This window comes from Streptomyces tamarix, from assembly GCF_032423885.1.
Taxonomy (GTDB): domain Bacteria; phylum Actinomycetota; class Actinomycetes; order Streptomycetales; family Streptomycetaceae; genus Streptomyces; species Streptomyces tamarix.
In genome coordinates this window covers 1-57,671 of sequence record NZ_JAWCTQ010000021.1, presented here as the reverse complement: position 1 = coordinate 57,671, position 57,671 = coordinate 1, and the positions used below count along the sequence as shown (strand labels likewise).

The 57,671-nt window shown below is 74.9% G+C and carries 45 protein-coding genes, 2 pseudogenes and 1 riboswitch (1 of these 48 running past the window's edge); of the genes and pseudogenes, 31 read left to right on the top strand and 16 right to left on the bottom strand.

Features of this window, described 5'->3' with window-relative positions:
• Both RND61_RS18025 and RND61_RS18020 read right to left on the bottom strand, forming a co-directional pair.
• A protein-coding gene (locus tag RND61_RS18025) for a sensor histidine kinase (protein ID WP_315879004.1) crosses the window boundary here: on the bottom strand, positions 1-825 show its 5' portion. 678 nt of this gene lie to the left of the window's left edge; the window shows 825 of its 1,503 coding nt (coding positions 1-825); its start codon is at positions 823-825; the stop codon falls past the left edge of the window.
• 856 nt (positions 826-1,681) lie between these two features.
• Positions 1,682-2,758 carry a hypothetical protein gene (locus RND61_RS18020; protein ID WP_315879003.1) on the bottom strand — a complete coding sequence of 359 codons (1,077 nt, stop codon included), beginning with the start codon at positions 2,756-2,758 and terminating at the stop codon, positions 1,682-1,684.
• Positions 2,759-2,984: 226 nt separating this feature from the next.
• Between RND61_RS18020 and RND61_RS18015 the strand changes: the two genes are divergently transcribed.
• Together RND61_RS18015 and RND61_RS18010 are read left to right on the top strand one after the other, a co-directional pair.
• Complete coding sequence (locus tag RND61_RS18015) at positions 2,985-4,214, top strand: cytochrome P450 (RefSeq protein WP_315879002.1); 1,230 nt, start codon at positions 2,985-2,987, stop codon at positions 4,212-4,214.
• 595 nt (positions 4,215-4,809) lie between these two features.
• Positions 4,810-5,730, top strand: a complete 921-nt coding sequence (locus RND61_RS18010) for a S1 family peptidase (RefSeq protein WP_315879001.1) — start codon at positions 4,810-4,812, stop codon at positions 5,728-5,730.
• 181 nt (positions 5,731-5,911) lie between these two features.
• On the opposite strand, the gene RND61_RS18005 is transcribed toward RND61_RS18010, so the two are convergent.
• Positions 5,912-7,114 carry an ABC transporter substrate-binding protein gene (locus tag RND61_RS18005; protein ID WP_315879000.1) on the bottom strand — a complete coding sequence of 401 codons (1,203 nt, stop codon included), beginning with the start codon at positions 7,112-7,114 and terminating at the stop codon, positions 5,912-5,914.
• Between the two features lie 153 nt (positions 7,115-7,267).
• Positions 7,268-9,430, bottom strand: coding sequence for a cellulase family glycosylhydrolase (locus RND61_RS18000; RefSeq protein WP_315878999.1), 2,163 nt, complete (start codon positions 9,428-9,430; stop codon positions 7,268-7,270).
• Between the two features lie 265 nt (positions 9,431-9,695).
• On the opposite strand from RND61_RS18000, the gene RND61_RS17995 reads away from it, so the two are divergent.
• The 3 genes and pseudogenes from RND61_RS17995 (at position 9,696) to RND61_RS32715 (ending at position 13,265) form a co-directional block, all read left to right on the top strand.
• Positions 9,696-12,410, top strand: a complete 2,715-nt coding sequence (locus RND61_RS17995; RefSeq protein WP_315878998.1) for a SpoIIE family protein phosphatase — start codon at positions 9,696-9,698, stop codon at positions 12,408-12,410.
• 397 nt (positions 12,411-12,807) lie between these two features.
• A pseudogene (locus RND61_RS32720) lies at positions 12,808-12,999 on the top strand (adenosine deaminase); the annotation flags it as partial.
• Positions 13,000-13,115: 116 nt separating this feature from the next.
• The gene (locus tag RND61_RS32715; RefSeq protein WP_391653664.1) at positions 13,116-13,265 is read left to right on the top strand and encodes a hypothetical protein; all 150 of its coding nucleotides are present in this window, start codon (positions 13,116-13,118) and stop codon (positions 13,263-13,265) included.
• A gap of 10 nt (positions 13,266-13,275) precedes the next feature.
• On the opposite strand, the gene iolD is transcribed toward RND61_RS32715, so the two are convergent.
• From iolD to iolC, 3 genes are read right to left on the bottom strand one after another with little or no spacing between them, the layout of a single operon-like run.
• Positions 13,276-15,150 carry a 3D-(3,5/4)-trihydroxycyclohexane-1,2-dione acylhydrolase (decyclizing) gene (gene iolD, locus RND61_RS17985; protein ID WP_315878997.1) on the bottom strand — a complete coding sequence of 625 codons (1,875 nt, stop codon included), beginning with the start codon at positions 15,148-15,150 and terminating at the stop codon, positions 13,276-13,278.
• 10 nt (positions 15,151-15,160) lie between these two features.
• A complete protein-coding gene (gene iolB / locus RND61_RS17980; RefSeq protein WP_315878996.1) occupies positions 15,161-16,042 on the bottom strand; it encodes a 5-deoxy-glucuronate isomerase in 882 nt (293 codons plus the stop codon).
• Positions 16,043-16,052: 10 nt separating this feature from the next.
• The gene (gene iolC, locus RND61_RS17975) at positions 16,053-16,982 is read right to left on the bottom strand and encodes a 5-dehydro-2-deoxygluconokinase (RefSeq protein WP_391653684.1); all 930 of its coding nucleotides are present in this window, start codon (positions 16,980-16,982) and stop codon (positions 16,053-16,055) included.
• Between the two features lie 531 nt (positions 16,983-17,513).
• Between iolC and RND61_RS17970 the strand changes: the two genes are divergently transcribed.
• Together RND61_RS17970 and RND61_RS17965 are read left to right on the top strand one after the other, a co-directional pair.
• Positions 17,514-18,428: a sugar phosphate isomerase/epimerase family protein gene (locus RND61_RS17970; RefSeq protein WP_315878994.1), complete on the top strand. Its 915-nt coding sequence runs from the start codon at positions 17,514-17,516 to the stop codon at positions 18,426-18,428.
• A gap of 177 nt (positions 18,429-18,605) precedes the next feature.
• On the top strand, positions 18,606-19,625 hold the full coding sequence (locus RND61_RS17965) for a Gfo/Idh/MocA family protein (RefSeq protein WP_315878993.1): 1,020 nt from the start codon (positions 18,606-18,608) through the stop codon (positions 19,623-19,625).
• Positions 19,626-19,685: 60 nt separating this feature from the next.
• On the opposite strand, the gene RND61_RS17960 is transcribed toward RND61_RS17965, so the two are convergent.
• A complete protein-coding gene (locus RND61_RS17960; RefSeq protein ID WP_315878992.1) occupies positions 19,686-20,444 on the bottom strand; it encodes a LysM peptidoglycan-binding domain-containing protein in 759 nt (252 codons plus the stop codon).
• 3 nt (positions 20,445-20,447) lie between these two features.
• Positions 20,448-20,611, bottom strand: a riboswitch (cyclic di-AMP (ydaO/yuaA leader).
• A 409-nt stretch (positions 20,612-21,020) separates the two neighbouring features.
• Here RND61_RS17960 and RND61_RS17955 point away from each other — a divergent pair.
• Positions 21,021-22,343 (top strand): vanadium-dependent haloperoxidase, encoded by a 1,323-nt coding sequence (locus tag RND61_RS17955; RefSeq protein WP_315878991.1) that lies wholly within the window; start codon positions 21,021-21,023, stop codon positions 22,341-22,343.
• A 42-nt stretch (positions 22,344-22,385) separates the two neighbouring features.
• Here RND61_RS17955 and RND61_RS17950 read toward each other — a convergent pair whose 3' ends face one another.
• The 4 genes from RND61_RS17950 to RND61_RS17935 all read right to left on the bottom strand — a co-directional run bounded on the left by RND61_RS17950 (position 22,386) and on the right by RND61_RS17935 (position 25,154).
• Positions 22,386-23,675 carry an FG-GAP repeat domain-containing protein gene (locus tag RND61_RS17950; protein ID WP_315878990.1) on the bottom strand — a complete coding sequence of 430 codons (1,290 nt, stop codon included), beginning with the start codon at positions 23,673-23,675 and terminating at the stop codon, positions 22,386-22,388.
• Between the two features lie 115 nt (positions 23,676-23,790).
• Positions 23,791-24,189, bottom strand: a complete 399-nt coding sequence (locus RND61_RS17945; protein ID WP_315878989.1) for a DUF2267 domain-containing protein — start codon at positions 24,187-24,189, stop codon at positions 23,791-23,793.
• Between the two features lie 59 nt (positions 24,190-24,248).
• Positions 24,249-24,644 (bottom strand): DUF2267 domain-containing protein, encoded by a 396-nt coding sequence (locus RND61_RS17940; protein ID WP_315878988.1) that lies wholly within the window; start codon positions 24,642-24,644, stop codon positions 24,249-24,251.
• 69 nt (positions 24,645-24,713) lie between these two features.
• Positions 24,714-25,154, bottom strand: a complete 441-nt coding sequence (locus RND61_RS17935) for an Hsp20/alpha crystallin family protein (protein WP_315879059.1) — start codon at positions 25,152-25,154, stop codon at positions 24,714-24,716.
• A gap of 216 nt (positions 25,155-25,370) precedes the next feature.
• Between RND61_RS17935 and RND61_RS17930 the strand changes: the two genes are divergently transcribed.
• The 9 genes from RND61_RS17930 to RND61_RS17890 all read left to right on the top strand — a co-directional run bounded on the left by RND61_RS17930 (position 25,371) and on the right by RND61_RS17890 (position 34,549).
• Positions 25,371-26,057: a type III effector protein gene (locus RND61_RS17930; RefSeq protein WP_315878987.1), complete on the top strand. Its 687-nt coding sequence runs from the start codon at positions 25,371-25,373 to the stop codon at positions 26,055-26,057.
• A gap of 58 nt (positions 26,058-26,115) precedes the next feature.
• Entirely contained in the window at positions 26,116-26,556 is a 441-nt protein-coding gene (locus tag RND61_RS17925) for a J domain-containing protein (RefSeq protein WP_315878986.1), read from the top strand.
• A 156-nt stretch (positions 26,557-26,712) separates the two neighbouring features.
• Positions 26,713-28,062, top strand: coding sequence for an ABC transporter substrate-binding protein (locus RND61_RS17920; RefSeq protein WP_315878985.1), 1,350 nt, complete (start codon positions 26,713-26,715; stop codon positions 28,060-28,062).
• Positions 28,059-29,009 (top strand): carbohydrate ABC transporter permease, encoded by a 951-nt coding sequence (locus RND61_RS17915; protein WP_391653659.1) that lies wholly within the window; start codon positions 28,059-28,061, stop codon positions 29,007-29,009. The genes RND61_RS17920 and RND61_RS17915 overlap by 4 nt, the downstream gene beginning before the upstream one ends.
• Positions 29,009-29,842 carry a carbohydrate ABC transporter permease gene (locus tag RND61_RS17910; protein WP_315878984.1) on the top strand — a complete coding sequence of 278 codons (834 nt, stop codon included), beginning with the start codon at positions 29,009-29,011 and terminating at the stop codon, positions 29,840-29,842. The genes RND61_RS17915 and RND61_RS17910 overlap by 1 nt, the downstream gene beginning before the upstream one ends.
• 56 nt (positions 29,843-29,898) lie before the next feature.
• A complete protein-coding gene (locus RND61_RS17905) occupies positions 29,899-31,095 on the top strand; it encodes an ABC transporter ATP-binding protein (RefSeq protein WP_315878983.1) in 1,197 nt (398 codons plus the stop codon).
• A 484-nt stretch (positions 31,096-31,579) separates the two neighbouring features.
• Positions 31,580-32,767 (top strand): S8 family peptidase, encoded by a 1,188-nt coding sequence (locus tag RND61_RS17900; protein ID WP_315878982.1) that lies wholly within the window; start codon positions 31,580-31,582, stop codon positions 32,765-32,767.
• Between the two features lie 107 nt (positions 32,768-32,874).
• Positions 32,875-33,606 carry a spermidine synthase gene (locus RND61_RS17895; RefSeq protein ID WP_315878981.1) on the top strand — a complete coding sequence of 244 codons (732 nt, stop codon included), beginning with the start codon at positions 32,875-32,877 and terminating at the stop codon, positions 33,604-33,606.
• A gap of 58 nt (positions 33,607-33,664) precedes the next feature.
• Positions 33,665-34,549, top strand: a complete 885-nt coding sequence (locus RND61_RS17890; protein WP_315878980.1) for an IS982 family transposase — start codon at positions 33,665-33,667, stop codon at positions 34,547-34,549.
• 140 nt (positions 34,550-34,689) lie between these two features.
• Here the strand turns inward: RND61_RS17890 and RND61_RS17885 are convergent, their stop codons facing one another.
• Positions 34,690-35,094 (bottom strand): type II toxin-antitoxin system PemK/MazF family toxin, encoded by a 405-nt coding sequence (locus tag RND61_RS17885; RefSeq protein ID WP_315878979.1) that lies wholly within the window; start codon positions 35,092-35,094, stop codon positions 34,690-34,692.
• 166 nt (positions 35,095-35,260) lie between these two features.
• Here RND61_RS17885 and RND61_RS17880 point away from each other — a divergent pair, with 166 nt between their 5' ends.
• The 5 genes and pseudogenes from RND61_RS17880 to RND61_RS17860 form a co-directional block, all read left to right on the top strand.
• Entirely contained in the window at positions 35,261-36,493 is a 1,233-nt protein-coding gene (locus RND61_RS17880; RefSeq protein WP_315878978.1) for an IS701 family transposase, read from the top strand.
• Between the two features lie 182 nt (positions 36,494-36,675).
• The gene (locus tag RND61_RS17875) at positions 36,676-37,011 is read left to right on the top strand and encodes an ATP-binding cassette domain-containing protein (protein WP_315878977.1); all 336 of its coding nucleotides are present in this window, start codon (positions 36,676-36,678) and stop codon (positions 37,009-37,011) included.
• A 76-nt stretch (positions 37,012-37,087) separates the two neighbouring features.
• Positions 37,088-37,528, top strand: a complete 441-nt coding sequence (locus tag RND61_RS17870; protein ID WP_315878976.1) for a hypothetical protein — start codon at positions 37,088-37,090, stop codon at positions 37,526-37,528.
• Positions 37,525-37,842, top strand: a complete 318-nt coding sequence (locus tag RND61_RS17865; protein WP_315878975.1) for a winged helix-turn-helix domain-containing protein — start codon at positions 37,525-37,527, stop codon at positions 37,840-37,842. Before RND61_RS17870 ends, RND61_RS17865 begins: the two co-directional genes overlap by 4 nt.
• Before the next feature lie 265 nt (positions 37,843-38,107).
• A pseudogene (locus RND61_RS17860) lies at positions 38,108-38,772 on the top strand (IS5 family transposase); the annotation flags it as partial.
• Positions 38,773-39,128: 356 nt separating this feature from the next.
• Here the strand turns inward: RND61_RS17860 and RND61_RS17855 are convergent.
• On the bottom strand, positions 39,129-40,619 hold the full coding sequence (locus RND61_RS17855; RefSeq protein ID WP_315878974.1) for a dienelactone hydrolase family protein: 1,491 nt from the start codon (positions 40,617-40,619) through the stop codon (positions 39,129-39,131).
• Between the two features lie 460 nt (positions 40,620-41,079).
• Between RND61_RS17855 and fusA the strand changes: the two genes are divergently transcribed.
• Positions 41,080-43,167 (top strand): elongation factor G, encoded by a 2,088-nt coding sequence (fusA, locus tag RND61_RS17850; RefSeq protein WP_315878973.1) that lies wholly within the window; start codon positions 41,080-41,082, stop codon positions 43,165-43,167.
• Between the two features lie 252 nt (positions 43,168-43,419).
• On the opposite strand, the gene RND61_RS17845 is transcribed toward fusA, so the two are convergent.
• Positions 43,420-43,815: a DUF5997 family protein gene (locus tag RND61_RS17845; protein ID WP_315878972.1), complete on the bottom strand. Its 396-nt coding sequence runs from the start codon at positions 43,813-43,815 to the stop codon at positions 43,420-43,422.
• A gap of 57 nt (positions 43,816-43,872) precedes the next feature.
• Here RND61_RS17845 and RND61_RS17840 point away from each other — a divergent pair, with 57 nt between their 5' ends.
• The 5 genes from RND61_RS17840 (at position 43,873) to RND61_RS17820 (ending at position 51,367) form a co-directional block, all read left to right on the top strand.
• Positions 43,873-44,658 carry a LysR family transcriptional regulator substrate-binding protein gene (locus RND61_RS17840; RefSeq protein ID WP_315878971.1) on the top strand — a complete coding sequence of 262 codons (786 nt, stop codon included), beginning with the start codon at positions 43,873-43,875 and terminating at the stop codon, positions 44,656-44,658.
• Between the two features lie 51 nt (positions 44,659-44,709).
• The gene (locus tag RND61_RS17835) at positions 44,710-45,492 is read left to right on the top strand and encodes a DUF72 domain-containing protein (RefSeq protein ID WP_315878970.1); all 783 of its coding nucleotides are present in this window, start codon (positions 44,710-44,712) and stop codon (positions 45,490-45,492) included.
• 142 nt (positions 45,493-45,634) lie between these two features.
• A complete protein-coding gene (locus RND61_RS17830) occupies positions 45,635-45,991 on the top strand; it encodes a hypothetical protein (protein WP_315878969.1) in 357 nt (118 codons plus the stop codon).
• A 353-nt stretch (positions 45,992-46,344) separates the two neighbouring features.
• Positions 46,345-48,240, top strand: coding sequence for a ricin-type beta-trefoil lectin domain protein (locus RND61_RS17825; RefSeq protein WP_315878968.1), 1,896 nt, complete (start codon positions 46,345-46,347; stop codon positions 48,238-48,240).
• 43 nt (positions 48,241-48,283) lie between these two features.
• Positions 48,284-51,367: a glycoside hydrolase family 3 protein gene (locus RND61_RS17820; protein ID WP_315878967.1), complete on the top strand. Its 3,084-nt coding sequence runs from the start codon at positions 48,284-48,286 to the stop codon at positions 51,365-51,367.
• A gap of 235 nt (positions 51,368-51,602) precedes the next feature.
• Here the strand turns inward: RND61_RS17820 and RND61_RS17815 are convergent, their stop codons facing one another.
• Complete coding sequence (locus tag RND61_RS17815) at positions 51,603-51,881, bottom strand: hypothetical protein (protein ID WP_315878966.1); 279 nt, start codon at positions 51,879-51,881, stop codon at positions 51,603-51,605.
• Positions 51,882-52,131: 250 nt separating this feature from the next.
• On the opposite strand from RND61_RS17815, the gene bdeA reads away from it, so the two are divergent.
• From bdeA to RND61_RS17800, 3 genes are all read left to right on the top strand, one after another.
• Positions 52,132-53,031, top strand: coding sequence for a bis(hydroxyethyl) terephthalate hydrolase (gene bdeA / locus RND61_RS17810; protein ID WP_315878965.1), 900 nt, complete (start codon positions 52,132-52,134; stop codon positions 53,029-53,031).
• A gap of 227 nt (positions 53,032-53,258) precedes the next feature.
• Entirely contained in the window at positions 53,259-56,069 is a 2,811-nt protein-coding gene (locus tag RND61_RS17805) for a LuxR C-terminal-related transcriptional regulator (protein WP_315878964.1), read from the top strand.
• Between the two features lie 85 nt (positions 56,070-56,154).
• Positions 56,155-57,453 (top strand): PucR family transcriptional regulator, encoded by a 1,299-nt coding sequence (locus tag RND61_RS17800; protein ID WP_315878963.1) that lies wholly within the window; start codon positions 56,155-56,157, stop codon positions 57,451-57,453.
• Positions 57,454-57,671 lie beyond the last annotated feature (218 nt).

Genomic DNA, 57,671 nt, shown 5'->3' with positions numbered 1-57,671 from the left:
CTGCGGCGGGGAGTAGCGGGTGGCGTTGTCGAGGAGTTCGGCGAGGGCGTGGATGAGCGGCTCGACGGCGGGGCCGGTGACGGCGACCTCGGTGACGGAGTGCAGTTCCACGCGCTGGTAGTCGATGATCCGCGACATGGCGCCGCGGAGCACGCTGTACAGCGGGACGGCCCTGCTCCACTGGCGGCCCGGGCGGGCGCCGCCGAGGACGGCGATGGAGTCGGCGAGACGGCCGATCAGGGCCGTGCCGTGGTCGATACGGAGCAGGTCGCCGAAGACCTCGGGGTGGTGGCCGTGCCGGTCCTCCATCGCGCGCAGTTCCTGTGCCTGCTGGTGGACGATGGCCTGGACGCGGCGGGCGATGTTCACGAAGGCGCGCTGCGCGGACTCGCGCAGGTCCTCCTCGGCGACGACCGCGTCGACGACCACGCGGACGACGGCCTGGTGCTCCTCGGGCGCGGTGAGCGAACCGAGGACGTCCTCGGGGAACTCCCCCCTCCGCAGCCGCTGGACGGCGTCCGGCAGCAGCGTTCCCGCCAGGTGGGCGGTCTCCGCGTACCGGCGGGCCAGGGCCGTGTCACGGGCGGCGACGGTACGGCGCAGCTCGTCGATCACCCGGCCCCGGCGCGCGACCTCGCCGCCCAGCGCGACGAGGACGAGAGCGGACACCCCTCCGGCGACCGCGACCGGTCCCCGTGCGGAAGCCTCCACCACGGCCACGGCGACCCCGGTGGCGACGGCGATCAGAGCGGCGGGCAGCAGCCACACGAAAGATGCCGCAGACCGCGGGCTTCCACTTCCGGGCGACGATTCCTCACGGACCATCAGCACCCTCAAACCCATCGAACGAGAAAGATCATATGACGACGAGCGCCGAGCATAGTCCCTTCCCGTAAGGGAGTTTGACGCAGGGTCACGCCTTGGCCCGATGTTTGCGCAAGGTTCCCCTTCCTGTGGATCGGGGGCAGTAGCGCGGACTTGATCCTGTTCACGGGGATCGCCGCGGGCCTCCGGATCCGGCGGGCGGGGGCGGTCGCCGCGGGCCTCCGGATCCGGCAGGGGTGGGACGGTCACCGCGGGCGTCCGCGGTGGCGAGGAGGTGCGGCACGCCCCGGGCGGGTGCGCCCTCATGGGCCCGGTCGTGCGCGGCGGACCGTCCCGTGAGCGGGGCGCGAGCGGTGCCCCGGCGGCCCGCGCCTCCCGGGCGGCGCGGTGGGCTCGGTGGGCGCGGGGCTCGGTGGGCGCGGTGCGCGCGTGGCTCGGTGGGCGCGTGGGGTCCGTACTCGTCCGCGAAGGCGGCGACGGCGCACCGGACGGGTGGGCGGCGCGGACGTGCGCGACGGCGGCCCGGAGGGGGCGGGCAGGGCGCCGAACCGGTCACGTCCCCGGTCCGGTTCGCCTCAGCGGGGCGGGGACGCGGTGTCGGGCTCCCGACCCGGGTGGAGGGTCGCGGGGGGAGGCCCGGCCGAGCACCCCGCCGGATGTCCGGGGGCGACGGGCCTCGCTCGTGCGCCGACGCGGTCGCCGCGTCACCCCTCCGGGCCTCCGGGGGGCGACGGCCACGCCCCCGCCGGGGCGGCGGACCGGACGGAGGGGTCCCGGCCGGCCCGCCGCGCGGGCGGGCGCACCGGCACGCGGTGGGCCCGGGGTCCTCCGGGCCGGGCCGGGGAGGGGCGGCGCCTCACCAGTCGCCGTCTCCGACGGGTTCGCCGGGCGGCACCGCGTCGCCGAGCGGCCGGACCTGGTGCGGGCCCGGCGGTGTCCAGGGCGCGTGGTCGTCGCCGAGCCAGTCCCCGACCGGCCGGACGCCGGACAGCGGCCCGGTGGGCGGCAGGTCGGCGGCGGACGCGTCGTCGTAGTCGTACCAGGGCAGTCCGGCACGGGTGTAGGCGTCGCGGTCGACGGGGGACGGCGGGGGTTCCTCCCCGGTGACGCGGCGCCACTCCGGCGGGGTGACGAGGTGGACGAAGACGCGGCCCGCCGGCTCGGCCGCCCAGTCGGAGAGCGGCCGGTCGTCCCGGTACACCTCCTGGCGCATCGTGCCGCCCGCGCCCAGCCCCATCGCGGCGGCGCGGCGCGGCGCGGCGGAGCGCGCGGCGGGGGCGCCCGGCGCGGCGGCCGCGTACGGGGCGGACATGCCAGGCGCGTACGGGGCGGGCGCGTACGGGGCGGGGCCGCCCCGGGCCCTCCCGGCCGCGGCCCGCCGGGCCGACTCCTCCTGCTCGGCGCGCCACGCGTCGCGGGCCGGGCCGTCCAACCCGAACGCCTGGAGCTGTACGCCGCCCCAGGTCTCCTCGCCCGTCACCTGCCCCTCCACCGTGGCGCCCAGCCCAAGGGGCACGGCGACGAACTGGCGGACGGTGCCGCGCCCGGAGTTGATGCCGTCGAGCCAGGGCTGGCGGGGCAGGACGACGTAGTTCTGCGGGGTGCGGGCCAGGGTGCCGCTCCAGGGACGGCCGGAGACGGCGCACACCTTGCCGACGCCGACCTGGAGGGCGGCGGGCTCCCGGCTGCCGGCGAAGCTCAGCCACATCGCCTCGCGCAGGTACAGGGGGACGAGGACGCCACCGCGCGCCCGCCACTCGGGCGGCACGGTGGCGGCGAAGTCCTCGACGCGCCGGACGGGGAACTCCCCGAGCCCCGGTGGCAGGGGGAAGGTGCCGGTCTCCGGGAGGCGCAGCGTCCTGATGAACCGGACCCTCACCCCTCCGCCGAGCAGCAGGGTGTTCCCGTCGAGCCGTACGGCTGCCGCGGCCATCGCGCGCCCCTCTCCTCCCGGGCCGGCCCGGGGTGGCTGGTTCTGCCTTCCCCTGTTCTCACGGCGTCCGGCGCGCGGCGGTTCCCGCCCGGGTCCGCCGGGCGGGCTCCCCGCGGTGGCGGGCGCGGACCGTCCGGAGTAGTCCAGCGGGTGGACCGCGCGCCCGGGACGGATGGTGAGGGAGGGGGGCAGCCCCGCACCCCGTCGAGGAAACGGAGACACGCGCGTGATCGAGGACACCGTCGCACGACCGCCCCTGGGGCCGCCGCCCGTACGGTTCTGGCCGGCGCTGGACCTGAAGGCCACCGAGTTCGACCCGGTGCTGGAGGAGCTGATGCGGGAGGGGCCGGTGAACCGGATCCAACTGCCGCACGGGGAGGGCTGGGCGTGGCTGGTCACCCGGTACGAGGACGTGAAGGCGGTCACCAACGACCCGCGCTTCAGCCGCGCCCCCGTCCCCGGTCTGGCCGTCACCCGCCTCGCCCCGCACTTCAAGCCGAGGCCCGGGTCGCTGGCGTTCGCCGAACCGCCGGACCACAACCGGTTGCGCCGCGCCATCGCGCCCGCCTTCTCGGCGCGCGGCGTGGAGCGGCTGCGCGAGCGGGCGCGGGAGATGCTCGACGGGTTGGTGGCGGGGATGCTGCGGGACGGGCCGCCGGCAGACCTGGTCGCACGGGTGCTGGGACCGTTCCCGACCACGGTGATCTGCGAGCTGATGGGTGTTCCGGACGCCGACCGGGAGCGGATGAGCGGTTGGGTCCACGAGATCCTCTTCCCGGCGAACGGCGCGGCGGCGACCGGCCGCGCCAAGGACGCGATGTACGCGTGGTTCACGCGGGAGATCGCCGCGCGCGCGGCGGACCCCGGCGGCGGCGAGGACATCCTGTCGCTGCTGGGCGCGGCCGTCGCGGCGGGCGACATCAGCGCCGAGGAGGCCGTCGGGCTGGTGGGGCCGGTGCAGATCGGCGGGGAGGCCGTCACCAACAACTGCGGCAACATGCTGTACCTGCTGCTCACCCGGGAGCGGCTGCGGGAGCGGCTGCGCGAGGAGCCGGAGTCGCGGCCGCGCGCCCTGGACGAGCTGTTGCGGTACATCCCGCACCGCTCGTCGGTGGGGCTGGCCCGGATCGCGCTGGAGGACGTGGAGATCGGGGGCGCGCGGATCGCGGCGGGCGATGCCGTGTACGTGTCGTACCTGGCGGCCAACCGCGACCCGGAGGTCTTCCCCGACCCTGAGCGGATCGACTTCGACCGCTCCCCCAACCCCCACGTGTCGTTCGGACACGGGCCGCACTTCTGCACGGGCGCGCTGCTCGCGCGGATGGAGATCGAGCTGCTGGTCGAGACGTTCCTGGACCGGCTGCCCGAGGTGCGGCTCGCGGTGCCCGCCGAGGAGGTCCCCTGGCGGCGCAGCGCGCTCATCCGGGGCCCGGAGGCACTGCCCATCACGTGGTGACGGCGCGTCCGCCCGCCCGGTTCCGCCCGCCGGACACGGAGGGGCGGAATCCGGACACGTGCCGCGCGGGGCGAAGGGGAGTGATTGACGCATAAGGGGGCGACGGGCCCGCCGGCAGCGTTCCGGAAGGCCCGTCACCCCGGATTGCGAGCGCCACCGTTCCGCCGGGCGGGGCCCGGCCCCCGGCGGCGACCACGGGCGGGATCCGCGGCTCAGCGGGACGACGGACCGTCCGTTCGAGGCTGAACAGCCCGAACGGTCGGTCCGTTTCCCTGTCCGCGCGTCCGCCCGGCTCGCGCCGGTGAGGGCGTCGGCGGGCGCCCGACCTCCCGTCAGCAAACGCTTTCACGGCTTTGCAGCAGCGCCGCGGCCCGCGGCGCGTCCCGGAGAAACCGGCCCATTCGGCCCTCCTCCCTCCGGACGCGCGTAGCGGGACCGAAAGGCAGCCTTGTCGCCGGGGTGAAACGGACGCGAAGATTCCCAGGTCACAAGTTGTCAGGCACATGTCGACGCCGGGAAACCGCCGGTCCGTCGAAGTCGCCTGTCGGGCCCGTGCACCCAACGGGCCTTCGACGATCCCCCACCGGAGGACGCAGTGAACTTCAAGCGCTTCACCCCCCGCGACGGTTTCGCGAGAGGCGCGCGGCTGACCGCCGTCGCCGCCGCTCTGGTCACCGCCACCGCGCTTGCGGCCCCGAGTGCCGGCGCGCAGACCACCGCCCCCCGGGCGACCGCCGCCGAGCTGTCCCAGGTCAGTGCGGCCGTGCTCGACGCCGACGTGCCGGGCACCGCCTGGTACACCGACGCCAAGTCCGGCAAGCTGGTCGTCACCGCCGACTCCACCGTCTCGGCGGCCGAGCTGGCCGAGCTGAAGAAGGCCGCGGGCGACCGCGCCGGCGCCGTGGAGATCAAGCGGACGCCGGGCAAGTTCAACAAGCTCATCGCGGGCGGCCAGGCCATCTACGCGGGCGGCGGCGGCCGTTGCTCCCTCGGCTTCAACGTCCGCAACAGCAGCGGCGTGACGTACGCCCTGACGGCGGGTCACTGCACCGAGATCACCAGCACCTGGTACACCAACTCGGGGCAGACCACCCTGCTCGGCACCCGCGCCGGCACGAGCTTCCCGGGCAACGACTACGGTCTCATCCGCCACTCCAACGCGTCGGCGGCGGACGGCCGGGTGTACCTGTACAACGGCTCGTACCGCGACATCACCTCCGCCGGCAACGCGACCGTCGGCCAGAGCGTCCAGCGCAGCGGCTCCACCACCGGCCTGCGCAGCGGCAGCGTCACCGGCCTCAACGCGACGGTCAACTACGGCGGCGGCGACATCGTCTCCGGCCTGATCCAGACCAACGTCTGCGCCGAGCCCGGCGACAGCGGCGGCCCCCTGTTCTCCGGCTCCACCGCCCTCGGTCTGACCTCCGGCGGCAGCGGCAACTGCTCCTCGGGCGGCACCACGTTCTTCCAGCCCGTCACCGAGGCGCTGAGCGCGTACGGCGTCAGCATCATCTGATCCCCCCACCCAGGCCGGTGGTCCGCCTCGTGCGGGCCACCGGTCCGCGCGTTCCGGGCGGCCCGCCGCCCCCCTCCGCCGCGCCCCGCAGCCCGGCACCGCGACCCGCCACCGCGCGGGCGCGTCGGTCCGGCGGGGGCGCGTCGGCCCGGTACTCCGGTGGGGGCCTCCCGCCGGCCCGTCAGGCGGGGGTCGGGGGCAGCAGGTCCGCCGTCGGACGCAGGCCCTCCACCCGGCCCCCCGTCACGACCGCCAGCTCGTAGGGGTGCCGCTCCCCCGGCTGCCACTGGCCGCCCGCCAGGCGGATCGTGGCGATGTTGGGCACCGGGCCCGCCGTCCAGTCCAGGGGCCCCGCGACCGTCTCCAGGCGGGTGCGGGACACGGCGGCCGCGAGGGACGCCGGGTCGGCGGGGTCGTCCGCCGTGGCGAGCGCGTGGTGGGCGACCTCGAACAGGGCGTACGCCAGGCCCAGCGGCTGGAGCCACTGGCCGCCCGTGGCCTGCTCGTACGCCTCCGCCAGGTCCGCAGCGGTCGTGCCGTCGAGCGAGGAGCGGTACGGGTGCGACGGCGTCCAGTAGACGAGGGTCGCCACCCGGTCCTGGGCCGGCCGGTCGCCGCCGCCCGTCGTGGTCGGCGGGTAGGCGAGCCACCGGGAGCAGGTGATCAGCCGGGGCGTGTGCCCCCGCTCCGCCGCCCGCGCCCGGAACAGCGCCAGGTCGCGGGCGGTCGCGGCGCTGGTCACGATGTCGGCGCCGGCCGCTTCGAACGCCGTGACGTGGTCGTCGAGGGACTCCGCCGGCTCCCGGTAGCCGCCCGGGTCCACCAGCCGGTGCCCGCGCGCCAGGGCCGCCGGGGCGAAGCCCCGCTCGGCGTGGCGCGACCAGGTGCCCTGCGGGCCGTCGTTCCACAGGCAGCCGACCGTCCGGCCCGGGCCGGCGGCGTGCTCCCACAGGTCGGCGAAGGTCTCGGCGATGTCGTCGAGCCCCCAGCAGAAGTGGTACGTCCACGAGAACGGGCGCCGCTCGTCGGCGCCGCGCCCGAAGTAGTACACCTGCCAGGGGAACGCCGACGACAGGCACGGCACTCCCGCCTCCTCGCACGCGTCGGCGACGGCGGGCAGGACCTGCGTGCCGGCGAGCGTCAGCACGATCCGGGCGTCCTCGTCCGCGATCAGCTCCCGCACCGCCTCCCGCGCCCCCTCGGCGGTGGAGCGGCTGTCGCGCGCCACCAGCCGCAGCGGGTACCGGCGCCCCCCGCGGCGTACGGCGTCCAGGCGCGGCCGCAGCAGGTCCAGCGCGAACGCGAGCGGGTCGCCCAGACTCGCCAGCCGTCCCGTGCGCGCCACGACCACGCCCACCGTCAGGGTCCGTTCCCGATCCGTCATGACGTCTCCCTCACCTCCGGTACCACAGCGGAAGATCCGCTTCCGCTCGTATCAACTGCCGGGCGGGCGGGCCGTCACGCACGAAGGGCCCGGCCCCGGCCGCGCGGGGCGGTCGGGGCCGGGCCGGGGAAGGGCCGGAGGTGCCGGGGCGGGTCAGGCGGGCGGGGCGCCCCAGGCGAGGGCCGTGCCCGTGTAGGCGGGGACGGACCGGGCCTCGGTGTAGGCGGAGGACGGGGCGCGGCTGTGGTCGTCGCGCTCGTCGAACGCCGACCAGTCCGCCTTGCTCATCCTGAGCTGGATGTCCCCGGTGTCGCGGCCCGCCGCCAGGGTGCCGCCGGCGAAACCGACCTCCAGGTAGGCGTCGGCGCCCGCGACCGGGGAGGACAGCGGGACGACCCGCAGCCTCATCTGGGCGCAGCCGACCGCCGCGTAGTCGCACCACGCGCTGACGGTGGGCGCGCCGCCGTCGCGGGTGAAGTAGTAGCGGGCGGTCACGGTGGACAGGTCGACGGGCGCGGTACCGGTGTTGGCGATGCGCAGCTCGGGGCGGATGGCGTTGTCGGTCGGCGAGCCGTCGGTGGTCCGGTGCAGGACCTTCAGCCCGCCCACCGGGTCGCCGCCGCCGGAGGGCGCGGTGGTGACGGCGAGGGCGGCCGAGGGCACGGAGACGTTGCCGGCGGCGTCCCTCGCCCGTACGGCGTAGGTGTACCGGGTGGAGGGGGTCAGCCCCGTGTCGGTGTACGTGGTGGCGGTGACCGGCGCGGTGGTGACCTTCGCCCCGTCCCGGTACACGTCGTAGCCGGTGACGCCCACGTCGTCGGTGGACGGCGCCCAGCGGAGCGTGACGGAGGCGGAGCCGGTCGCGGTGGCGGTCAGGCCGGAGGGGGCGGCGGGCGGCGTCGTGTCGTCCGGGTCGCCGCCCCCGCCCCCGTACACGTCGGCGAGGCTGAGGCCGGTGGTGCTGCCGGTGCCGCCGAGCGGGACCTGGTGGTCGAGGCTGACGAACTTGCCGCCGTGCTGCCAGAGGGCCGGCTTGAGCAGGGCGTACTTCTCCTCGTCCCAGGTCTTCCAGTCGTTGAGGAGCAGGCCGCCCGTGTCGCCGGAGTTGGGGTTGAGGCACCAGAAGGTGTGGTGGAGGCGCTCCTCGGAGATGAGGTCGCGCAGGGCGGTCATCCACTTCTGGTTGGGGCCGCCGTCCATGAAGCCGCCCCACTCCCCGATCAGGAGGGGCGCGGTGTTCTCCTTGTGCAGGTAGAGCCAGTTGGGGTCCCAGACGTCCCGTTCGAGGGTGGTGCGGTTCCAGTCGCCGGTGAACCAGGGCTGGGGCGCGACGAGGGGGCCGTAGTCGTGCGGCGAGTAGACGACCTGGTCGTTGCCGGCGCCGAGGTCGACGGGGTGGTCGCGCACGCCGCGGAGGTTGCCGCCCCACCAGGTGGAGTGGTAGTCGGCGGCGCTGGTCGAGGACCAGTTGCTCCCGTTCTTCGGGTAGATCTGGATGCCCTCGCAGAGGATGAGCAGGTGCGGGTTGATCGCCAGGATGCGCTTGCCGGCCGTCTCGCAGGCGTGCTTGAAGTTGTCCTGGTCGGTGGAGCCGTCCCACTTGGCGCGCGGGCTCTCACCGGCGCCGCCGTGCGGCTCGTTCTTGATGTCCATCGCGACGAGCGTGTCGTCGCCGCGGTAGCGGGCCGTCACCCACTCCCAGGCCGTGTAGAACTGCTCGGTGGTGATGGTGCCCTTCCACCACACGGGGTAGAAGTGGCCGGCGTTGTCGGCCTCGGCGCTGTGCACGTCGAGCATGACCTTGATGCCGTACTGCTTGCACAGCGCCAGCCAGTGGTCGAAGACCTCCAGGGTGGTCTTCCCGGCGATCTCCGGGTTGGCGTACGCGTTGACGGCGCTCGGTACGGAGGCCCGGCCCTCCTTCCACTCCAGGAGCAGTTGGGTGGAGATGGGCACGCGGACGATGTTGATGCCGCGCTGCGCCATGGAGCGGGTGATCTCGGTGATGTTGGCGGACCAGAGGCCGTGGAAGACCCGCTCGGTGGCGTTGAAGCCGAACCAGTTGGCGCCGGTGAGCCAGACCTCGTTGCCCTGGGCGTCGACGATCTGGTTGCCGCGGGTGTGCAGCCAGTCGTCGCCCGGGGCGGCGGCGGCCGTCCGCGCCCCGGCGGACGCGGCCGGACGGGGCTCGGGGGCGGTGGCCGCGTCGGCGGCCGGTCCCGCGGCCCACAGCAGCGCTCCGGTGAGGACGGCGGCGGCCAGAGCGCGTAACCGCCGGTGGCGGCCGGAGGGCAGGGTGGTGGGTGACTGTCCCACTGCGTCACGTCCCTACTGTCTAGTACATGTCAAAGCGGCTCGCGATGGGAGCGCTCCCATCGAGCGTTCATGAAGCCAGCCCCGAAAGGAGCTGTCAACCTTCCCCGCAGAAACCGCCCGCGGGAGCGCGTCCGCGGCGGGGCCGCCCCGCGACGGACGGGGGCGGACGGGGGCGGGCGTGGACGAGGGGGGCGTGCGCGGGCGCTGTGCGCGGGCGGTGTGCGCGCGGTCGCCGGGAGAACACGCCCGGTGCTAGAAAGGGTCCATGAGGGGCAAGAATGGACGTCTCGGGCGGACCGGGCGCCGGGGGCGGCTCCTGGGCGTGCGCAGCGCCGCAGGGCAGGTGCTCCTCCTCCAATTCGCGGTGGCCCTGGTGCTGATCGTCGCCGCGGTGATGGCCCTGTCGTACCAGGCGCGGTACGCCAGCGAGCGCGACGCGCGCAACCGTTCGCGCGCGGCGGCCGAGTCCTTCGCGGACGCCCCCGGCACGCTCGCCGCGCTCCGGTCGGCCGACCCGGCGAAGACGCTCCAGCCGCACGCGGTGGACGCCTGGCACGGCTCGGGCGTGGACTTCATCGCCGTCATCTCCCCGGACGGCACCCGCATCGCGGACAGCGACCCGAACCTCGTGGGCACGCGCGCGGAAGGCGTGGAGGAGGCGGCCCGGGGCCGGACGGTCACGGACGTCTTCGAAGGCAGCCCGCACGACGCCGCGCGGGCCGTCGTCCCCGTGATGGACGACCGGGGCACGGTCGTGGGCCTGGTGAGCGCCGGGGTGTCCATCGAGAACGTCGGCGACGCCGTCGACCGGCAGCTTCCGCTGTTCTTCGGCGCCGGCGCCGTCGCGCTCGCCCTGGCGACGGCCAGTTCGGCCCTGGTGAGCAGGCGGTTGCGCCGCCAGACGCACGGCCTCGGCCCGGCCGAGATGACCCGGATGTACGAGCACCACGACGCGGTGCTGCACGCCGTGCGGGAGGGGGTGCTCATCGTCGGGGACGACGGCCGGCTCACCCTCGCCAACGACGAGGCCCGCCGCCTCCTGGACCTGCCGGCCGACGCCGAGGGCCGCCACGTCACCGACCTGGGCCTGGCCGGGGACACCGCCGAGCTGCTCGTGTCGGGCCGCCCGGTCACCGACGAGGTCCACCTCGCCGGCGACCGGCTGCTGGCGGTCAACACCCGGCCGACCGACCCGCACGGCGGCCCGTCCGGCACCGTCGCGACGCTCCGCGACACGACCGAACTGCGGGCCGTGACGGGTGTGGCGGCGGTGGCGCGGGAGCGGTTGAGGCTGCTGTACGAGGCGGGCGTGCGGATCGGGACGACGCTGGACGTCGTACGGACGGCGCAGGAGCTGTCGGAGGTCGCGGTCCCCCGGTTCGCGGACTTCGTGACCGTGGAGCTGCTGGACCCGGTGCTGCGGGGCGAGGAGCCGACGCGGTCCCGCACCGTGATGCGCCGCGCGGCCGTCAGCGGCGTGCGGGACGACCACCCGCTCCAGCCGGCCGGGGACCTCGTCCGGTTCGACGTGCCGACGACGCCGATGGCCGCGGCGCTGGAGCGGGGGGAGGCGGTGCTGGAGGCGGACCTGACGGCGGCGCGCGGCTGGCGGGAGCAGGACCCGGCGGGCGCCGACGCTGCCCTCGCGTACGGCATCCGCTCACTGGTGACCGTCCCCCTCCAGGCGCGCGGGGTCGTCCTGGGCATGGCCAACTTCTGGCGCTCGGCGCCGTCCGGGCGGTTCGGGGACGAGGACGTGGCCTTCGCGGAGGAGCTGGCGGCGCGAGCGGCGGTGGCCGTCGACAACGCGCGCCGGTACACGCGGGAGCACGCCATGGCGGTGACGCTCCAGCGGAGCCTGCTGCCCCGGGTGCTCCCCGAGCAGGACGCGCTGGAGACCGCCTACCGCTACCTGCCGGCGCAGGCCGGGGTGGGCGGCGACTGGTTCGACGTGATCCCGCTGCCCGGCGCGCGGGTCGCGCTCGTCGTCGGGGACGTGGTCGGGCACGGCCTGCACGCGGCGGCGACGATGGGCCGCCTCCGGACGGCGGTGCACAACTTCTCCGCGCTCGACCTGCCGCCGGACGAGCTGCTGGGCCACCTCGACGACCTCGTGTCCCGGATCGACGAGGAGGAGGCCGGGGACACCGGCGCCGGGATCTCCGGCGCGACCTGCCTGTACGCCGTCTACGACCCGGTGTCGGGCGACTGCTGCATGGCGTCGGCGGGCCACTTCGCGCCGGCCGTGGTGCGCCCCGACGGGACGGTGGACTTCCCCGACGTGCCCGTGTTCCCGCCGCTGGGCCTGGGAGGGGGGCCGTTCGAGACGTACGAGGTGCGGCTGCCGGAGGGCAGCCGTCTGGTGCTGTACACGGACGGGCTGGTCGAGCACCGGGAACGGGACCTCGACACGGGTCTGCGGCTGCTGCGCGACACGCTCGCCGAGGGGCCGGGGCGGACGCCGGAGGAGACCTGCCGGGCCGTGGTCGACGCCATGCTGCCGCCGCACCGCGGTGACGACATCGCCCTGCTGGTGGCCCGCACCCGGCTGCTGCCGCGGGACCGCGTGGCGGACTGGGACGTGCCGCCCGACCCGGCGGCGGTGGCGCCGGTGCGGGCGGCGTGCGTGCGGCAACTGGAGCAGTGGGGGCTCGACGAGATCGGGTTCACCACGGAGCTGGTGCTCAGCGAGCTGATCACCAACGCGATCCGGTACGGCTCCGCGCCGATCCGCGTGCGGATGCTGCGCGACCGGAGCCTGATCTGCGAGGTGTCGGACGGCAGCAGCACCTCCCCGCACCTGCGGCGGGCGGCCACCACGGACGAGGGTGGACGCGGCCTGTTCCTCGTGTCGCAGCTGGCGGGCCGGTGGGGCACCCGGTACACGCCGAACGGCAAGGTGATGTGGACGGAGCAGCCGCTGACGGGCGGGGCGGCGCCGCTGGAGGTGCCGGCGCTCTTCGACGACGCGGCGTGGTGAGGCCCCGCCGGCGGGCCGCCGTCGCCCTCACGCGGGGGGTGGCCCACCGCATCCGCCGCGCCCTCCTCCCGTCCGTCCTCGCCCTGGCCGGGGCGCGGACCGCCGTCCGGCTGGAGCGGGTCCGCCGCGACCCGGACCGGCTCCGGGAGTTCTTCCTGCGCCTGCCCAAGGGCGGGGACCTGCACCACCACCTCGGCGGTGCCGTCCCGACCGAGTCCCTGATCCGGTTCGCCGCCGAGGACGGGCTGTGCGTCGTGGTGCGGACCCTGACCGCCGTCCGCCCGCCGTGCGGGCCGGGCGCGCGGCCCGCCGCCGACGCCCGTACCGACCCGGTGTTCCGCACGGCGCTGCTGCGGGCCTGGTCCACGAGGACGGGTGGCGCGGGCTGCTCCGTACGATGGCCCGTCGCGAGGTGGCCGTCGAGGCGCCGCTCACCAGCAACGCCCAGGTCCTGGGCGTCACCGGCGGCGACCATCCGCTCCCCGTGTACCGGGCGCACGGCGTGCCGGTGATGCTCGCCACGGACGACCCCGGCGTGTCGAGGACGGACATCAGCCGCGAGTACGCGCGCGCCGCGACCGTCCACGGCCTCGGCTACCGGGAGGTGAAGGACCTGGCCCGCGCGTCCCTGGAGTACGCGTTCCTGCCCGGCCGCGGCCTGTGGCGGGGCGCCCCGGCGGCGGACGGCCACCGCCCGGTCCCCGAGTGCGCCGCCGTACCCCCGGCCACGCCTCCCCCGGCCACGCCTCCCCCGGCGCCGCCTGCCGCCGGCTGCCGGCGGCCGACCCGAAGGCGACCGCGCAGTGGCGCCTGGAGGCGGCGTTCGCGGTGTTCGAACGGCGGTACGGCGGCTGAGGGGCCCAGGTCACAGGTGGCGGCGGACGGCGGACGCCTCGCGGGCGTACGCCTCGCGGGCCGCGACGGCCGCCTCGCGGGTGGCGACCTCCGCGACCGGCACGTCCCACCAGGCGAACGCGCCGGGCTCCGCCGGGCCGGGGGCGGCCGTCTCGACGTACACGCAGGTGGGCCGGTCGGAGGCGCGGGCCTCGGCCAGCGCCGCCCGCACCTCCCCCGCGGTGCGGGGGCGCAGGACGTCCATGCCGAGGCTGGCGGCGTTGGCGGCGAGGTCGACGGGGAGCGGGTCGCCGGTGAAGGTGCCGTCGGCGGCGCGGTGGCGGTAGGCGGTGGCGAACCGTTCGCCGCCGGTCCGCTCGGAGAGGCCGCCGATGGAGGCGTAGCCGTGGTTCTGGACGAGGACCAGGTTGAGCGGGAGCCGTTCCTGCACGGCGGTGACGATCTCGGTGGGCATCATCAGGTACGTGCCGTCGCCGACGAGGGCCCAGACGGGCGTGTCGGGCGCGGCGAGCTGCACGCCGATGGCGCCGGGGATCTCGTAGCCCATGCAGGAGTAGCCGTACTCCACGTGGTACTGGCGCGGGGAGCGGGCGCGCCACAGCTTGTGCAGGTCGCCGGGGAGGGAGCCGGCGGCGTTGACGACGACGTCCCGGTCGCCGACGACGGCGTCGAGGGCGCCGAGGAGCTGCGTCTGGGTCGGTACGGCGCCGTCGTCGGCCCGGAAGGCGGCGGAGACGACGTGTTCCCAGCGTTCTTTGCCGGCGCGGTACTCGGCCTCGTACGCGGGTGCGACGCGGTGTCCGGCGAGGGCCTCGGTGAGTGCCGCGAGGCCGGCGCGGGCGTCGGCGACGAGGGGGCGGGCGGCCATCTTGTGGGCGTCGAACGGGGTGATGCCGAGGTTGACGAACCGGACGTCGGGCCGGGCGAAGAGGGTGCCCGACGCGGTGGTGAAGTCGGTCCAGCGGGTGCCGACGCCGATCACGAGGTCGGCGGTGCGGGCGATGGCGTCGGCGGCGGCGGTGCCGGTGTGGCCGATGCCGCCGAGGTCGGCGGGGTGGTCGTGGCGCAGGGAGCCCTTGCCGGCCTGGGTGGAGGCGACGGGGATGCCGGTGGCGTCGACGAGGGCCTTCAGGGCGTCCTCGGCCTCGCTGTGGTGGACGCCGCCGCCGGCGACGAGGAGGGGGCGTTTCGCGGCGCGGATCGCGCGGGCGGCCCCGGCGAGTTCGCCGGGGTCGGGGGCGGGGCGGCGCACGGTCCAGATCCGCTCGGCGAAGAACTCCTCGGGCCAGTCGTACGCCTCGGCCTGCACGTCCTGCGGCAGGGCGAGGGTGACGGCGCCGGTCCCGGCGGGGTCCGCGAGGACCCGCATGGCGTGGAGCGCGGACGGGACGAGCGCCTCGGGGCGGGTGATCCGGTCGAAGTAGCGGGAGACGGGGCGGAGCGTGTCGTTGACGGACACGTCGGCGTGGACGGGGTGCTCCAGTTGCTGGAGCAGCGGGTCGGCGGTGCGGGTGGCGAAGTGGTCGCCGGGGAGGAGGAGGACGGGCAGCCGGTTGACGGTGGCGAGGGCGGCGCCCGTGACGAGGTTGGTGGCGCCGGGGCCGATGGAGGTGGTGACGGCCTGGGCGGAGAGCCGGTTCAGTTGCCGGGCGTAGCCGACCGCGGCGTGCACCATGGCCTGTTCGTTGCGGCCCTGGTGGAACGGCATGGCCCGCTCCCCGACCTCCAGGAGCGCCTGGCCGACGCCGGCGACGTTGCCGTGGCCGAAGATGCCCCAGGTGCCGGCGACCAGCCGGCGGCGCACGCCGTCGCGTTCGGTGTACTGGGTCGTCAGGAAGCGCACCAGCGCCTGGGCGACGGTGAGGCGGCGGGTGGGCGGTCTCATCGGTGGCACCTCACTGCGAGGGGGCGGTGTACAGGGGGAGGCGGGGGTCGGTGGGCTGTCCGGGCCAGGTGGCGCGGATCCAGGCGTGGTCGGGGTGGTCGCGGACCAGCCAGGCGCGTTCGCCGTCGGGGCCGGCCATGACGTTGAGGTAGTACATGTCGTGTCCGGGCGCGGCGATGGACGGGCCGTGCCAGCCGTCCGGGACGAGGACGGCGTCGCCGTCGCGGACCTCGGCGAGGAGGTCGGTGCCCCGTCCCCGGCCGGACGGGGAGACCCGCTGGTAGCCGAGGCCGGGGGTGCCGCCGTGGGCGGCGATCTCGAAGTAGTAGATCTCCTCCAGCCGCGACTCCTCGCCGGGGCGGTGCTCGTCGTGTTTGTGCGGCGGGAAGGAGGACCAGTTGCCGCCGGGGGTGAGGACCTCGACGGCGATGAGCCGGTCGCAGTCGAACGTGTCGGCCGCGGCGAAGTTGTTGACCTGGCGTGAGCAGGTGCCGGTGCCGCGCAGTTCGACGGGGACGGCGGGGGCGGGGCCGTAGCGGGCCGGCAGGCGGCGCTCGCAGCGGGCTCCGGCGAGGGCGAAGCGGCCGCCGTCGCGGGAGGTGATCGTGACGTGGGCGTCGCGGGGGACGTACGCGAAGTCGGTGACGGCGCTGAACACGTCGGGGCGGCCGGTCAGGAGGAAGGTCCGCCCGTCGGCGGTGACGGCGCAGCCGCCGGAGAGCGGCAGGACGATCCACTCGCTGCCGCCGGTGTGGTACGCGTGCCGGCCGCCGGGCGGCAGGCGCAGGACGCGGAGCGCCGAGTGGTCCCAGCCGGCGGAGGCGGGGCCGACGTCGACGGTGTACGGGCCGTTCGCGGCCGTGCCGGCGGGCAGGTGGTGGCTGCTGGTCACGGTGTTCTCCTCACAGCGGTCCGGTGGTGTCCAGGAGGGCGTCCACCTCGGCGGCGGTCGGCATGGCGGAGGAGCAGGCGAGCCGGGAGGCGACGAGGGCGCCCGCGGCGTTGGCGTACCGGGTGGTCCGCTCCAGGTCCCAGCCGGCGAGCAGGCCGTGGCAGAGGGCGCCGCCGAACGCGTCGCCCGCTCCGAGTCCGTTGACCACCTCGATCTCGACGGGCGGGACTTCGGCGGTGGTGCCGTCGCGGTGGACGGCGAGGACGCCGGCGGGGCCCTGTTTGACGACGGCGAGTTCGACGCCGGTGCCGAGGAGGGCGCGGGCGCAGGCGCGGGGTTCGCGGACGCCGGTGGCGAGCTCGCACTCGTCGAGGTTGCCGACGGCGACCGTGGCGTGTCGCAGGGCCTCGGCGTAGTGGGCGCGGGCTTCGGCGGGATCGTCCCAGAGCGCGGGCCGCCAGTCGAGGTCGAGGACGGTGACGCCGGTTCCCGCCCGGGCGCGCAGGGCGGCGAGGGTGGCGGCGCGGCTGGGTTCGGCGCTCAGTCCCGTACCGGTCGTCCACAGGACGCGGGCGGCGCGCAGGGCGCCGTGGTCGAGTTCGCCGGGGTGGATCTCCAGGTCGGGGGCCTTGGGGTAGCGGTAGAAGTAGAGGGGGAAGTGGTCGGGCGGGAAGATCTCGCAGAAGGTGACGGGGGTGGGGAGGGCGTCGACGGGGGTGACCCAGCGGTCGTCGACGCCGAACTCCCGGAGCGCCCGGCGCACGTACGCGCCGAAGGGGTCGTCGCCGGTGCGGGTGACGAGGGCGACGGACCGGCCGAGGCGGGCGGCGGCGACGGCCACGTTGGCGGCGGACCCGCCGAGGAACCTGCCGAACGTCTCGACCCGCGCCAGGGGCACGCCGGTCCGGAGGGGGTAGAGGTCGACGCCGACGCGCCCCATGGCGATCAGGTCGAAGGGCTCGCCGCGGGTCCGGCCCGCGGCGCCGGCGCCCGGTTCGACGCCGGTGTCGGTCCCGGCGGTCCCAGCGGTCCCGGCGTCGGCGGGCTCGGGGTCGGTGTCGGCGGGTTCGGGCATGCGTGTCGCTCCTGGTGACGGCGGGACGGTTTCCGCGCGGCGGTGGTCGGCGTCGGCTCACTCACGCCGTTACTGCCCTCCCCCTCCGGGGGGATAAAGCCGCAGGGACACCATTGACCCGCATGGAGAGCGATCTCACACGCCGCGGCGGGACCGTCCGCGCGAGGACGGGCCTCCCGCGGGCCCCCGGCCCCCGGCGCGCGGTGGCGGTGCGCGACGCCACCGTACGGGCGAGGGAGATGGTGGCTCCGCCCCCGGCGCGCGGTGGCGGTACGCCGGACGAGCGGAGCGGGCACCGCCCGCGGCGCGGCATCGTGCCGATAGGGTCGGACCACCGTCGAACCCGCCCGTACCAGACCGCCCAGCACCGCCCGCGCCCGGGTGAAAGGACCGCGTATGGACACCGTCGGCACCCCGTCCCTCGACCGCATCAGGATCGGTTCCGCGCCGGACTCGTGGGGGGTGTGGTTCCCCGACGACCCGCGGCAGGTGCCCTGGGAGAGGTTCCTGGACGAGGTGGCCGGGGCCGGGTACGAGTGGATCGAGCTCGGCCCGTACGGCTACCTCCCGACCGACCCGGCCCGGCTCTCCGACGAGACCGCCCGGCGCGGCCTGAAGGTCTCCGCCGGCACGGTCTTCACCTCCCTGCACCGGGGCCCCGCCGTCTGGGACGCGACCTGGGAACGGGTGAGCCGGGTCGCGGAGCTGACCCGCGCCATGGGCGCGCGGCACCTGGTGGTCATCCCCTCGTTCTGGCGGGACGACAGGACCGCCGAGGTCGTCGAACCGCCCGAGCTGACCGCCGGGCAGTGGGCGGACCTCGCCCGCGGCACGGAGCGGCTGGGCCGCGAGGTGCGGGAGCGGTACGGCCTCGGCATCGTCGTCCACCCGCACGCCGACACGCACCTCGACACGGAGGAGCACGTGGAGCGGTTCCTCGACGCGACCGATCCCGACCTGGTCTCGCTGTGCCTGGACACGGGGCACTACGCGTACTGCGGCGGCGACAGCGTCAAGCTGATCGAGACGTACGGGGAGCGCGTCGGCTACCTGCACCTCAAGCAGGTCGACCCGGCCGTCCTGGCGGAGGTCGTCGAGAACGGCGTCCCGTTCGGGCAGGCCGTGCGGCGCGGGGTGATGTGCGAGCCGCCGTCCGGCGTCCCCGCACTCGAACCGGTGCTCGCGGCGGCGCAGCGGCTCGGCGTGGACCTGTTCGCCATCGTGGAGCAGGACATGTACCCGTGCCCGCCGGACCGGCCGCTGCCGATCGCGGTGCGCACGCGCCGGTTCCTCCGCTCCTGCGGTGCCTGACCGGCGGGCCCCCGGGGCTTCCCGGTCCCTCCGGACCTGCCGGACCCCGGGGCTCCCGGTCCCTCCGGGCCCTCCAGCCCCCGGGGCCTCCCGGTCCCTCCGGATCCAGGGCCCCCGGTCCCTGTGACCTGCCGGACCTTCCGACCTCCCGGACCTCGGGGAAGGAGACCTTCGACCATGACCCAGCGCGGAACGCTCGGCGTGGCCGTCGTCGGCGCCGGCCGGATGGGCGCCGACCACGTGCGCCGCATCGACCGGGTGATCAGCGGGGCGCGGGTGGCCGCCGTCGCGGACGTGGACGCCGAGCGGGCGAAGGCCGTCGCGGACGGTGTCGACGGCTGCGCGGCGTACACCGACCCGGCCGCCGCGATCGCCGCGCCCGGCGTGGACGCCGTGCTCGTCGCCTCCCCCGGTCCGGCGCACGAGGCGGCGCTGATGGCGGCGCTCCGGCGCGGGCTGCCGGTGCTGTGCGAGAAGCCGCTCACCCCGGACGCGGCGTCCGCGCTGCGGGTGCTGCGGGCGGAGGAGCGGCTGGGCAGGCGGCTGGTCCAGGTGGGTTTCATGCGGCGGTACGACGCCGAATACCTGCGGCTGAAGGCGCTGCTGGACGGCGGCGGGCTGGGTCGGCCGCTGATGCTGCACCACCGGCACCGCAACGCCTCGTCGCCGCCCTGGTTCACCGGCGAGATGCTCCTCGGCGACTCGGCGGTCCACGAGATGGACGTCACGCGGTGGCTGCTGGGCCAGGAGATCACGGCGGTGACGGTGATGCGGCCGCGGCCGTCGGGGAACGCCCCCGAGGGCGTCGACGACCCGCAGTTCGCGGTCTTCGAGACGGACGGCGGGGCGCTCGCCGACGTGGAGGTCTACGTCAACTGCCGCTTCGGGTACCAGGTGCAGGCCGAGGCGGTGTGCGAGAACGGCACCGCGCGGATCGGCGACGCGCACGGGATGCTCGTCGCCGCGGGCGGCCGGTGGGGCGGTTCGATCGCGCCGGGGTTCGTGGAGCGGTTCGAGGAGGCGTACGACCGGCAGGTGCGGGCCTGGGTGGACGCCGCCCTGCGCGGTGGGGCCACCGGCCCGAGCTGCTGGGACGGGTACGCGGCGGCGGCCGTCTGCGAGGCGGCCCTCCGGGCGCGGGCCGAGGGCCGCCGGGTGGAGGTCGGCCTGGTGGAGCGGCCGGCCCTCTACCGCTGACGTGCGCGACCGGGCACCCGACGGGCCGGGGCCCGGCGCGTCGGATACCCGGAGGGCGGGTCAGTACGGGCCGTTGACGTTGTCGATGGAGCCGTACCGGTCGGCGGCGTAGTTGCACGCGGCGGTGATGTTCGCGACCGGGTCGAACGGGTCCAGGGACGTGCCGGGCACGTGGTAGGCGCTGAACGTGGGGTCGATGACCTGGAGGAGTCCCTTGGAGGGCGTCCCGGCGGCGGCGTTGGAGTCCCAGTTGTTGATGGCGAGCGGATTGCCGGAGGACTCGCGCATGACGTTGCGGTGAATTCCGTCGTAGGTTCCCGGAATTCCGTGCTGGGCCATGATGTCCAACGATTCCTTGATCCAGCCGTCGAGGTTGTCGGCGTACGTCTTCACCGCGACGGGGGTGACGACGGCGCGGGCCTCGGAGCGGTCGGCGCGGGCCGGTTCGGAACGCTCCGCCGAAGCCGCCGCCGCGGCGCCGATGGTGAGCTTCAGACCGGGCCGGATGTGTGACGGGTCGTCACCGATGGCCTTCTTGTTGTCCTCGTACAGCTTCTTCCAGCCGCCGCTCACGGAATGCTCGCCGGCGATACCGGAAAGGGTGTCGCCGACGGCCACGGTGTACGTCACGGGCTTGGCGGCCTGGACGGCGGCGGCCGGCGCGACGACGGCCACGGCGGGCGCCGCGACCGGTGCGGCGGAGGCGGTGGCGGCGCCGGTCAGGGGCAGGGCGAGGGCGGCCCCGCCGGTACTCGCGACGACGAGCCCGCGGCTGAGGCGGCTGTTCTTGGGGCGACGGTGCTTACCCTGTGCGGGCATGGGGATTTTCCTCTCCGACGCCTGCGAGGTGAGCTGTCGGGTTCGGGCGGGAGATGCCCGGCCGCGGTCTCCCGCGACTTCACCCCTAGCCGCTCCGGACACCGGACCGGCGACTTACCTGGTTCCCCCGCTCCTGCCGAGCGCGCGTGTGTGGGTGCTGGAATCCGGAAGGCGGCAGGATTCGGCGTTCCCTCCGGAATGACGGTGACCGTAAACGAAATCCGCCGGGAGGAACAAGGGCGGGAATTCCGGCCGATGATCCATTGCAGCCCCGTTCGGCGGTGAATTCCGTGCCCCCGCGCGGCGTCCGGGGAATTCCGCCGTCCGCCCGCCGTGACCGACATCACGGTTTGCGCCTCCCGCCCGCCCCCCGCCACCTCACCCCAAAAATAGACAAGTCATATGTATTTAATCAATACCCTGAAATAGTAATCAAACGGACATGGGTCCCGGGTCGACTCCGTACGGGTGCTTGGAGCACCTGGAGCGGCGAGTGCGATTGCGCTTCCCGCCCGAACGCCGAAGGTGTGAATGACGGATATCGACCAAAAAGGGATAAAAGTGCATAAGAGATCGATGAGGACGTCACCGCGCCGGACCCTGGCGGCCGCGGCCACGCTGTTGGGTCTGACGGCGATCGTGGCGCCGGTCCCCGCACCTGCGGCACCGGCGCCGCAGACCGCGCCCTCCGCCTCCGCCCCCGGCTCCGTCATCGCCGACTGGGCGCGGCTGACGGCGGAGGTCGTGGACCCCGAGAACCGTCTGATCTCGCCGGAGAAGGCCCTGTGGCACGCCCTCGTCTCGACGGGCATGTACAACGCGGTGGTCGGGATCGAAGGCCGGTACGAGCCGTACCGCTGGAACGGACGGGCGCCTCGTACGGCGTCGGCCGTGGCCGCCGCCGCGACCGCCGCCCACGACGTGCTGCGGCACTACTTCCCGCAGGCGGCGGCCCGGCTGAGGGCCGCCCACGCCGCCTCGCTCGCTGCGGTGCCGGACGGGTGGGCGGAGAAGGCGGGGGTGGCGTTCGGCCACCGCGCGGCCACCCACGTCATCGCGTTGCGGAAGAACGACGGCCACGGCGCCCGGGTCGCCTTCCCGGCCTCCCCCGCCCCCGGCGTCTGGCGCCCCACACCGTCGGCGTACCGCCCCTTCACCACCGCGTGGCTGGCACGGCTGCGCCCGCTGCTCATGGACCGGCCCGACCGGTTCCGTCCCGGGCCGCCGCCCGCGCTGCCGTCCGCCCGCTACGCCGCCGACCTGAACGAGGTGAAGGCGTACGGCGCGAAGAACAGCCGGGTGCGGAGCCGGTGGCAGACCGACACCGCGCGGTTCTTCGTCGACCTCGACCTGCAGGGCGCCCTGGCCGACCGTGCCGCGCGGAACGGCCTCGACCTGGTCGACACGGCACGCCTGTTCGCCGCCGTCAACACCGTCCAGATCGACGCGACGATCGCCGCGTGGGACGCCAAGCTGCACTACGGCACCTGGCGGCCCATCACCGCGATCCGCGAGGCCGACCGCGACAACAACCCCCGCACCCAGGCCGACCCCGCGTGGGAGCCGCTCCTGGAGACCCCCTCGCACCCCGACTACCTCAGTGGCCACACCACCACCACCGGCGCCTTGGCCCGGACGTTGACGCTGCTGTCCGACAGCCCGTTCCTCGACCTGCGCATCACGTCGGCCTTCGCGAAGGAGACCCGCTACTACGCCTCCGCCTACGAGTACAACCGGGACTGCGTGGGCGCCCGCACCTGGGCGGGCATCCACACCCGCACGGCGAACACGGTCGGCACGCGGACGGGCGAGCGGGTCGCCGCCTGGGCGCTCACCCGCCACTTCCGCCCGCTGGCCGACCAGCCCGCCGACCGACCGGCCGACCGACCGACCCGCTGACCGGCCGGCCGCGGGCGGCGGCGCACCGGACCTGACGTACCATCAGAGGATGGCGTCGAACCCGTCCCAGTACTGGGCGACCTGGACGCGCGACCGGAACGGCGCCGCCGCGTTCCCGGTGCCCGTGTACTGCCACAGGACACCGGCCGTGTCGCGGGCGAGCAGCTCCGGGTGGCCGTCCGCCGTGACGTCGCCGTACGCGACGAGCACGTCGTAGATGTTCCAGCCGGTGCCGATCTGGCGGCGGGCCTGGAGCGGGGCGTTGCCGTCGCCGGTGCCCTGGTAGAGCCACAGCGCGCCGGAGCCGTCGCGGGCGATCAGGTCGGCCTTCCGGTCGCCGGTGACGTCGAGGCCACCGGTGAGGGAGGTGTAGATGTTCCAGCCGGTGCCGGCCTGGCGACGGGCCTCGAAGGGCCGCGCCGGGTCACCCGTGCCCCGGTACAGCCAGAGCACGCCCGAACCGTCCACGGCGAGCAGGTCGTGTCGGCCGTCGCCGGTCAGGTCGCCGGCGCCGCGGATCGACCGGTACGCGCCCCAGCCGGAGCCGACCCGCACCGGGGGCTCGAAGGAGGTGCGCCCCCCGCCGGCGAGCCGGTGGTACCAGAGCACGCCGGACGCGTCGCGCGCCACCACGTCGCCGCCGCGGCCGCGGACGTCGATCGGCGCGAGCTTGGTGAGGCGGTCGTACTGGCCCCAGTTCACACCGAGGTCCTTGCCCCACTCGACGTCCAGCGCCGACCCCTCCCCTTCGTAGGAGCCGTACGCGCGCATGTCGCCGCTCCGGTCGCGGGCGAGGACGTCCCAGTCCATCGGCACGGCGCTGACGCCGGCCACGTCGAACCGGCCGGCGGCGGTGGCGTCGGCCGCCCCCGACGCGGGGGCGAAGCGGGCGTCGACGACGATGTGCCAGGAGGGCACGGAGGCGGACGCGGAGACCCGGTAGGTGAGCGTGTGCCGGCCCGCCGGCAGTTCGCAGCTCACCTTTTCGAGGAGCAGGGCGGACCCGGGGTACGTGCACGGCTGCTCCACGCCGTCCGGGGCGCCGACGGTGAGGCCGATGGACCACTCGTCGCGCATGCCCCAGGGCCGCTGGTCGTCGGCGGTCTGGAAGCCGAGGGTCAGTACGCCGCCCTCCGCCGCGTCGACCGTCACCGTGTGGACGGCCTGGCCGCCCGCGGCGACGCCGGGCGTGGTGAGGACGACCGGGCCGTTGGCGCCGTCCGCGGCGTGCGCCGCCGTCCCACTCGCCCCCGCCACTCCCGTGGCCAGCAGCGCCCCGGCCGCTCCCAGGGCGCCCAGCCGGCGCCGCCCTCCGCGCAGAATCTTCCGCATACCGCGGTCCCTCCCCTAATCCTCGTACGTGGCGTACTCGATGCCGTCGACGCGTTCGACGCAGCCGACGTATTTTCGAACACTACCCGCACGGAAAGGGGTGGGTGGCGGGTCGTCAGGCGGCGGGGGCCAGTTCGACCAGGCCGAACAGGAGGGCGTAGCCCCGGGGCAGGCCGGCGAGGATCCGCCGCGTGAGGTCGTCACCCACGTGCGCGCCGACGACGCCCAGGACCGTGGAGGTGGCCCAACGGGCCTCGGCGGGGGTGAGCGGCGCGAGGGCGCGGGCGACGCGCTCGACGAACTCGGGCGCGGCGACGGGCTCCGTGACCGGGATCTGGGCGGCGAGGAGGGCGCCGGCCTCGGCGGGCAGGACCCGTACCAGTTCGCAGCGTTCGTCGCCGATGACGTGGCCGCCCAGTACCGTCAGCACGGCCCGCAGGACGCGTTCCGCCTCCGCGTCGGAGTCGTAGCGGCCGGCGGTGCGGATGCGGTCCACGAGTTCCTGCCACGTCATGCTGGAAAGCCTTTCCTCCCCGGTCGCGCCCGTGGGCGGCCGTGTGTCGTCTGTGGTGGTCAGGCCGCCCGCGGGCGGCCGAAGAGAAGGTCGTACCCCGGAGGGAGCTGGAGCAGGACGCGGCGCATGAGGTCGTCGCCCGCGGCGTCGGCGACCACGCTCAGCACGGCGCCGACGTCCCACTTGGCGGTCTCCTCGGTGGCTCCCTCGATCCACGCCGCGGTGGCGCGGACGAACCGCTCCGGGGAGAGGGGCTCGGCGGCCTGGAGGGGGTTGAGCAGGATCAGCTCGAAGGTCTCCGGCAGCCGGGCGGCCAGTTCCGCCCGCACCTCTCCGACGAGGTGCGCGCCGAGCAGCGCCAGGACGACCCTGGCGGCGCGCTCCGCCTCCTGCGGTGACGCGTACTCGCCGCGGTCCTGGACGGCGTCCAGGAACGGCTCCCATCTCATCTGCATCGCGCGTCCTTTCCGGCCTGCGGAGGGCGGACTCCTCCGCCCTCCGTCCGCGCTGCGAGCGGGGTCCGATCAGCCGCCGAGCTCCTTGCGCGAGCCGTCGCCTGCGGCACTGATGGCGATCTTGCGCGGCTTGGCGCGTTCGGCGATCGGGATGCGCAGGGTCAGGACACCCGCGTCGTAGTCGCCCTTGATGTTCTCCACATCGAGGGTATCGGCCAGCATCACCTGGCGGGAGAACACGCCCAGGGGACGCTCGGACAGCTCCATCTGCACGCCCTCGGCCTTCGCCTGCGGCCTGCGTTCGGCCTTCACCGTCAGCATGTTCCGCTCGACGTCGACGTCGATGGCGTCCGGGTCCACGCCGGGCAGGTCGAAGGCGATCACGTACTCGTCGCCTTCGCGGTACGCGTCCATCGGCATCGCGGTGGGCCGCGACCACGTCCCCGACGCGCCCAGCAGCCTCTGGGCGATCCGGTCGAACTCCTGGAACGGATCGGTGCGCATCAACATCGTGAACCACCTCCACTGGCTCGGACGCTCCATGCCAATGCGGTCACCTGTGTCCTGTTGTAACATGTCATCGGAACGATGACAATTCCCTTCGTCATCTAAGTGATGACAATGCACTTCGTCATCCAGATGATGACAAGGCCCTCCGTCATCGAAAGAATGACAATCCCCTGCGTCATCGGACCGATGACCACTGGTTCCCGTGAAGGAGGCCCTGTGAGCGAAGCCGAGCAGCCGACGCCGCACTCACCGGCCCCCGGCTCCCTCGTCGCCGCCGCGACCGCGCTGAGCGCGATCGACGAGGCGATCCGCACGGCGCACGGCGCCCCGGCGGGCGAGGGGGGGAGCGGGCCGCAGGTCCCCCCGCCCGGCACGGAGGACGCCCTCGCGGCCCTGCTCCTGCTCAGGGAGGTGCGGCGGCGGCTGGCGGACTGGGAGCCCGCGCTCATCGAGGCGGCCCGCTCGGCCGGCGCCAGCTGGGCCGACCTCGCCGGTCCGCTCGGCGTGGCCAGCCGGCAGGCGGCCGAGCGCCGGTACCTGCGCCTGCGGCCCGGCGGCGGCCACGGCACGACGGGCGACCAGCGCGTCAAGGCGACCCGCGACCGGCGGGCCGCCGACCGGTCGGTGAGCGCGTGGGCCCGGCGCAACGCCGCGGACCTGCGGCAGCTCGCCGGGCAGATCACGGCGCTCGACGACCTCGCCCGGCAGGCCCGGTCGCCGATCGGCCGGCTCACCGAGGCGCTCGCCGGGGACGACGCGGCCGGCCTCATCGGCCCGCTCGCCGCCACCGGCCCGCACCTGCGGGGCCGGCACCCGGAGCTGGCCGCGCGGGTCGAGGACGTGGCGCGGCGCACGGACGAGCTGCGCCGGGCCAGCGACCACGACCGGCGCTCCCTCGGCTGATCCCCGCGGGTTCCGCCTGAGGGGGGACGGGGGTACGGACCGCTGCGAGGTGATGACCGTGGCGACAGGGCAGGACGCGGGCGGCGTCCGGCGCGACCCCTACGCGGTGCTGGGGGTGGCGCCGACGGCGTCGGCCGAGCAGATCGCCTCCGCGTACCGCGGGCTCGTCCGCGCGCTGCACCCGGACGGCGCCCCGGGCCGGGGCGAGGCGGAGCGCCGGGCGTCCGCCGGACGGTTCGACGAGGTGGTCGCCGCGTACCGGGTGCTGCGCGACCCGGCGCGACGTGCGGCGTACGACGACGGCCGCCGCGCGCACGACGCCCGGCGGCGGCCCCGCCCCGCCCCCGCCGTGCGGGTGGAGCCCCGCCGGGAGGCCCCGGCGCACGGCGGCGGGCTGCTGTGGGTGGGGCCGGTCCGGGTACGACCGCCGCGGTGGGACCCGGGCCGCGCGCGGCCCCGTGACGCCGGGGACGCACCGGGGTACGGGCCCGGCGGGTAGCGGCGACCGGCACAGGCCCGACCGCCGCCCCGGCCGGGGCTCCGTGGACGCCCCGGCCAAAGGCGGCGGTCGGGGCGTCGGCCACTCGGGTGGCCGTGTGCCGCAACCGCCTGTGCCGCGCGTGCGGGGCCCCCGCCGGGGCCTACCGTCGACCCCATGTCAGGAGAGGTCCGGGAGGACTCCGCCCGCCGGCGGCCGCTCCGGGCCGGTGGGCGCGGTACCGGGAGGGGCCCGGGCCGGGCGCGCGGCGCGGTGCGCGGGCTGCGGGCGCTGCTCGTGCTGCCGCTGCTGGCCTCGCCCCTGGCGTCCTGCGGCTCCGGCGAGCCGGCCGGGCCGACGACGCTGAACTGGTACAACTTCCCCGACGACTCCGGGGCGCTGGCCGCCGCGGCGCGCAACTGCTCCCGCGCGTCGAACGGCCGCTACCGGATCGCGTACCACAAGCTGCCGCGCACCGCCGACGGGCAGCGGCAGCAGTTGGTGCGCCGGCTGGCCGCCGAGGACGACTCGATCGACATCATGGGCCTCGACGTCACGTGGGCCGCCGAGTTCGCCGAGGCGGGCTGGGTCCTGCCGTGGACCGGCGGGGCGCGCCGCCGCGCCGAGCGGGGCACCCTCGAAGCACCGCTCCGGACCGGCACGTGGAAGGGCCGGCTGTACGCGGTCCCGTACAACACCAACACGCAACTGCTCTGGTACCGCGCCGACCTCGTCGACCGCCCGCCGCGCACCTGGGCGGAGATGCTGGCCGTCGCCCGCCGGCTGGCCGCCGAGGGCAAACCGCACCACGTCGAGGTCCAGGGCGCCCAGTACGAGGGGCTGACGGTCTGGTTCAACACGCTCGTGGCCAGCGCGGGCGGCTCGATCCTCGACGCCGACGCGACCGCGCCGTCGCTGGGGCGGCCCGCGGTCCGGGCGGCCACGATCATGCGGGACCTCGCCAGGTCGCCGGCGGCCGACCCGTCGCTGCCGAACCAGATGGAGGACCAGAACCGGCTCGCGATGGAGTCCGGGCGGGCGGCGTTCCAGGTGAACTACCCGTTCGTCCACCCGTCGATGAAGGCCAACAACCCGGAGCTGTTCCGGCACTTCCGCTGGGCGCCGTACCCGAGGGTGGACGCCTCGCGGCCCGCCAGGCCGACGGTCGGCGGGATCGACCTCGCGATCGGCGCGTACTCCCGCCACCCCCGGCAGGCGTTCGAAGCGGCGCTGTGCCTGCGCAACCGGGAGAACCAGATCGCGGCGGCCGTGGACGGCGGACTGCCGCCGACCTTGCGGGAGCTGTACGCGGACGAGGAGTTCGTCCGGAGCTACCCGTTCGCCGACGCCATCTACCAGTCGTTGCGGAACGCGAGCGTCCGCCCCCGCACCCCCGCCTACCAGAACGTGTCCGTCGTCATCGCCCACACGCTGTCCCCGCCCTCGGCGATCGACCCCCGCCGGTCCGTGGAGACCATCGGGGACCAGATCGAGGACGCCCTCCAGTCGAAGGGGCTGATCCCGTGAGACGCGCCGCCGGGGAACGGGCCGGGAACGGCGCGGCGGGGCCGGGAGCGACGGCCTTTGCGCGGCTCCCCGAGGGGGCGCGGCAGGAGCGCCGGCTCGGCTGGCTGCTGTGCGCGCCCGCCGTGCTGGTGATGGCGGCCGTGACGGCGTACCCGATCGGCTACGCGGTCTACCTGTCGCTGCAACGCCACGACCTGCGCTTCCCCGACCGGGCGGAGTTCGTGGGGCTGGGCAACTACGCGGCGGTGCTGTCGTCCCCGTTCTGGTGGGAGGCGTTCTGGGTGACGCTGCTCATCACGGTCGTGTCCGTCGCGGTCGAGCTGGTGCTCGGGATGGCGCTGGCGCTGGTGATGCACCGCACGGTCCTGGGGCGCGGCACGGTCCGCACGGCGGTCCTCGTCCCGTACGGCATCGTCACCGTCGTCGCCGCGTTCTCCTGGCAGTACGCCTGGACCCCCGGCATCGGTTACCTCGCCGCGCTGCTGCCGGCCGGGGAGGCGCCGCTGACGGAGCGGTGGCCGGCGCTGGGGCTGATCATCCTGGCGGAGGTGTGGAAGACGACGCCGTTCATGGCGCTGCTGCTGCTCGCCGGGCTGGCGCTGGTGCCGGAGGAGACGCTGCGCGCCGCGATGGTGGACGGGGCGGGCGGGTGGCAGCGGTTCACCCGGGTGACGCTGCCGCTGATGAAGCCGGCGATCCTGGTGGCGCTGCTGTTCCGCACCCTGGACGCGTTCCGCGTCTTCGACAGCGTCTTCGTGCTGACGGCGGGCGCGCACGGCACCGGCTCGGTGTCGATCCTCGGCTACGACAACCTGTTCACCGCGCTCAACCTCGGCATCGGATCGGCGGTCTCCGTGCTGATCTTCCTGTGTGTGGCGTTGATCGCCTTCGCGTTCGTCAAGCTGTTCGGGGCGGCCGCCCCCGGGGCCGGGGAGGGTGACCGCTGATGGCACGTGCGGGAAAGCGGCATGTGACCGGGTGGGCGATCGCCAACGTCGCCGTCGTGGCGTACGCGCTGTTCCCCGTCTGGTGGATCGCGGCGCTGTCCTTCAAGGACCCCTCGACGCTGACGGACGGCAGTGTCGTCCCGACGAAGTGGACGTGGGACAACTACCGGGGGATCTTCGAGACGTCGGTGTTCACCCGGGCGCTGGTCAACTCGATCGGCATCGCGCTGATCGCCACGGCCGTCGCCGTGGTGCTGGGCACGATGGCCGCGTACGCGGTGGCCCGGCTGCGCTTCCCGGGGAAGCGGCTGCTGATCGGGCTGTCGCTGCTGATCGCGATGTTCCCGCCGATCTCACTGGTCTCGCCGCTGTTCGACATCGAGCGGGCCCTGGGGCTGTTCGACACGTGGCCGGGGCTGATCCTGCCGTACATGACCTTCTCGCTGCCGCTGGCGATCTACACGCTGTCGGCGTTCTTCCGGGAGATCCCCTGGGACCTGGAGAAGGCGGCGAAGGTCGACGGGGCGACGCCCGCGCAGGCGTTCCGACTGGTGATCGCGCCGCTGGCGGCGCCCGGGGTGTTCACGACGGCGATCCTGGTCTTCATCTTCTGCTGGAACGACTTCCTCTTCGCGATCTCCCTCACCTCGACGCAGTCGGCGCGGACGGTCCCGGCGGCGATCGCGTTCTTCACCGGCAGCAGCCAGTTCCAGGAGCCGGCCGGGTCGATCGCCGCCGCCGCGATGGTGATCACCGTGCCGATCATCGTCTTCGTGCTGCTGTTCCAGCGGCGCATCGTCGCCGGACTGACCTCGGGGGCCGTCAAGGGCTGACCCGCGCCCCGCCCCGTCCCCTACGCCTACGGCATCCCCACCAAGGAGCACCGACAGTGGCCGAGATCGTTCTCGAGGGCATCACCAAGAGGTACCCGGACGGTGCCGTGGCCGTGCGGGACGTCGACCTGACCGTCGCCGACGGGGAGTTCGTCATCCTGGTGGGGCCCTCCGGCTGCGGGAAGTCCACGACCCTCAACATGATCGCGGGCCTGGAGGACATCACCGAGGGCACGCTCCGCATCGGCGGGCAGGTCGTCAACGACAAGGCGCCGAAGGACCGCGACATCGCCATGGTCTTCCAGAGCTACGCCCTCTACCCGCACATGAGCGTGCGGGAGAACATGGGCTTCGCGCTGCGCCTGGCGAAGACGGACAAGGCGGTGATCCGGGAGAAGGTGGAGGAGGCCGCCCGCGTCCTCGACCTCACCGAACACCTGGACCGCAAACCGGCGAACCTGTCGGGCGGACAGCGGCAGCGCGTCGCCATGGGCCGCGCCATCGTCCGCAGCCCCAAGGCGTTCCTGATGGACGAGCCGCTGTCCAACCTGGACGCGAAGCTGCGCGTACAGATGCGCACCCAGATCTCCCGGCTCCAGCAGCGGCTCGGCACGACGACCGTGTACGTGACGCACGACCAGACCGAGGCGATGACCCTCGGGGACCGCGTGGTGGTGATGCGCGGCGGCGTCGTCCAGCAGGTCGGCACGCCCCAGCACCTGTACGACCAGCCGCGCAACCTGTTCGTGGCCGGGTTCATCGGGTCGCCCGCGATGAACTTCCTGCACGCCTCGCTGGAGGAGGGCGTCCTGCGCACCGCGGTCGGGGACCTGCCGCTGGACGCGGGGGTACGCCGGCTGCTGGAGCGGGCCGGGGCGCCGCGGGACCTGGTCGTGGGCCTACGGCCGGAGGCGTTCGAGGACGCGGCGCTGGTGGACCCGGACCTGCCGGGCGCCCGGTTCACGGCGACGGTGGACGTCGTCGAGTCCCTCGGCTCCGACGTGTACGCCCACTTCACGGAGGAGGGCTGGGAGCCGGCGGCGAGCGAGGACCTCGCGGAGCTGGCGGCGGACTCCGGGGCGTCCGAGACCGGGGGCGGCGGGCACCAGATCATCACCCGGCTCAGCACGGCGACCCGGGTGCGGGAGGGCGCCCGGGCGGAGCTGTACGTCGACACGTCGGGCATGCACGTCTTTGATCCGCGGTCCGGCGCCAACCTCACCCGCCGCGAGACCGCGGAGGGCGAGGTCTGACGGCGTCCCGGCCGGCGGAGCCGGGACGGGGGCCGGGGCGGGGACTGGAACGAGGCTGGTGCGGGGGCTGGAACGAGGCCGGTCGGGGGCCGAGGTGAGACCCGGCGCGGGGCCGAGACGGGGGCCGGGGCGAGACCCGCACGGAGGCCGGGGCGAGACCGGGGCGGAGCCAGCGCGGGGGCCGGGGTGAGGCCGGCACGGGAGCCGGGGCTGGGCCGGGACGGGGCCGGCGCAGGGCCGGGACGGGGCCGGCGCAGGGCCGGGACGGGGCCGGCGCGGGAGCCGGGGCTGGGCCGGGACGGGACGGGGCGAACGGCACGGTCGCGGCCGTTCGTCACCTCATCCGATGAGTGGCGTGGTCCTGACACGGTCGCGTGGTGTGACCCCAGCGAGTCCAGATACCTGACGACGTCACCTCGCCCTCCCGGGGCGGACGAGGTGAAGCACGACGTCGCTCGCCCGTCACCGACCGATCGGAGACCCCATGAGGCTGCCCGCGCGCCGCGCATCCGCCGCCCTCCTCCTCCTGCTGATGCCGCTCGCGGCCACCCCGGCCACCGCGGCCGGGTCCGACACGGAACCGCCCCGCACCACCCCCGCCCCGCTGCGCCCGGCCCCGGCGGACGGGATCGACGGCCAGTACATCGTCACCCTCGAACCGGACGCGACCCCCGCCCAAGTGGCCCAACACGCCGGGGTCACCCCGCTGTTCTCGTACGAGAAGGTGGTGCGCGGATTCGCCGCGAAACTGACGCCGGCGCAACTGTCGACCGTACGGTCGGCCCCGGGGGTCGCGGCGGTGGAGCAGGACGCGGTGGTCAGCACCGTCCCGGTCCCGGAGACACGGGCCCCCGCGAGCAGCTGGGGCCTGGACCGGATCGACCAGCCGTTCCTGCCGCTGAACGGCCAGTACAACGTGAAAGGCACCGGCGCCGGCGTGTCGGCGTTCATCCTCGACACCGGCATCGACTACGGCCACCCGGAGTTCACCGGCCGGGCGCGCCCCGGGTTCGACGCGATCGGCGACGGGCGCAACGGCCGGGACTGCAACGGCCACGGCACCCATGTCGCGGGCACCGTCGGGGGCGCCACCCACGGGGTGGCCCGCCAGGTGGGACTGGTCAGCGTACGGGTCCTCGACTGCGAGGGCAGGGGCTCCTTCGCCGGGATCATCGCCGGACTGGAGTGGGTGGCGGTGAACTCGAACCGGCCCTCGGTGCTCAACGCCTCGCTCGGCGGCCCGCGCTCCGAGGTGGTCAACACGGCGACCACCGTCCTGTCCGACAAGGGCGTCCTGCCGGTCGTCGCGGCCGGCAACAGCTCCGCCGACGCGTGCGGCGTCTCCCCCGCCAGCGCGGCCCGGACCATGACCGTCGGCGCCACGAACCACCTGGACCAGGAGGCGTCGTTCTCCAACTTCGGCCCCTGCCTGACGATCTACGCGCCCGGCACGCAGATCAAATCGGCCAAGCTGGGCGGCGGCAGCACCCACATGAGCGGCACGTCCATGGCCAGCCCGCACGTCGCCGGGGTCGCCGCCCTCTACAAGCAGCGACACCCGACCGCGTCGTCCCGCGCGGTCGCCGCGTGGATCGTCGAGCAGTCCGTGAAGGACGTCCTCACGGTGACCAAGAGCTCCCCGAACCGGCTCGTCCAGACCGGCGGCCTGTGACCCGCTCCCCCCTCCCCGTGCCCGTCCGCCCTCCGACCGGGAGCGGACGGGCTCCTTCCCCGGTGTCGTGGCCGTGATCGAGCGGACCGTCCGGTAGCGTCCGGCGGGTGAGCGCGCGGTTCCAGGAGATCGACTGGCGTCCGACCCCGATCGGTGAGATCAGCCTGCGGCGCCGCCGCGACCCACTGACGGGCGCGGACGTGTACGAGGTGAAGCTCGACGACACGTACCTGATGTCGAGCCTCTTCACCGAGGGCGAGGTCGCGCTCGCCCGGCTCGGACTCGCCGCGCTGCCGGACGCCGCCGCCCCACTGGACGTCGCGGTGGGCGGCCTGGGCCTCGGGTACACCGCGCGGGCGGCGCTGGACGACGCACGGGTGGGTTCCCTGGTCGTCGTGGAGGCGCTGGCGGAAGTCGTCGAGTGGCACGAGCGGCGGCTCGTCCCGCTCGGTGCCGCACTGACGGACGACCCCCGGTGCCGGTTCGCACACGGCGACTTCTTCGCGCTGGCCGCCGGAGTGGACGGCCTGGACCCGCGGTGCCCGGGGCGCCGCTTCCACGCCGTGCTCCTGGACGTGGACCACTCGCCGCGCCACGTGCTGCACCCGCGGCACGCGGCGCTCTACCGGCCCGCCGGGTTGCGGACGCTCGCCGGGCACCTGCGGCCCGGCGGGGTCTTCGCCCTGTGGTCGGACGATCCGCCGGACGAGGCGTTCACCACCGTGCTCACCGAGGTGTTCGCGAAGGCGGAGGCCCATGTGGTGACCTTCTCCAACCCGGTGCGGGGCGGCACGGCGACGAACACGGTGTACGTGGCACGCGTGTCGCCCCCCAGATGAGTGGGGCCGATGTTTGTGCTGGTCGCGACCATGGCGAAGGGCGCCCGTCGGTCAGTGTGTGAAGACGAACCTGGACGCCCTTCTGGCGGCACTGTACGTGTTCATCGACGACCACGTGGCGCCTTGTCGCCGGATCGGGCGGCCCCCGAAACTCACGGACGCCGAACTGCTGTGCCTGGCCGTCGCCCAGGTGCTGTTGGGGTTCCCCTCGGCCCGGCACTTCATCCGCTTCGCGCACGCCCGGCTGGAGCACCTGTTTCGCTACCTGCCCCAGCAGTCCGCCTACAACAAACGCCTCAACGCCGCAGGTCCCCTGATCAGCCAGGTGATCGAAGCCCTGGCCCGGCAGGCACCGACCTGGCACGACGACCTGCGGCTGATCGACTCCACCCCACTGTCCTGCGCGGCCTCCCGCGAGACCGTCAAACGCTCCGAACTGGCCGGACACGCCGGCTACGGCCACTGCCGCTCCCACTCCCGCTGCTCTTGGGGCCTGCGGCTCCACCTGGTCACCACCGCCGAGGGCATGCCCGTCACCTGGTGCCTGGCCAACTCGAAACTCGGCGAGCGGGAGGTGATGGCCGCGCTACCGCAACGCGACCACCACCTCGCCCACCAAGGCCAGGTGATCCTGGCCGACAAGGGCTTCGCCGGGAAAGACTTCGAGACCTTCATCACCGACCGGCTCGGCGCCCACCTGGTGCGACCGGACCGCAAGGACGAACCGGCCCGCTTCGGCAAGATCGCCCGTGTCCGCCAGTGGATCGAAGCCGTCATCGACACCCTCAAGGGCCGGCTCAGCCTGGAACAGCACGGCGGCAGAACCCCTGCCGGAGTCTTCGCCCGCACCGGCCAGCGACTCCTCGCCCTGGCCGCCGCCCTCTGGCACAACTGGACCACAGGCGCCACCATCAAACGATCACTGATCACCTACGACCACTGAGAACACCGGACTCACTCATCCAGTACTCCAGCCGTAGATCGTGATCTCGATGATGAGGGGTGTCGAGGCGGCAGGTGTCCAGCGTGGATCATCTCGCCCGAAATCGCCCATGCCGTCGCGGGCGTCGGCTCCTTCTCCGTCTACCCGAGTTCACCGCGACGGAGGGCGTCCCTTATCTCGCTGAGCTTCGCGGTCGTTGCCGGGGTCCGCTCCTGTGCTTGTTCAGCGAGTCGGAGGGCATCGTCGATCTCGCTGAGCTTCCTGGAGGACAGGACGGCCGCCCGCTCGATCAGGTCGTCCCGGGACACGGTGGTCAGCCACGTGCACGGGGTGAAGCCTGGACGCGGGAACGCGAGCCGCAGCACGCCTTCGAGTGGCAGCCCTTCACCGGCGCCGACCGTCACTTCGATGCCCAGACCGCTGATGTCGAAGCCCGCCGGAGCGACGACCTGCATCACCTGGAACCCGGACGCGTCGTCTCCTGACAGCAGTACGACCAACCTCCGCTCGTCGAACTGGACCCACCAGACTTCGCCACGTTGCACAAGCCCTCCGATACACAGGACCGCAGGCAGACGCTGCGCGACCTGACGCGGTGTGGAGACGAGCGCGGCCACCGTTGATCATCGGTGTGCGAAGACAAACGATCATGCGGTGGCCGCAGGTCACAGCGTAGACCCTGCCTGCTGGCAGGAGGCGTTCAAGGGCCTGATGAGCCGGATAGCGGGACGCTTCACACGGGTCGAATCCCGACCCCGGGCCCGGAAGTCGGTACTCGGCCTGTTGTCGGACCTGCCGCGCAAGAACTGCTGGGCCATCGCCGAGTGGGCCGGGGAGAGGACCCCGGACGGCATGCAGCACCTGCTCGGGAGGGCGAAGTGGGATGCCGACCAGGTCCGCGACGAGGTGGGTGACTACGTGGTGGAGCACCTGCACGACGAGGCGGTGCTGGTGGTCGACGAGACCGGCGACGTGAAGAAGGGCACCGACACCGTTGGAGTCCAGCGGCAGTACACCGGCACCGCGGGCAGGATCGAAAACGCCCAGGTCGCCGTCTACCTGGTCTACGCCGGCCGCCGCGGGCACGCCGCAGTGGACCGGGAACTGTATGTTCCGCGTTCCTGGACCTCCGATCCCGGCCGCTGCCGGGCCGTCGGCCTCGGTGACAATACGGAGTTCGTGACCAAGCCGGAGCTGGCCGCTCGCATGGTCACCCGATTCCTCGACGCCTGCCATCGGGCCGCCTGGGTCGTGGGAGACGAGGTCTACGGCGGCAGCCCGAGGCTGCGCACCGCGCTGGAGGAACGCGGCACCGGCTACGTCCTCGCGGTGGCCTGCTCGCACGAAGTCCCCACAGGCGCCGGGAGGTTTCGCGCCGACATGTTGGCCAGGAAGGTGCCCAAGAGGGCCCGGCAGAAGCTGTCCGCAGGGGCCGGCGCCAAGGGCCACCGCTTCTACGACTGGGCCGTCATCGACCTCACCGATCCCAGGCCCGGGAGCCGGCAGCTGCTGATCCGCCGCAACCGCAGTACCGGCGAACGTGCCTACTACCGCTGCTACTCACCTGCCGCAGTGCCGCTGACCACCCTGGTGCGCGTCGCTGGATCAAGGTGGCGGGTCGAGGAGTTTTTCCAGTCCGGCAAGGGCCTGGCGGCCCTGGACGAGCACCAGGTCCGCCGATACCCGTCCTGGTCCCGCTGGGTCACCCTGGCCATGCTCGCGCACGCCTTCCTCGCTGTCCTCCGCGCGAACGAACACGAGGGTCATCCCTCGCCCGACGAGCTGATACCGCTCACCTGTGACGAGATCCAACGACTGTTCACCGCGCTCGTCAACCGGACCGTCTTTGACCCTGTCCACCAACTTCGCTGGTCCGTCTGGCGACGCCGCCACCAGGCCCGATCCCAGACCAGCCACTACCGGCGTCAAGCCGCTCAAGCATGAAGATCACGATCTACGGCTGTAGTACTAACCGGCCCGAGCGCCGCACGCCACGCAAACTCCTATACCAGCCAACCATGTTCCGCCTTGGCATTCACTTGCCGATCTGGAAAGTGAATGCCACGGTAGGAACCGTGCGTGACTCGGCGAGTTCTCAGCGGCACCCACGAGAGGCTGACTCGGAAATGCCCGAACTGGACACCGACACCACCGCACCCGTTCCCGAGGCCGACTTACCGCAGGACGCGGCGATCCGGCTCACCGCCGTCACCAAGCGCTACCCCGGCCCCCACGGAACCACGAAGACCGCGACGGACAGGATCGATCTGACGGTCCGCCACGGCGAGATCTTCGGCCTCCTCGGCCCCAACGGTGCCGGCAAGACCACGACCATCGAGATGCTGGCCGGCTCGCCCCAGCACCCGGTGTGGCTCTCGATCCTGGCGGTATTCGCCACCACGGCCGTGGCGGTGTGGCTGGCGGTACGCACCTTCCGCTGGGACCAGGGCGAGACGGCGTAACGCGCGCCGGGCAAGCGCGAGAAGGAAACCGGACACTGGACGGCCGCCCGCGGCCGCAGCGGTACAGAAAGGCACCATGATGGACGAAAACCAGGCGCGCGAGGCCCTCGCCTCCGCCGACGCGGCCGCCTCGCGCATGCGGAAAGCCGGCCGCCGCCCCCGTACGGCCCTGATCCTGCTCCTGGGCGTGGCCATGATGGTCCTGACCGCGGTGTACGGCCTGCTCGTCCAGCCCAAGGTGCCGTACGCCGTCCCCGTCCTGCTCCTGCTCCCGCTGCTGGCCCTCGGCATCTACACGGCGACTCGCTCCCTCCTGCCCCGCCACCACCGCGCGCTGTACGCCGTGACCACGGCGGCCGGAGCGGGCGTCTACAGCCTGACGGTCACCATCGGCTCCGCCCGCTTCTCCGGGGAGCCCGCCTGGTGGCTGCCCGGGGCCGTTCTCTGCGGTGTCCCGTTCCTTGTGATCGGCATCCTGGATCGCAAGGCCGGCCGGTTCGCAGAAGGTGAACGGTGACACACCCGCGCAAGTCGCTCGACAACCTGATCCACGCGCCCGTGCGGTTCTCCATCGCGGCCGCGCTCGCGTCGGTCGACGAAGCGGACTTCAGGACCCTCCGCGACGCCATCGAGATCACCGACTCGGCCCTCTCCAAGCAGATCTCCCTCCTGGAAGAGGCCGGATACGTCAAGGTCCGCAAAGGCTTCGTCGGCAAACGCACCCGCACCTGGCTCTCCCTCTCCTCCGAGGGCCGCACCGCCCTCACCCGCCATGTGGCAGCCCTCCAAGAGATCGCCTCCGGCACCGCGCCGATGGGGGGCACGGACTGATGACGTACGGCGTGTTCACATCCGCATGACCAGGAAAGGAATCAGGCCTGAACCGTTCGATCAAGCTTGCCGTTCACGGCATGTCCCTTGCCGCCACGTTCACCCTCGGCGGCCCGCGGCTCTGGGAACTCCTAACGAAATGATCTTCGAGGTGGTGGGATCGTGCCGGAAGCGACGAACCGGGGGTGGGACGGCTTGGCCGAAGCCGTGGCATGCCGAGGACGAGCTGAGGGCAGTGATCGAACCGCTGTTGTCGAAGGTTGAGCGCCGTACCCGCCATACCGGGCGCAAGCGGATCCGGACCGTCTGGTGTTCCAGGGCATCCTGCTCGTGCTGCACACCGGGATCATCTGGGAACACCCTCCGCAGGAACTCGGGTTCGACTCAGGCACGACCTGTTGGCGCCGTCCGGCCGAGTGCACCGAGGCCGGCGTCTGACCACGGCTCCACGAGGCCTTCTGGCCGAACTCCGCAAGGCGAACGTGCTGGACTTCTCCCGGACGGCGGTCGACGGCTCCCACGTCCGGGCGTTCAAGGGTCCCTAAAGCGGGACGAAGCCCTGTCGACGGGGGCAGGAGGGGCAGTAAGCACCACCTGATCGCCGACGTCACCCAGCCCATTCCGCTTCTGGAAGCGGTGCCGCCCGTGCGGGGCAAGCGCGGACGTCCACGACAGCGCCCCGATGCCGTCCTTGCTGACCCGCGGGTACGACCACGACCAGTACCGCCGCCTGGTCCGGGGCTGGGGGTGAAACCGCTGGTCGCCCGCCGAGGCTCCGGGCACGGCTCCGGATTGGGCAGTCAACTCTGGTTTGTCGAGCGCACGTTCGCCCATCTGCACTGGTTCCGCCGCCTGTGGATCCGCTGGGAGATCCGCGACGACATCCACGAAGTCTTTCTCACCCTCGGATGTGCACTGATCTGCCGGCGGCATCCGAACACGCACCATGTCATCGAGACCGAGGCAGTTGCTGCAGGATCTTGGAGTCGGGACCCAGCTCCGGGAGACACTCCATCACCATCATCACGTACGAGGTCCCGATCGGCCGGGGTCCCACCAGCTACATGATCCACGCCGACCCGTCGGACCCACAGGAGGGTTGGCGCGAACATCTGTGAACCCGCCAGCTCACGGAGGACACATCCGAGGTGGCCCGTCTGCCGTTCCTGACCTGCGGAATCTGCTACCACGACGTGGTGACCAGCGGTAGTAACCACCTGATGACCGGGGTCGTGCGCGGGTCCGGGGACCGGCCACCGTCGCCCGCGGTCGCCGCGGCCCCCGCCTCACTCGCCCCGCAGGTGGTCGAGGACCGTGCGCGCGGCCCGCTCCACGGCTCCGCGGGCCTCGTCCGTGTGGTCGACGGTCTCGAAGCCGTGGTGCGCGCCGGGCACGTCGACCACCTCGACGGCCGCCCCGCAGTCGGCCGCGGCGGTGAGGAACTCCTCGACGGTCGCCGCGATCTCGGGCCGCTCCCGCTCCACGCGGGTCACCACGAGCGGCAGCCGGCCGGCCGTGCGGATCGCGGCGGCGGGCCGGAAGCGCGACCCGGACATCCCCCAGTTGGGCAGCGGCACGAGTATCGGGTACGTCGCGGCCACGCAGCGCAGCCACGGCGGCGGCGCGGCGAGCCACTCCGCGGACAGCAGGGCGCCGGCGGAGAAGAACCACAACGCGACCCGGTCGGCGTCGACGCGCGGATCGGCCCGTACGAGGGCGACGGCGTCGGCGACGTCCTCGGCGGCGCGCGCGTAGTCGGAGATGTCGTGCAACCGGTGGTCGAGGGTGACGCCGACGGCGCCGAGACCGGCGACGTACCGGCCGTAGCCGGTGAACGCGGGCCAGTCGCGCGGGGTCGGGCTCACTCCGGCGGGCACGGGGCCGCCGTGGACGAACACGACGGCCGGCGCGGGCCGTTCGGGGCCGGCGTCGTCGGGGAGGTACAGGTCGACGGCGCCGTGCCGCTCGCGGGGCCGTTCGGGTACGTCCAGCAGGAAGGGGCGCAGGTGCGACGGCGGTTCGGTCCCGGCGGGGGCCAGGCGGTGGCCCTCACCGGCGGCCGCGCCGAGCAGGGCGTCCGCGAGCTCCGCGGGCACCGACAGCATCGGCCAGTGCCCGGTGGCGAGTTCGAAGAACGTCACGCGGGGGTCGACGAGCGCCTGGAGCCGGGGGTCCCCGAGCTCGACGAGCGCCTGGACCGTGGCGATGCCCGCCCCGCTGGCGAGGCACAGGACCCCGGTCACCGGCACCTTCCCGGCCGCGCCGGTCAGCCGGAGCGGCGCGGTGAGGGTGCGCGGCGGCTGCGGCACGGCCAGCCGGGTGAGCCGCTCCAGGGCGTCGGCGGGGACGCCCTCGGTGCTGCCCCAGCGGCTCCACGCGCCGGGGGTCGCGGGCGGCTCCACCGGTTCGTCCCCGGCGTCCTGCCGCAGCAGCCGCTCGCGCACCGCCTCGTCGAGGACCAGCTTCAGCGCCGGGTCGCCGTCCTGCGGCATGCCCGCGTCCAGGTGGACGATCCGGGCGGTCCGCCCGGGGCGCAGGTCGGCGGCGCCGAGCACGGGGTGGATGCCGTACCCGTGCCCGACGAGGACGACCTCCGCGGCGGCGGCCCCGTCGACGAGCCGCACCACGTGCCGGACGTGGGCGTCCAGGTCCGCGTCGGGGTCCGCCGGGAGCGTCGCCGCGTGCACCTCGGCGCCCGCCCCCCGCAGCCGGTCCGCCACCTCGTCCCAGATCCACCCGCCGGTGAAGACCTCTCCCACCAGTACGAACGCCGTCATGAGCCCTCCTTGCCGCTGTTTCGTGCCGCACCGCACGCTAGGAGCTCCCCCAGGGGGAGATTCAAGGAGGACCGGGGCGCGGAAAACCCGGTGCCGCAGGCCCGGGCCGCTCACTACACTCGCGGTGCGCGCCGCCGGCACACCGCCGCGGCGTGCCGCCACGAGTGACCGGACGACGAGTGGAGGGGGCCCGGCCGTGCGAGACCACACCGCTGTCGCCGCCCCCTGGTCGCGGTACGACGTGATCCTGGTGTCCTCGTAGGCCCGGTGCCCGCTGCGCGGCCGGCACCGGCCGTCCCGTGACGAGACGTCACCCCTTCCTCCCCCGCCCGGCCGTGGTGCCGGGGCCGTTCCGGCGTGCCGTTCGGGCACGGGGGCCGCCCGGCCGTGCCCGGGCGCGTCCGGCACGGGGAATCGCGCCGCCCACCCACCGCTCCACCCGGCAGAAAGGCCACGGGCCGTGCGTACCGACCCGCGACACCGCACCACCGCTTCCCCCGCCACCGTACGGAACCTCGGCGTCCTCGCCCACGTGGACGCCGGGAAGACCACCGTGACGGAGCGGATCCTGTACCTGACGGGCGCCGTCCACAAGCGGGGCGAGGTCCACGACGGGACGACCGTCACCGACTTCGACCCGCAGGAGCGCGACCGGGGCATCACCATCTTCGCCGCGGCCGTGAGCTGCGTCTGGGACGGCCACCGGATCAACCTCATCGACACGCCCGGCCACGTCGACTTCTCCGACGAGGTGACCCGCTCCCTGCGCGTCCTCGACGGGGCGGTCGCCGTGTTCGACGCGGTCGCCGGGGTGGAGCCGCAGAGCGAGGCCGTGTGGCGGGAGGCCGACCGGCACGGGGTGCCCCGCATCGCGTTCGTCAACAAGATGGACCGCGCGGGCGCGGACCTCGACGCGGCGGTCGCCCCGCTCAGGGAGCGGCTCGCCGTGGTACCCCTGGTGGTGCAGCTCCCGATCGGGCGCGAGGACGGGTTCACCGGCGTCGTCGACCTGCTGCGGATGCGGGCCCTCGTGTGGGCCGACGGCCGCGACGGGTACGAGGAGGCCCCCGTGCCCGAGGAGCTGCGGGACGCGGCGGCGCGGCGGCGCGCCCTGCTGGAGGAGGCCGTGGCGGAGCTCCACCCGGCCGCGCTGGAGGAGTTCTGCGCGGAGTCGGCGCTCTCCACGGGCACGCTGGCGGCGGCGCTGCGCGACCTGACCCTCGGCGGTGAGGGCGTCGTGGTGCTGTGCGGCGCGGCCTACCGCGACCGGGGCGTCGAGCCGCTCCTCGAGGCCGTGGTGGCGTACCTGCCGTCGCCGCTGGACGTGCCGCCGGTACGGGGCGCGCTGGGCGGCGCGGTGGAGGAGCGGGCCGCCGACCCGGCGGCGCCGTTCGCGGCGCTGGTGTTCAAGGTGCAGTCGACGGCGACGGGCCGGCTGACGTACTTGCGCGTCTACTCGGGCACGTTGCGGAAGGGGGACTCCGTGTTGGACGCGGGCGCGCGGCGCACCGAGCGGATCGGCCGGATCCTGCGGGTGCGGGCGGACCGGCACGCGGAGACGGAGGAGGCCCTCGCCGGTGACATCGTCGCCGTGGTCGGGCCGAAGTCGGCGCGCGCGGGGACGACGCTGTGCGCGCCGGGGGCCCCGCTGGTGCTCGAACCGCCCGGCGCGGCCGAGCCGGTGGTGTCCGTCGCGGTGGAGGCCCGGCGGGCGCCGGACGCGGAACGGCTGGCGGTGGCGCTGGCGCGGCTGGCCGAGGAGGATCCTTCGCTGGCCGTGCGGAACGATCCGGAGACCGGACAGACCGTGCTGTCCGGCATGGGCGAACTGCACCTGGAGGTCGCGGTGGAGAAGGTCCGCCGCGCCCACGGGCTGGAGGCCGCCGTGGGCCGGCCCCGCGTGTCGTACCGGGAGACGATCGCGCGGGCCGTGTCGGGGCTGGTGTACCGGCACGTCAAACAGGACGGCGGCGCCGGCCGGTTCGCGCACGTCGTGCTGGACGTGGAGCCGCTGGAGGTGGTGCCCGGGACGGGCGGGGAGTTCGTGTTCCGGTCGGTGGTCACCGGGGGCCGGGTGCCGCAGGAGTTCGTCCGCGCGGTGGAGGCGGGCTGCCGGGACGCGCTGGCGGAGGGCCCGCTCGGCGGCCACCCGGTGACCGGGCTGCGGGTCACGCTGACGGACGGGGCGACGCACTCCAAGGACTCCTCGGAGGTGGCGTTCCGCGCGGCCGGCCGCTTCGGGCTCCGCGAGGCGCTGCGCTCCGCCGGGCCGGTGCTGCTGGAACCGGTGGCGGAGGTCGCGGTGACGGTGCCCGACGACGCGGTGGGCGGGGTGCTCGGCGACCTGGCGGCGCGGCGCGGCCGGGTCACCGGCTCCACGGCGCGGGCCGGGACGACGGTGGTGGCGGCGACGGTGCCGCTCGCCGAGCTGTTCGGCTACGCGACCCGGCTGCGCGGCCGCACGCAGGGCCGGGGCACCTTCACCGCCCGGCCCTCGGGCTACGCCCCCGTACCGGCTACCGTGCCGGACCGTCCCCCGGCCCGGTAGCCCGCCCGGTCCGGTGAGCCCGCCCGGCCCCGCCCGCGGGCGGGGTCCCGGGGCGCTCCGGAGAGGCATCCGGGTGTCGGGAAGGCGCGCGGCCGGTGGCTGCCGGAGCCGGGCCCCGGTGCGCTCCGGAGGATCGGGGGGCGGCCGGGGCCCCGCCGGTGCCGGCCGGCGCGCGGAGCGGCCCGGCCTCCCCTGTGCGGGACGGCCGGGCCGGGTTCGTGCTTCCCCCGCCGGACACGGGCGGGGCGGGTGTCAGGCGCGCGGGGCGCCGTCCTTCTCGGCGCGCTTCTCCTTGATCCGCGCGGCTTCCTTGCGGACCTCCGCCTGCGTGGCCTGCTCCTTGCGCAGCCACTCGGGGTTCTCGGCCCTCAGCGCCTCGATCTGGTCGGTGGTGAGCGCCTCGGTGACCCCGCCGCGGGCCAGGCCCGAGATGGAGACGCCGAGCCGGGCCGCGACCACGGGGCGGGGGTGCGGGCCGTTGCGCCGCAGCTCCCGCAGCCACTCGGGCGGGTCGGTCTGCAGGGCGTTCAGCTCGTCGCGCGAGACAACACCCTCCTGGAACTCTGCGGGGGTGGCCTCGAGGTAGACACCCAGCTTCTTCGCCGCGGTCGCGGGCTTCATCGTCTGGGTGGTGCGGTGCGACGTCATACCTCCAGGATATCGAGCATGTGCGCGGCTCCCGACCACGCCCGGTAGCCTGGCCCGGTGACAGGCTCGGAAGCTCCCTCCCCGTTCAGGCTCGCGTACGTCCCGGGTGTGACACCCGCGAAGTGGGTGCGGATCTGGCAGGAGCGGCTGCCGGACGTGCCGCTGGACCTCGTCGCGGTGTCCGCCGCCGAGGCGCCGGACGTGCTGCGCCGCGGGGAGGCGGACGCCGGGTTCGTCCGGCTCCCGGTCGACCGGACGGACCTCAGCGCCATCCCGCTGTACACCGAGACGACGGTGGTCGTGGTCCCCAAGGACCACGTCGTCAGCGCCGTCGAGGAGGTGTCCGCCGACGACCTCGCCGACGAGATCGTGTTCCACCCGCTCGACGACACCCTCGACTGGGAGCGCCCCCCGGGGCGGCCCGCGTTCGAGCGCCCCGCGACGACGGCGGACGCCGTGGAGCTGGTCGCGGCGGGCGTGGGGCTGCTGGTCGTCCCGCAGTCGCTGGCCCGGCTGCACCACCGCAGGGACCTCACGTACCGGCCGGTCACGGGCGTCCCGCAGTCGCGGGTGGCGCTGTCGTGGCCGGAGGAGCGGACCACGGACCGGGTGGAGGACTTCATCGGGATCGTCCGCGGGCGGACGGTGAACAGCACGCGCGGCCGCCGCCCGGCCGCCGGCGCGCAGGAGCCGAAGGCGAAGCGCGCCGGGGCGGGAACGGGCGGCGGCGAGCGGCGCGGCGGCGGCAGCGGTGGGGGCAAGCAGCAGGCCGGCAGGGGTGCGCGGCGCGGTGCCGGTGCGTCGCAGGGCGCCCGGCGCGGCAAACCGCGCCGCCGCTCCTGACCCTCCTCCCCCACCGGTCGACATGTCCGGTTCGCGTGGTGTGATGGACGCATGGTGCTCTTCGTCGGCACGTCGGGATGGCAGTACGCGGACTGGCGCGGCGTCCTGTACGGGGCGGGGACGCCGCAGCGGCTGTGGCTGGAGGAGTACGCGGCGGCCTTCGCCACCGTCGAGGTCAACAACGCGTTCTACCGGCTTCCGTCGTACGGGACGTTCGAGGCGTGGCGGGAGCGCACCCCGTCGGACTTCGTCGTCGCCGTCAAGGCCAGCCGCTTCCTGACGCACGTCAAGCGGCTGCGGGACCCGAAGGAGCCGGTGCGGCGGCTGACGGGACGCGCCGCCGGGCTCGGCGACCGGCTCGGGCCCGTGCTGCTCCAGCTCCCGCCGACGCTGCGGGCCGACCCCGGCCTCCTCGACGCGTGCCTCGGCGCCTTCCCCGCGGGCGTCCGGGTCGCGGTGGAACCGCGCCACGCCTCGTGGTGGACGGACGGGGTGCGGGGCGTGCTGGAGGCGCGGGGCGCCGCGCTGTGCTGGGCGGACGTGCGGGCCCGCCCGGTGACCCCGCTGTGGCGGACGGCGGACTGGGGCTACGTGCGCTTCCACGCCGGGCGGGCACGGGCGTGGCCGCGCTACGGGCGGCGCTCCCTGGAGACGTGGGCGCGGCGCGTCGCCGACACCTGGGCGGACGACCGGGACGTGTACGCCTACTTCAACAACGACCCGAACGCCGCGGCCCCCGCCGACGCCGTGGTCTTCGCCGGTGCGGCGCGGGCGGCCGGGCTGGCCGTCACGCGCACCCCGCCGCGCCTGCCGCCCGCCCCGGGGGCCGGGTAGGGGGCGGCGCATCCTACCGACCGGGAGGCGGCTCCGGGGGAAGGGGCGCCCGGATCGAGCCGGATCCCCGGAAGGCGGCCCGCGCGGCGGACCCCGGCTCGTACCGTGCTGGGCGAGAGCCGTCGGCTACCGGGAGGACTCCGTGGACAAGGAAGATCGGCGGCGCGTCGTCGCCGAGGTGGAGGTGGAGCGCGAACGTCTCCTTCCGCTGCGGGAGGAGGCGACGCGGACCACGATCGGCATGCTGCGGCACAGCGCTCCGGCCGATCCGCCGGAGCTCGTGCCGTACCTGAACCTGGCGTACCTCCTCGGGGTGCGGCGCCGGCGGGGCGACGACGGGCTGATGGCGTTCGCGCTGTCCCTGTCGAACTGGGCGACGGCGGCCATCAAGGACGTCGCCGCGCAGACGGGGCGCACGGTGCAGGAGGTCCTCGACCAGTACGAGACCGAGCTGATGGAGGCCCGTCTGAAGCAGGCCGGCCCCCACCGGGAGCGGTGACGCCGGCGCCGTCCGCTCCGGATCGCCGGGACGCGCCGGGAAGGCCGCGTTCGGCACGGCCCGGGGCCGCTCCGGGCTCCAGGAGTCGAACGCGGCCGAGGTGCTCCGTCCGGCTCCCCGGACTTCCGGGGACGCGGGCGGCCCGTGGGCCGCCCGCGTGCGATCTCTTGACGGCCACTACGCTACGCCTCTTAAATCAAGCCGCGAGTTAAGCAGTGAAGCGCATTCGGGAGTTGAAGGAGGGCCGCACGGAACGCACGGGCCTCCCCCGCCCGCTCCGGCGACCGCCCTTCGCCCGCCCCACCCCCACCGCGCCCCTCCGGGCGGCGCGTCCACCCCCGGGAAGGAGCACCATGCGCAACACCCCGAGCGGAAGACCGCGCCGCCTCGCGGCCTCACTGGTGGCCTGCGTCCTCGCGGCCGGCGCCCTCGTCGCCACCGGCCCCGACACGGCGCGGGCCGCGAACGAGCGGGTCGACGTGTGGCTGACCACCACGTCGGACGCGGGGGGCCGCGTGGTCACCCGCGGTCTGGCCCCGCAGGCGCCCATCGCCTTCGGCCCGGCCGGCGGCGGGGCCGCCCACACCGTCACCGTGGACGAGAACACCAGGTACCAGCAGTTCGAGGGGGGCGGGGCGTCCTTCACGGACACCACCGCCCACCTGCTGCGCGGCGGGGCGGTCAGCGCCTCGACGCGTGACGCGGTGATGCGCCGGCTGTTCTCGCCGACGGAGGGCATCGGGCTGTCCTTCGTACGCAATCCGATCGGCGCGTCGGACCTGTCGCGGCCCGGCCACGTCTCGCTCGACGACACCTGCTGCGACCTGGCCGACTTCGGCGCCAACGGCTACGACACGAACGTGCGGCTGCTGACCGCCCAGGCCAAGCAGCTCAACCCGGCGCTGCGGGTGAAGGGCGTGCCGTGGAGCGCGCCCGGCTGGATGAAGGACAACGGCCGGATGGACCAGATGGGCTGGCTGAAGTGGGAGCACTACCCCACGTACGCCCAGTACCTGGTCAAGTACGTCCAGAGCTACCGGGCCGCCGGCATCGAGGTCGACTACCTCTCGGTGCAGAACGAGCCGAACTGCTGCCGCGCCGACAACCCGACCGCGATGGACTACCCGGGGATGAGCTGGAACCCGTCCGGGCTGGTCGAGTTCACCAAGAACCACGTGTACCCGGCGTTCCGTGCGGCCGGGCTCACCACCAAGGTGCTGGTGCACGACTGGAACTACGGCGACTACGCCGGCTTCGGCGCGGCGGTCCTCGCCGACGCGGGCGTCCGCGAGGACCCGCTGTTCGGCGGCATCGCCTGGCACGGCTACTCCGGCGACCCGGCGGTCGGCAGCCAGGTCCACGACCGGTACCCGGCGGTGCGCCAGTTCAGCACCGAGCACTCCGGCGGCACCTGGATCGCCAACCAGCACAACGAGGACCTCGCCGACATCATCACCTACGCCCGCAACTGGAGCAGCAGCCTCGTCAAGTGGAGCCTGGCGCTCAACCAGAACATGGGCCCGCACAACGGCGGCTGCGGCACCTGCACCGGTCTGATCACCGTGCAGGAGGGCGGCCCGCGCGCCGGCCAGGTCGACTACACCGTCGAGTACTACACGACCGGCCACCTCACCAAGTTCGTCCGCCCCGGCGCCCACCGGATCGCCTCCACCGCCGACGGCGCGGTCCCCAACGTCGCCTGGCGCAACCCGGACGGCTCCAAGGCGCTCATCGCCCACAACGGCGGCACCACCGCCCAGTCGGTGCGGGTCGACTGGGGCGGCCAGTCCTTCACGTACGCCCTGCCCGCCCGCACCACCGCCACCTTCACCTGGACCGGCACCCCGAGCGGCGGCCCGGCCGGCGGCACGTTCACCGGCCTGGCCGGCAAGTGCCTCGACGTCGCCGGCGGCGCCACCGCCGACGCCACGCCCGTGCAGCTCTACACCTGCAACGGCACGGCCGCGCAGCGCTGGACGCTCGCGGCGGACGGCAGCGTACGGGCGCTCGGCAAGTGCCTCGACGTGGCGGGCGGCTCCACCGCGGACGGGGCCCCGGTGCAGTTGTACGCGTGCAACGGGACCGGCGCCCAACGCTGGGCGTACGACGCCGCCACGCACGACCTGGTCAACACGGCGGCCGGCAAGTGCCTCGACGTCCGGGACAACTCCCCGGCCGACGCCACCCGCACACAGATCTGGACCTGCACGGGCGGCGGCAACCAGAAGTGGACCTTCAACGCCGCCTGAGCCCCCACCCCACCCGAGCCGGACGAGCGCCGAAGGAGCCTCCATGCCCGGACACCACCCACCCCGTCCCCGCCGCGGGAGAACGAGGACGGCGGTCCTCGCGGCCGCGGCCGTCCTCGCCGGCCTCCTCGCCGGGGCGCCGCCCAGCACCGCCGCCGACGACCCGGCGCCCGTCGCCGTGGACCGGTTCGAGGGCGAGGTGCCGTTCGCCGACCCGCCCGCCGACGGGATCTTCACCTGGGGCAGCGACACCGACGACCGACCCGCCCTGTCCCTCGTGGAGCGCCCCGACGCGCCCGAGGGCGCCAAGGTCCTCGAAGGGCGCTACGACATCAGCGGCTGGGGCGGCTTCAGCCACGAGTTCGCCACCGACCGCCCGGCGCGCGACTGGACCGCCCACCGGGGCGTCCGGTTCTGGTGGTACGGGCAGAACGAGGCGCCGCTGCCGCCCGGTTCGGGCAGGCGGATCCACTTCGAGATCAAGGACGGCGGCAGCAGCGGCGCCACGTCCGAGCTGTGGACGACGTCGTTCACCGACGACTGGGAGGGCTGGCGCCTCGTCGAGATCCCGTTCTCCGACTTCGCGTACCGCGCCGACTACCAGCCGGTCGGCGGCATCGACCAGGTCCTCGGCCTGAACGCGATGTGGGGGTACGCCTTCACGCTGCCGCCCGGGTCGCCCGGCGCGTTCGCCGTCGACGGCGTGGAGCTGTACGGGAAGGCCGACCCGGCCCTGACCGCCAGGATCGTCGCCGACGCCGCGGTCCACCCCGTGGACGAGGGCGGCACCGCCCGCGTGAGGCTCTCCGTCGCCACCACCGGATCGGGGCCGCTGACCGAGCCGGTCACCGTCGCGTACACCACCGAGGGCGGCTCCGCCCGGCCCGGCGAGGACTTCACCCCGGTCTCGGGCACGGTCACCTTCCCCGCCGGCGCCCCGTCCGGGGAGTCCCTCACGGTCGACGTGCCGACCCTGCGCGACGGCGCGGCGGAGGCCGCCGAAACGGTTCCGCTGCGGCTGACCGTGACCGGCGCCAAGCCGCCCGCCGAGAACCCGCAGGTGGTCGTGAACGCGCACGGACTGCCGTACCTCGACGCGCGCCTGCCGGTGAAGAGGCGCGTCGCGGACCTCGTGTCGCGGATGACGCTCGCCGAGAAGGCCGGGCAGATGACGCAGGCCGAGCGCAACGCGCTCAGGTCGCAGGGCGACATCGCCTCGCACGCGCTCGGCTCGCTGCTCTCCGGCGGCGGCTCGGTGCCCACCCCGAACACGCCCGAGGCGTGGGCGCGGATGGTCGACGCGTACCAGCTGCGCACCCGGGCGACCCGCTTCCAGGTCCCGCTGATCTACGGCGTGGACGCGGTGCACGGCCACAACAACGTCGTCGGCGCGACGATCATGCCGCACAACATCGGCATCGGCGCCGGCCGCGACCCGGAGCTGGCCCGGCGCACCGGGGCGGTCACCGCGAAGGAGGTCCGCGCCACCGGGGTCCCGTGGGACTTCGCGCCGTGCCTGTGCGTGACCCGCGACGAGCGGTGGGGGCGCTCGTACGAGTCGTTCGGCGAGGACCCGGCGCTGGTCACCGCCATGGCGACGGTCATCGACGGCATGCAGGGCCGCGCCTCGGGCGAGGACCTGGACCGCGACGACAAGGTGCTGACCAGCGCCAAGCACTTCGTCGGCGACGGCGGTACGGCCTTCGGCTCGTCGACCACCGGCTCGTACACGACCGACCAGGGCGTCACCCGGGTCACGCGCGAGGAGCTGGAGGCCGTGCACCTGGCGCCGTTCGCGGAGGCGGTGAAGCGGGGCACGGGCACGGTGATGCCGTCGTACTCGTCGCTGGACGTCATCGGGGACGACGCGGGCCCGGTGAAGATGCACGCCGACGCCGCGATGATCAACGGGGTGCTGAAGGGCCGGATGGGCTTCGAGGGCTTCGTGATCAGCGACTGGCAGGCCATCGACCAGATCCCCGGCGACTACCCGAGCGACGTGCGCACGTCGATCAACGCCGGACTTGACATGATCATGGTGCCGACGAACTACCAGGACTTCACCCGCGTCCTCCAGGAGGAGGTGAGGGCGGGCCGGATCAGCGGGGCGCGGGTCGACGACGCCGTGTCGCGGATCCTGACGCAGAAGTTCCGGCTCGGCCTGTTCGAGAAGCCGTACGCCGACACGACGCACCTCGCGGAGGTCGGCTCGCCGGCGCACCGCGCGGTCGCGCGGGAGGCGGTCGCCAAGTCCCAGGTGCTGCTGAAGAACGAGGGCGGGGTGCTGCCGCTGAAGGCGTCGCAGAAGGTGTACGTGGCCGGTTCCAACGCCGACGACCTCGGCAACCAGGCCGGCGGCTGGACCATCAGTTGGCAGGGCTCCTCCGGCCGGATCACCACCGGCACGACGATCCTGGAGGCCATGCGGAAGGCGGCGCCGGACGCGGACATCACGTACTCCAAGAACGCGTCGGCGAACACGGCGGGCCACGACGTGGGGGTGGTCGTCGTCGGCGAGACCCCGTACGCGGAGGGCGTCGGCGACGTCGGCAACGGCCACGACCTGGAGCTGTCACCCGCCGACGAGGCGGCCGTGGACGCGGTGTGCGCGGCGATGAGGTGCGCGGTCCTCGTCGTCTCCGGGCGCCCGCAGCTCCTCGGGGACCGGCTCGGCGCCGTCGACGCGCTGGTCGCGTCGTGGCTGCCGGGCACGGAGGGCGACGGCGTCGCGGACGTCCTGTACGGCAGGCGGCCGTTCACCGGGCAACTGCCCGTGACGTGGCCGAAGTCGGAGGCGCAGCTCCCGGTGAACGTCGGGGACGCCGTGTACGACCCGCAGTTCCCCTACGGCTGGGGGCTCACCACCCCGGCGAAGCCGGTGCGGGGCGGCGAGGCCGCGCTGAAGGCCCTGGCCGCCGGCGCCCGGGCCCTGGAGGCGGCCGGCCGCGGCACGTCCCCGGCGGCGCGGGAACTGGTCGGCAAGGCCCGGCTGATCGTCCAGCAGAAGATGGCCGGTCACATCACGGCGGCCTCCGCGAAGCCCTTCGCGGAGGCGGACCAGCTCCTGCTGCGGGGCAAGCCGTCGGCCGCGATGGCCAGGCTGGCGGTCGCGTACCGGGCCGCCTGACCCCGTCCCGCCCGTCCGGGGTGCCGCCCGCTGCCGGGGTGGCACCCCGGACCCGTCGTCGGGCCGCAACCGGGCGCGCGTCGGTCGCGGCGCGGGACGCGGGCGGGCCTTCCCGCGGCGCGCGCGTACGGGCCGGGGCCGGGCACCGGCGCCCGCGCGGCCCCCGCCGTTCCCGGACGGGCGCGGCGGGGCGGTGGCGGGCGCGGGGCGCCCCGCCGTCCGCGGCCGGGCGCGGTCAGTGCCGACCGGTCTCGACGACCTCGGTGATCTCCGCCTCCGGGCCGGCCGCCGCCGTCACGCGGGCCCACAGCTCGCGCAGCCGCGCCAGCACGGCCTCGGCCCGCTCCAGGTCGCCGAAGTCGAGGTCGATCATGATCCGGGCGGGGTCCTCGACCGGCCTCATCACGCGGTAGCGCCGGACGCCGACGGCGCCGCGGCCCAGCGGGTCGCCGTCGAACGCCCGCTTCCAGGCGGCGTAGTCGGGGGCCGCGAGCTCGACGCGAAGGACGTACATCGTCGGCTCCTCTCGTCGCTCCCCCTTCCAGTCGACCACCGGACGGGCCGCGGTGCGCGACGGCGCCGCGGCGGGCCGGCCGCTCCGCAAAGACCGGTGATATAGCCGATGCCCCGCGCCCCGGCGCGCCGCCACAGTGACACGGCCACCTACCGGCGGGTCACCCACCCCCGGAGCGGTGCGCCACCGCCGGTCGGCGGCGCGCCCGCCGCACCGGGGTCCCGCCAACGACGGAGAGGACGACTTTGTCGTGCACCAGCACCCCCACACCAAGCGCAAGACCCGTTCGCTGAGCAGCGCCCTCGCGGCGGTCGCGGTCGTCGTCGGCCTCGGTCTCGGACCGACGCCCGGCGCGCACGCCGCGGACAACCCGTACGAGCGCGGCCCCGCGCCGACCAACTCCAGCATCGAGGCGGTGCGCGGCCCGTACGCCGTCTCGGAGTCCACCGTCTCCTCGCTGGCGGTGACCGGCTTCGGCGGAGGGACGATCTACTACCCGACGACCACGAGCGACGGGACGTTCGGCGCCGTCGCCATCTCCCCCGGCTTCACGGCCACCCAGTCGTCGATCGCCTGGCTGGGCCCGCGGCTCGCCTCGCAGGGGTTCGTCGTGTTCACCATCGACACGAACACGACGGTCGACCAGCCCGACAGCCGGGGCAACCAGCTGCTGGCCGCGCTGGACTACCTGACGCGCGTCAGCCCCCTGCGGACCCGCGTCGACAGCACCCGCCTCGGCGTGATGGGCCACTCCATGGGCGGCGGCGGCAGCCTGGAGGCGGCCAAGAGCCGTCCGTCCCTCCAGGCGGCCATCCCGCTGACGCCGTGGAACCTGGACAAGACCTGGCCCGAGCTCCGGACGCCGACGCTGATCGTGGGCGCCGACGGGGACACCATCGCCTCGGTGTCCAGCCACGCGGAGCCGTTCTACGAGAACCTGCCGTCGTCGCTGGACCGGGCCTACCTGGAGCTGAACGGGGCGACGCACTTCACGCCGAACACCTCGAACACGACGATCGCGAAGTACAGCATCTCGTGGCTGAAGCGGTTCATCGACAACGACACCCGCTACGAGCAGTTCCTGTGCCCGCTGCCGCGGCCCAGCCTCGCCATCGAGGAGTACCGGGGCAACTGCCCGCACGTGTCCTGACCCCCGGGGCCCGGCAGGGCCTCCCCGCCCCCGGCGGCCGCGCCTTGCGCGCGGCCGCCGCTCGCGTGTCCGGGCAGCGGCACAAAGTCCCGGACGGCCATCTGGGCACCGGCCCAACCGGGCGGCATCGGCGCAGGTCACAGGGGGCGCGCGGCGGGCGGTGGCCGCGCGTGGAAGGACGGACGGACGCCTTCCCGGGCGGGGCGCGTGTCATTACCGTCCCGGAGATGACCGTACAGCCGATCCTCGAACGACCTTCCCCGGTGCACGGCCGGGACGTGGAGCTGCGGTCCGTCGCCGCCGCCCTGGACGCGCCGCGCCACGGCGGCGGCGGGCTGCTGGTGGTGACCGCCGACCCCGGTCTGGGGCGCACGGCGCTCCTGGACCACGCGGTCGCGTCCTTCGCCGCGGGCCCGGCCCTGCGGGTGGGGGCGACGCCGGGCGACAGCCGTGCCCCGGGCAGCGGCCTGCGCGCCCTGTGCGGAGCCCTGGCCCACCACCGGCCGACGCGCGGCGCGCACGGGGACGGCGCCCCGGCCGGCGTGCCGGACGCCGACTCCCTGGCGGCCTCGCTGCGGGCGGCGTCCGCCTCCGGGCCGCTGCTGCTGTGCGTCGACGACGCGCACCTGTGGGACGAGCCGTCCCGGCGGTCGCTCGCCGCCCTCCTGCGGGACGCCCGGCGGACGGGGCCGGTGGCGGTGCTCGTGACGACCGTGCGGCGGCACCCGGGGAGCCGGGACTTCGCGGGGCTGCCGTCCGTCGTCCTCGGGCCGCTGTCGCGCGGTGCGGCGGCGGCCGTGGTCGACGACCTGGCGACCGGGCCCGTCGACGCGTCCGTACGGGAAGAGCTGGTGACGGAGGCGGAGGGGAACCCCGCGCTCCTCGCCTTCCTCGTGGAGCGCCTGTCGGCGGCGCAGCTGGCCGGCCGCGCGCCGCTGCCGCGTCCGCTGGTGGACGCGGCGGCCCTGACCCGGGTGGTGAGCCCCGGCCCGGCGGAGCTCCCGGAAGAGGTGCGCGAGTCGCTGCTGCTGGTCGCCGCCGCGTCGGAGGACGGCCCGGACGGCGGCACGGCGGACGCCGCGCTCGTCCAGGACGCCGCGCGGCACTGGGGGTTGCCGGTGTCCGCGCTCGCCGCCGCGGAGGCGGCCGGGCTGGTCCGCTGGGCGGGGGGCCGCATCGGCTGCGCCACCGCGGCGCTGCGCAGGGCGGTGTACTCGGAGGCGCCGCCCGCCCGGCGGCGGGCGGCGCACGGGGCGCTCGCCCTGGCGGTGGACGCGGACCGGTACCCGCTCGCCCGCCTGACGCACACGGCGCTGTCCGTACGGGGCCCGGACCCCCGACTGGCGGCGGCGCTCGCCGCCGAGGCGACGCGGGCCGAGGCCCGCCACCCGCACCACGAGCGGTCGTCGGCGCTGGTGCGCGCGGCGGAGCTGACGGCCGGGGCGGGCGCGCGCGCGGAGCGCCTGACGGCCGCGGCCGACCAGGCCCGGCTGGCGGGCGCGCCGCGGCGGGCGCGGGAGCTGCTGGCGGCGGCGCGGGCGGCGGGCGGGCACGACGCGGTGCGGGGCCGGGTCGAACTGCTCGACGGGGTCCTGACGTTGGACGACGGTCCCGTGGTCGACGCCCACGAGGCCCTGCGCGCCGCCGCGGCGCTGCTCGCCCCGTACGACCCCGGGCACGCCACGGCGGCCCGCCTGGCCGCGGCGGACGCCGCCTGGGTGGCCGGTGACGTGGCGGCGTGCCTGGCGTTCCTGGAGGCCGCGGCGGAGGGCGGGGCCGCGGCGTCCCCGGCGTACCGGGCGGGCAGCGGGGAGGAGTACCTGGCCGGGCTGCGGGCCGCCCTCCGCGGGCGGCTGGACCTGGCCCGGGGTCCCCTGCGGCGGACCGTCGAGCGGGCCGGGTCCGGTGACGCCGATCCGGCGCTCCTGCTGCGGGCCGGGGCCGCTGCGCTGCTCATCGGGGACGTGGCCGCGGCCTGCCGGGTGAGCGCGCGGGCGCTCGCCGCGGCCCGGGCGGCGGGTTCGGCCGCGTCGGTGCCGCGGGCACTGGAGTACCTGGCCTACGCCGAGCTGCGGACGGGCGAGCACGCGCGGGCCCGCGCCCACGCCGAGGAGGGGCTGCGGGCCGCGCTCCGCTCCGGGCAGCACAACGTCGCCGCGCACCTCCACGCCGTACTGGCGCTGGCCCTGTCGGTCGAGGGCGACGAGCCGGGGGTCGCCGCGCACGCCGCGGGCGCCCTGGACACCGCGCGGCGCCACGGGCTGGCACAGGCGGCCGCGCTGGCGCAGTGGGCGTCGGCGCGGACGGACCTGTGCCGCGGCCGCGTCCCGGAGGCCGCCGCCCGGCTCCGCCCGGTCGTCCGGTCGGGGGCGAGGGGCGGGCACTTCGCGGTGCGCATCCTGGCGCTGCCCTGCTACGTGGAGGCGATGGCGCTCGCCGGCCAGCCCGACGCGGCCCGCACGGCCGTCGAGGAGTTCGCCGTGTGGGCGTCGCTGGGGGCGGACCCGCAGGCGCCCGCCCAACTGGCGCGGTGCCGGGCGCTGCTGGACCCGGCGGAGGCGGGCGGCTGGTACGAGCGGGCGCTGCACCGCCACGATCTGGCGAGCGGCGAGTTCGAGCGGGCCAGGACGCTGCTGCTGTACGGGAAGTGGCTGCGGCGGCAGCGCCGTCCGCGCGAGGCCGGGGACCGGCTGCGGGAGGCGCTGGTCGCCTTCGAGCAGTGCGGGGCCCGGGGCTGGGCGGAGCAGGCCGACAGCGAGCTGCGGGCGGCGGGCAGCGCCCCGCGCAGCCGGCCCGAGGGCGGCCTGTCGCGGCTGACGGCCCAGCAACTGCGCATCGCCCGGCTGGTGGCCGAGGGCGCCACCAACCGCGAGGTGGCGGTGCGCCTGTCGCTCAGCCCGCGCACGGTCGACCACCACCTGCGCAACGTCTTCGCCGTGCTGGGCGTCCGGTCGCGGGTGGACCTGGCCCGCCTCGTCGACCGGGCGCACCCGGCGGAGCCCGCCGAGCCCGGGGAACCGACCCGTGCACACCCCTAGGGACCGACCGGACGGTATGCCATTCTTCCTGGGGCAGCAGGGGCGCCGCCGGCCCCCGAACCGACCGACCTCGGGGAGGGACACGATGCGCAACGCCGTACGACCGCACGTTCCGGCACCGCCGCGGGAGCCGCGCCCCGCGCGGGCCCTCGCGGCGGGGCGCGCCACGGACGGCGGGGCCGCCCTCGCGGTGCTGCACCGGGCGGCCCGCGCCCTCCTGGACGACCTGCCGGACCTCACCGACCACCTGGTCGCCGTCCTGCGGGAGAGGGAACCGGCGTACCGGGCGGCGGTGGAGGGCGATCCGGGCCACACGTGGCAGGAGGCCCACCGCGCGCTGCGGCACGGCATCGCCTCGCTGCTCGACCCGCGGGCCGCGCGGGAGGCGGCGCGCCGCTCCTCGTGGCGGATCGGGGCCGCGCGCGCCGAGGAGGGGATGCCGCTGGACGCCCTGCTGCACGCGTTCCGGTTGGGCGGGTCGCTCGTCTGGGAGGCGCTGGTCGAGGAGACGTCGCGTCGCGCGCCCGACGACGTGCGGCTGCTGGTGCACGTGGCCGGTGACGTGTGGAACTTCGTCGACGAGCACTGCACGCTGGTCGCCGACGCGTACCGGCAGGTGGAGCGGCAGTTGACGTGGCGGCGCGAGAACCGGCTGCGGCTGGCCGCCGGCGCGCTCCTCGACGGCGCGACCCGGATCGCGGACCTGCCGGAGGCGGCGGCCGTGCTGGGGCTGCCGGAGCGGGGCCGGTACGCGGTCGTCGCCGTCGCGTCCGGCGGGCACCCGGCCGCCTGCGCGGTCGGGCCGGCGGAGGCGGGCGCGACGGCGGGCCCGCGGGTGCACTGGCACGTCGGGGCGGAGGCCGAGTACGGCATCGTCCTCGTCGAGGAGGACGACGGCGACGGCCGCGGCGCCCTGGCCGCGCTCGCCCGGCGGCTGGGCGCCGCCCCCGGCACCCGCGTCGGGGTGGGGGCGGTGGTGGAGGGCCTGGCCGCGGTGGGGGAGGCGCGGCGGCTGGCGGACACCGCGCTGCGCATCTGCCCCGAGGACGGCGGGACCGTCCTGCTCGACGACCACCTGCCCGCCGCCCTCGTCGTCTCCTCGCCGGGTCTGGGCGCGGCCCTCGTCGAGCGGGTGCTCGGCCCGCTGCTGCGCCTCGACCCCGCCGACCGCGATCTGCTCCTGGACACGCTGGCCGTCTGGCTGGAGTGCGACGGTTCGGCGCGCCGCGCCGGTGCCCGCCTGTACTGCCACCGCAACACGGTCCTCAACCGCCTGCGCCGCTGCGAGCAGTTGACCGGCCGCTCCCTGGGCCGCCCCGCCGACCTGGTGGAGCTGGCACTGGCACTCAGCGCCCGGCGCCTCCTCCCCCACCGGCACCCGTAGGGCGCCGCGGGGTCCCGCCGAGGTGGTCCGCCCGCACCGGCGCGGCGCGCGGGGCCACCGCCCGGGAGGCGGGGCCGGCCGTACCGGCGCGGACGGTCGGTGGCGCTCCGGGGGCGCGGCGGCGGGCGGCCCGGCGGACGCGACCGCACCGCCACCGGCCGTCCCCCTACCGGCCGCCCCGCCACCGGCCGCAACCACCGGCCGTCCCGGCGCCGGGA

Bases quoted from the DNA above. Each gene is read 5' to 3' on its own strand.
- RND61_RS18020 (WP_315879003.1), bottom strand. From the start codon at position 2,758: ATGGCCGCGGCAGCCGTACGGCTCGACGGGAACACCCTGCTGCTCGGC.
- RND61_RS18005 (WP_315879000.1), bottom strand. From the start codon at position 7,114: ATGACGGATCGGGAACGGACCCTGACGGTGGGCGTGGTCGTGGCGCGC.
- RND61_RS17995 (WP_315878998.1), top strand. From the start codon at position 9,696: ATGAGGGGCAAGAATGGACGTCTCGGGCGGACCGGGCGCCGGGGGCGG.
- iolD (WP_315878997.1), bottom strand. From the start codon at position 15,150: ATGAGACCGCCCACCCGCCGCCTCACCGTCGCCCAGGCGCTGGTGCGC.
- iolC (WP_391653684.1), bottom strand. From the start codon at position 16,982: ATGGGGCGCGTCGGCGTCGACCTCTACCCCCTCCGGACCGGCGTGCCC.
- RND61_RS17970 (WP_315878994.1), top strand. From the start codon at position 17,514: ATGGACACCGTCGGCACCCCGTCCCTCGACCGCATCAGGATCGGTTCC.
- RND61_RS17965 (WP_315878993.1), top strand. From the start codon at position 18,606: ATGACCCAGCGCGGAACGCTCGGCGTGGCCGTCGTCGGCGCCGGCCGG.
- RND61_RS17960 (WP_315878992.1), bottom strand. From the start codon at position 20,444: ATGCCCGCACAGGGTAAGCACCGTCGCCCCAAGAACAGCCGCCTCAGC.
- RND61_RS17955 (WP_315878991.1), top strand. From the start codon at position 21,021: ATGAGGACGTCACCGCGCCGGACCCTGGCGGCCGCGGCCACGCTGTTG.
- RND61_RS17950 (WP_315878990.1), bottom strand. From the start codon at position 23,675: ATGCGGAAGATTCTGCGCGGAGGGCGGCGCCGGCTGGGCGCCCTGGGA.
- RND61_RS17945 (WP_315878989.1), bottom strand. From the start codon at position 24,189: ATGACGTGGCAGGAACTCGTGGACCGCATCCGCACCGCCGGCCGCTAC.
- RND61_RS17940 (WP_315878988.1), bottom strand. From the start codon at position 24,644: ATGCAGATGAGATGGGAGCCGTTCCTGGACGCCGTCCAGGACCGCGGC.
- RND61_RS17935 (WP_315879059.1), bottom strand. From the start codon at position 25,154: ATGTTGATGCGCACCGATCCGTTCCAGGAGTTCGACCGGATCGCCCAG.
- RND61_RS17920 (WP_315878985.1), top strand. From the start codon at position 26,713: ATGTCAGGAGAGGTCCGGGAGGACTCCGCCCGCCGGCGGCCGCTCCGG.
- RND61_RS17910 (WP_315878984.1), top strand. From the start codon at position 29,009: ATGGCACGTGCGGGAAAGCGGCATGTGACCGGGTGGGCGATCGCCAAC.
- RND61_RS17900 (WP_315878982.1), top strand. From the start codon at position 31,580: ATGAGGCTGCCCGCGCGCCGCGCATCCGCCGCCCTCCTCCTCCTGCTG.
- RND61_RS17880 (WP_315878978.1), top strand. From the start codon at position 35,261: ATGAGCCGGATAGCGGGACGCTTCACACGGGTCGAATCCCGACCCCGG.
- RND61_RS17875 (WP_315878977.1), top strand. From the start codon at position 36,676: ATGCCCGAACTGGACACCGACACCACCGCACCCGTTCCCGAGGCCGAC.
- RND61_RS17870 (WP_315878976.1), top strand. From the start codon at position 37,088: ATGATGGACGAAAACCAGGCGCGCGAGGCCCTCGCCTCCGCCGACGCG.
- RND61_RS17855 (WP_315878974.1), bottom strand. From the start codon at position 40,619: ATGACGGCGTTCGTACTGGTGGGAGAGGTCTTCACCGGCGGGTGGATC.
- RND61_RS17845 (WP_315878972.1), bottom strand. From the start codon at position 43,815: ATGACGTCGCACCGCACCACCCAGACGATGAAGCCCGCGACCGCGGCG.
- RND61_RS17835 (WP_315878970.1), top strand. From the start codon at position 44,710: ATGGTGCTCTTCGTCGGCACGTCGGGATGGCAGTACGCGGACTGGCGC.
- RND61_RS17825 (WP_315878968.1), top strand. From the start codon at position 46,345: ATGCGCAACACCCCGAGCGGAAGACCGCGCCGCCTCGCGGCCTCACTG.
- RND61_RS17820 (WP_315878967.1), top strand. From the start codon at position 48,284: ATGCCCGGACACCACCCACCCCGTCCCCGCCGCGGGAGAACGAGGACG.
- RND61_RS17815 (WP_315878966.1), bottom strand. From the start codon at position 51,881: ATGTACGTCCTTCGCGTCGAGCTCGCGGCCCCCGACTACGCCGCCTGG.
- RND61_RS17805 (WP_315878964.1), top strand. From the start codon at position 53,259: ATGACCGTACAGCCGATCCTCGAACGACCTTCCCCGGTGCACGGCCGG.
- RND61_RS17800 (WP_315878963.1), top strand. From the start codon at position 56,155: ATGCGCAACGCCGTACGACCGCACGTTCCGGCACCGCCGCGGGAGCCG.